The sequence below is a fragment of the Klebsiella sp. LTGPAF-6F genome (assembly GCF_001753185.1).
Lineage (GTDB): Bacteria > Pseudomonadota > Gammaproteobacteria > Enterobacterales > Enterobacteriaceae > Klebsiella > Klebsiella michiganensis.
In genome coordinates this window covers 1496814-1553066 of sequence record NZ_CP017450.1, presented here as the reverse complement: position 1 = coordinate 1553066, position 56253 = coordinate 1496814, and the positions used below count along the sequence as shown (strand labels likewise).

Here is a 56253-nt window from a genome sequence, read left to right as displayed (position 1 = left end):
GAGTCATTGAAGATAAAAGGACGCTGATAATTGTAATTTTTCGTAATAGCACGATGAAATCTTTTTAAGAGTGGATTATAGTTAAACAGCAAGATTACAATGTATGTGTCAGGTCTGTTAGTCGTGTTCATCCCACAACGGTGTCGATAATCGTCGTTTAAACCACTCAAAAGGGGATGCGTTATGGACGAATACTCGCCAAAAAGACATGATATTGCGCAGCTTAAATTTCTCTGCGAAACCCTGTATCATGACTGTCTTGCAAACCTGGAAGAGAGCAACCACGGCTGGGTTAATGATCCAACCTCGGCTGTCAATCTTCAACTTAATGAATTGATCGAGCACATTGCCGCGTTTGCACTTAATTATAAAATTAAGTACGCAGAGGATAATAAGCTGATTACCCAGATTGACGAATATCTGGATGACACTTTCGTCTTGTTCAGCAACTACGGCATTAACAGCGCAGATCTGCAGAAATGGCGTAAATCTGGCAATCGGTTATTCCGCTGCTTTGTCAACGCCAGTCGGGAAAACCCGGCCAGTCTTTCTTGTTAGTATTATTACAATCAAAAGGTGAATTTATGTCTGATAAAACATTAACCAAAATAGACTATTTGATGCGTTTACGACGCTGTCAGACAATTGATACGCTGGAGCGCGTAATTGAAAAAAATAAATATGAACTTTCCGATAATGAACTGGCGGTATTTTACTCTGCGGCCGATCATCGTCTTGCAGAGCTGACGATGAATAAACTGTATGACAAGATCCCCCCTTCAGTCTGGAAATTTATCCGCTAGTTTACTTCAAATGAAAGTCATACATCTCGTGCCGAAAACGCCCCTCTCTCGTGATGATAATAAGTGTGACAGTGCTCACAGATGTTGGCTTAACGCGAATATGAAACCGGTTTCTTTTTTATACTATGGCGGCCTAACGATAAGGAAATAAGGAAAGCCTCCATGAGTGAAGAGAAACAAAAAATGATTGCCGGCGAACTGTATCTGGCAGGTGACGCCACGTTGAAAGCCGATCGTCTGCGGGCCAGACAGCTGCTGCACCGCTACAATCATTCGGCGCCTGAAGAAAGTGAATTAAGAAACGCATTACTTTCTGAACTGCTTGGGCACGCGAGTGACGCGTACATCGAACCCACATTTCGCTGTGACTATGGCTACAATATCTTCCTCGGTAAAAATTTCTACGCTAACTTTGATTGCGTCATGCTTGACGTCTGTCCAATTCACATTGGCGATAACTGCATGCTGGCGCCGGGCGTGCATATTTATACCGCCACGCATCCCCTTGACCCTGTCGACCGCAATAGTGGTCAAGAGTACGGAAAACCCGTCATCATTGGCCATAATGTGTGGATTGGCGGCCGGGCAGTGATTAATCCAGGCGTCACTATCGGCGATAATGCCGTGGTGGCGTCGGGGGCCGTCGTAGTAAAAAATGTGCCGGCCAACGCCGTCGTCGGCGGAAACCCGGCACGGATAATTAAAATGCTGGAGAGCGAAAAACGGTAACTGTTATGCTTTTCTGCAACCAATCTGTTACTTTCCCCATGGATTTACGCAACATAAAATAGCCTTCAGGCTGAGCCCGGTTTGTCACGCCTGGATACGGGCTCATGGCAGAATTTGGGGGATAAGATGACAGAAATACAGCTGCTGCTGAAGAGCACCATTGATGAGCTTAATGTGAAAGAGAAGCGCGACAACCGTCCGCGCTTTAGCATTAGCTTTATTCGCAACCATCCATGGCTTTTTGTCGCCATGTACGCGGCTTTCCTGGCCACGCTTATTGTGATGCTACGTTCAGAAACGCTGGTAGATTCTGTCTGGCTGTTAATTGTGTTATTTGTTCTGCTAAACGGTTTCTTCTTCTTCGACGTCTACCCGCGCTATCGTTATGAAGATATTGACGTTCTTGATTTCCGCGTGTGCTACAACGGTGAGTGGTACAACACCCGATTTGTCCCTGAGCAGCTGCTTGAACGCATCCTGCAATCGCCACGCGTCGGCGGCGAACAAAAGGCTCAGCTACAAAAAATGATCGCCACCAAAGGCGAACTCTCCTTTTACGATGTATTTTCTCTTACCCGCGTCGGTCCAGCGCAATAAGACGGTTCAGCGTGCGTACCGCGGCCCTAAAATGCGAGGCGGACGTATTACCGTAGCCCAGAACAAAGCCGCTTCGCGCCGTTTTTACATCGAGGTAAAAACGGCTTAACGCCCCGGGTGCCAGCTGAAACCGCCGGGCCTGCTGCACAATCGCCAGGTCATCCACGTTGTCGATAGCAACGGTCAGGTGCAGGCCCCCCTCGCCGCCAAACAGTTCATAAGGATGCCTGAGCTCTTGATCCAGAATCTCCCGCAGCTGCTGCTGACGTTTGCGGTATAAACGGCGCATGGCGGCTAAATGACGTGCGTAGTGCCCCTCCTCAATGAACAACGCCAGCGCCCTCTGTTCGGCCCGATGGCCGCCGCGTAATAGCGAACCAATGGCGCCACGTGCGGCCTCCGCCAGCGCGGGAGGCATCACCATAAAGCCAATGCGCAGCGCCGGAAATAGCGTTTTGCTGAATGTCCCCAGATAAACCACCGGCGCCTGCCTGGCCATCCCCAGCATGGCCGGAATGGGCTCACCGCTGTAGCGAAACTCGCTGTCGTAATCATCTTCAATAATCCATGAATCATGCCGGCGGGCATACTCCAGTAGCGCCAGTCGCCTCCCGGCGCTCATCACTGCTCCGCAGGGGTATTGATGGGAAGGTGAAGTAAAGATCAATCGCGGCGCTTCACTATCATTATGACTATCAAAACGCATCCCTTCATGATCAACCGGCACGCCCTCAATATGAAGTCCGGATTTGAGAAAGATGCTTTTTGCTCCCGGATAGCCGGGTTCTTCTACCCATGCCGTATCGCCAGCGACGCTCAGCAAATGCGTGCATAAATCGACGCCTTCCAGCGCACCTTCCGTAATCACAATCTGGCTGGCTTCACAGCGGATCCCCCGCGAGAGCGCAAGGTGGCGGGCAATGGCTTTTCGCAGTACGAGCTCTCCCTGCGCATCGCCGTAGCCCAATAATGCGCTTCCCTCCTCACGCAGTACGCGATCCAGGAGCCGGCGCCAGATGGAAAGCGGAAAGTAGTTAACCGCAGGCATTCCCGGCGTAAAGAGCAGCGTGGGTGAATCACGATGGATTGCCGCCGGTAATCCCTGTAAGTATTCAGGGAGCACAATATGGCGCGCCTCAACGTCCCCCTCTCCCTGAGTTCCTAAAGGCGCGACGGACGTCCCCTGGCGGCTACGTAATAAATACCCCTCTATCGCCAGCTGCTCCAGCGCGCCGTTGACGGTGTTGCGCGACAGCCCCAGACGCAGGGCCATGGCGCGCGAGCCGGGTAAACGGCTATCACCTGCCAGCGCCCCCTGTAAAATCGCCTCGCGTAGTGTCTGATAGAGCGTACGCTGCAGGGTTCCACCTCCCCTGCCGCGCAGGGCCTGCTCCAGTAAAGCAAAAAAAGCATCATCCGGAATATTCATCATCGCTCCTCGTGGCACCCTAAAAACATACTCCTGTGGCTCTTTTTATGGAACCAACAAGCGCCTAATCTCGCAGCATTCACCTGCCAAAGGAAAACCTCATGAGCCATCTTAATCAATTCGATCAACCCGTTGGCGCAGCCCTGCCCGACTGGCAGCCCCGTCCGCATCCTGAAAGGTTGAATCTGCAAGGTCGCCTTTGCCGCCTTGAGCCATTGCGCTCCACGCATGCCGGTGCGCTGTTTGACGCCCATCGGCTGGCCCCGGACACCCGAAGCTGGACGTGGCTGCTGCGTGAGCCGGATAACAGCGTAGAGGAATACCGCGCGTGGATAGAGCACGTTTCCGGGCAGGCCGATCCCATCCACTTTGCCGTGATAGATCAACGGACAGACCAGCCCGTTGGCTCACTGGCGCTGATGAGAATCGATGCTAAAAATGGCGTTGTTGAAGTCGGCCACGTTCACTTCTCGCCTTTACTAAGCCGGACGGCGATGGCCACCGAGGCCCAATGGCTGCTGATGCATTATATTTTTGCAACGCTCGGCTATCGTCGCTACGAGTGGAAATGCAACAGTTTGAACGAGCCTTCACGCCGGGCGGCGCTGCGGCTGGGATTTCAGTATGAGGGGCGTTTTCGTCAGGCGCTGGTGATAAAGGGCCACAACCGCGATACCGACTGGTTTTCGATTATCGATTCCGAGTGGCCGCATATTGACAAGGCAATGCAGCAGTGGCTGGCCGCCGACAACTTTAGCGCCGACGGCCGGCAGTTACGAACGCTGGAGAGCTTCCGTTAACGTCTCTTCTTGCGCCCCTGGACGGCCTTAAAGCGAGGATTACTTTTGCAGATAACGTACAGCCGCCCTTTACGCTTGACGATCTGGCAATCCGGGTGGCGCTGTTTCGCGCTACGCAATGAGTTGAGCACCTGCATTATTTACTCCTTTTCGCATCAATAAAACCGCCGAAGCGCTGGCGGAAACGCGCGGTGCTGCCTTCATTGTTGAAGGCCTTCTGTTTGCCGGTGTAATACGGATGCGATTTGGAGGAGACATCGAGCGTTACGTAGGGATACGTCTCGCCTTCCAGCTCAATTTCGCGCTCGGTACGGATCGTTGATCCAACTTTGAAGTATTCGTTGGCGCTGGTATCGTGAAAAACCACCGTACGATAATGCGGATGAATATTGGGTTTCATAGCGACCTCAATCATTACGTTATAACATAACATCATGGTACGCCGGGTGAATACAAAGATCAACCCTGAGAATGGAAGGGGCTAAAGGGCGGCGCAGGCCGCCCGTTGCGGATTAAGGATTAAGCTGATGCGCCAGCGCTCTGAGCTGTTCGGCAATAGACTGCAGGTTTTTGCCCGGCTCCGTTTTCGGTCCGGTAGAGTGGCGCACGACCAGACGAGCCGGAAGGATAGAGGAAGTATGAGATGTCTCGTGATCGCCGCTATCGAGAAGGCGCCGGACGGCCTCTTTTCCTTGTAAATCAAGATCCAGCGAAACGGTGGTGAGCGCCGGGTAAAAGAACGAACTCTCATAGGTGTCATCATAACCAATAACCGATTTTTCCCCCGGAATCGGCACCTGGTGCTGGTGAAACGCGCTCAGTACGCCCAGCGCCATCTGATCGTTACCCACCAGAACGGCGGTAAAGTTTGGCGTCTCCCGCAGCATTTGCAGCGCGCCGGCATAGCCGCTCTGCGCATCCCAGTTACCGCGAATCACCGTGACCGGCTGCAGGCCATATCCCTCAAGGGTCTCAATCCAGCTTTTCAGACGCAGTTTGGCCGATACCGAGCTTTCCGGGCCAGCTAGCAGCGCGATCTCCCGATGCCCCATTTCATAGAGATATTTGACGCTGGCCCGGGTGCCGTCAGCCGGGTTAAACGAAACGTTAAACACGGAGCTGTAGGGGTCAACATCTAAAAACAGACAGACGATATCATCGTTATCATCGGCAATTTTTTGAGCCAGTTCAGTCTCCAGCGGCACGTTGATGATGACCTTATCTACCAGCTGAGACTTAAGTTCATTAATGGAATCTTGAATACTTTGGTTGACGCTCTCATCAATCATAGAGATGAGCACCTGATAGCCTTCCACATTCGCATAGCGTTTTACCGCAGCAGCCACCTGAGAAGGCGCGTGCAATGCGAGGGAGATGGTGACCAGGCCCACGGTGCGGCTTTGCTTTCCTACCAGCTGTTGTGCCAGGCGGTTTGGGACATAGCGCAGCGCCTCAATGGATTTCTCCACCTTGCTGCGTGTGGCTTTGGATACATTAGCAGATTTGTTGAGTACCCTGGACACGGTCTGATAGGAGACGCCCGCATGGCGAGCAACGTCTTCTAAGGTCGCGCTTTTAGACTTCATAGTCCGGTTCCTTATGTTGTTATCCCTGGATTGTAACAGGGGCAATGTGAAAAAACGCTCATCGCCGCGTCCCCCGAACCACAATCCTCACAAAAAGTATTACGCTCACAATACAACAAATTGTGAATAGACTCACTAGTCGTAACAAAAACCGCCAATTTATTTGCAGTTAATCACAATATAGCGATCATTCAATTGCCTGAATTCTGGTTTAGGCATTTTATGACATTGGTTATGTGAACGTAATACAAAACAATAAGAGGATAGACATGAACACTACGCTGCGCACACTCTCCGCTGCGTTGGCCGCTGCGCTGATTTCACCATCCGTGTTTGCTGCTTCCGCCACGCTTCCGGGTATCGATTTTCATGGCTATATGCGCGCCGGGGTTGGGGTCTCTGGCGACGGTAGTCAGGCCGAATGGCAAAAAAACAAAATTGGCCGTCTGGGTAATGAGTCCGATACCTACGGCGAGCTGGAGCTGGGATCAGAGGTCTATAAGAAGAATGACGTGAGCTTCTATCTTGATAGCATGGTCAGCATGGTCTCTGACGGTTCTAACGATAACGAAACCACGCTCGATGATGATGCCCAATTCGGCCTGCGCCAGCTCAACCTGCAAATCAAAGGGCTGGTCCCCGGCGATCCGAACGCGGTCATTTGGGGCGGTAAACGCTACTACCAGCGCCACGATCTCCACATCATTGATACCAAATACTGGAACATTTCCGGATCCGGTGCCGGGATCGAAAACTATACGCTCGGCCCGGGGGCCGTTTCATTTGCCTGGATCCGCGGCGATGCCAATGACGTCGACTACCGCGTCGATGGCGACAGCAACGTCAACATTAACTACCTCGACCTGCGCTACGCAGGCTGGAAGCCGTGGGCCGGTTCGTGGACCGAATTTGGTATCGACTACGCGATGCCGAATACCACTAAAAAGCAGGACTCCTACGGTGGTCTATACGATGCTGAAAACGGCGTCATGCTGACCGGTGAAATCAGCCAGGATATGCTGGGTGGTTACAACAAAACGGTGCTGCAGTACGCCAACAAAGGGCTGGCGCAGAACATGGTTTCCCAGGGCGGCGGCTGGTACGACATGTGGAACTACGTCAATGACGCCACCGGATACCGCGTGATTAATACCGGTTTAATTCCGATTACCGAAAAGTTCTCCATTAACCACGTTCTCACCTGGGGCTCCGCGGACAACATCACCGATTACACGGATAAAACGCGCATGCTGTCGCTGGTGGCTCGTGGGCAGTATCAGTTCACCGAATACGTGCGCCTGATTGGCGAAGTGGGCGGCTTTTACCAAAAAGATAGCTACAAGAACAATACTGATTATAAGCAGGCCGGTGAGAAATATACCATCGCGCTGGGCCTGGCCGATGGCCCTGACTTTATGTCTCGCCCGGAACTGCGCATTTTCGCTTCGTATCTGAATGACTCTGAAAACGGTAAACCGTTCGAAGATCAAACTGCCAATAATACGTGGAACTTTGGTGTACAGGTCGAGGCCTGGTGGTAGCCGTCATTTAACTGTTTTATCTCCAGCTGTAAGGTCGTTAATTACCCTCCGGTAATCATTATTGCCATTGAATGCTTTGTTTTCTTTTCGGGATAACTCATTATTGCGTTATCCCGTTTTATTTTATTTACGGCTGGCAAAGTGTTCGTCAAGTAATTGACGCAAAGCATCCGACTGTTTACCGAAAATAGCATGCACCTGCTGCCCAAGGATAATAACGCCAAGCGCTCCCTGCTGCTGTAGTGCCTGAGAGTCAACAATCGACAGATTATTCACCGTGACGCGTAAGCGGGTGATACAGGCGTCAACGTTGACAATATTCGCCTCGCCGCCAAAAGCCTGAATTAAACGTTCAATCTGTTGTTGTTCCGTCGGGCTTAACGTTACCGCCGGACGAGACTGGGAGAAGTAATTCAGAAAGGATTTTAAACTCACCATAATAGACTCCTGATAAGCAGATAAAAAAACGCCTGCTCTTGCGAGCAGGCGTGGATTGAGAAAAATTACGCGTGACGACTGAGGATGCGGCAATCCCACGCTTTTAAGGTTAACGGCGCGTTCAGTGCCGTGCCGGTGAGGCTGTCCTGATAGCCCTGCGGTAAGGTCACCTGCTGCTGCTGCGCGCTGTAGTTTTGCAGGAATACGTAGGTGGTTTCACCGTCCGTCCGTGCGGTCGCCACCACGCCCGGCGGGAAATCGGCCGCCACCGCACGTGGCAGCGACAGCTCTTTACTTATGGCGGTGAAGAAGTCCCGCTGGAAAGCCAGATCGTTGCGCGAAGCGACGTGCCAGGCCTTACCTTTACCCACGTGATTGACGGTAACCGCCGGTCTTCCCGCGTAAAAATCATCGCGGTAGGTCGCCAGCGGCTGCGCCGTTTCGGCATGAATCAGTTCACACAGATGGCGTACCTGATACGGTCCCTGCAGGCCCCCTTCATTGCCCGCCAGCCCCTGTACCAGGTTGCGTTCGCCGTCGTTCAGGCAGTCAATCTCTTCCGCCCAAATGCCCAGCAGTTTACGCAGCGGGCCCGGGAAACCGCCGAGATGGCAGAGGTCGGACTCGTTCACTATGCCTGTCCAGTATGTTGTAACTAAATGGCCACCGTTAGCCACAAACGCTTCGGCGCGTTCGGCAAATCCCTCACGAACCATATACAGCATTGGCGCAATGACCAGTTGATAAGGACTCAGGTCAACGTCAGCATCGATAACATCAACCGCAATCCCCTGCTCCCAGAACGGACGATAATGTTCGTTGACGGTATTTTCATACTCCATGCCGAGATTTCGCGGCCCCTGTGCATCATCCAGCGCCCAGCGGTTTTGCTGGTCGAAGATAATCGCCACTTTCGCATCCGTCCGGCAGCCCACGACGCCCGGCAGCTGGCTTAGCATCTCGCCGAGCGCCGTCACTTCACGACCCACGCGCGTATCCAGATGACCGACATGATCGATAATCGCGCCATGAAACTTCTCAACCGAACCGCGGCTCTTACGCCACTGGAAGTACTGCACCGAATCCGCGCCGTGCGCCACCGCCTGCAGAGAAGAGAGAATATGCATTCCCGGTTTCTTTAGCTTACTGGTCGGCTGCCAGTTGGTGGCGCTCGGGGTGGATTCCATTAATACAAACGGTTTGCCGCCCTTCAGGCTGCGCATCATGTCATGATACATGGCGGTGTAGCAGGCCAGCGTGGTTTCATCTTTATCACGGTGCCACATGGGGTAGCTGTCCCATGAGATAAAGTCCAGCACCTTCGCCAGCTGCCAGTAGTCGTAATCGTAGAAATACTCCATAAAGTTGGTTGTTACCGGCAGCGCAGCATTCGCCGCTTTCAGCGGCGCAATTTCGTGGCGGCAGAAGTCCGTCACCTGAGCGGTATTGAAGCGATGCCAGTCCAGGTTCAGACCATGAATGGAGACTTCCCCCTGCGGGGCCGGAGATTCGATCTGCGACCAGTCGCTGTAGGTGTGGCTCCAGAAGGTGCTCCACCAGGCGTGATTGAGGTTATCCAGCGTTTCATAGCGCGCTTTCAGCCAGTCGCGGAAACGCTCCTGGCACAGGCTACAGTGGCACTCTCCGCCGTATTCATTGGAGATATGCCAGCCCAGCACCGCCGGATGCTGCGAGTAGCGCTCCGCCAGCAGGGAATTTATTTTCAGGGTTTTATCACGGTAGACCGGCGACGACATACAGTGGTTATGACGTCCACCGTGCAGCGCAGGCACCCGATCGCGACCGACGCGCAGGACCTGAGGATATTTCTGCGACATCCAGGCCGGGCGCGCGCCGCTTGGGGTCGCGAGAAAGACATGAATGCCGGCGGCATAGAGTTTATCCAGGATACTGTCCAACCAGCCAAACTCAAATACGCCTTCCTGAGGTTCAAGTTTCGCCCAGCTAAATATCCCTACCGACATGACATTACATTTTGCCTGCTGCATCATGGCAATATCTTTATCGATAATATCGGGATAGTTCTCCCACTGCTCCGGGTTATAGTCGGCGCCATGCAATAGCGCATTGACCTTCGGACTCAAAGGCGCAAATTTTTTCATAATAAACATCCTGAAGTGTAAAGCTGAATAATTAATTGAATACCTTCATCGACGGCAATGCTTTTCCCTGGCAATCAAACAGCGCCTGATTTTCCCGGGCATTCCCCTCTTTCCATTCATCATGGATATATTTCATTCCGGCAGGCGTCGCCCAGGTATTTCCCGGTACGGCAATCCACGTCGGCTCCCAATAAAAAATACCTTTACCGCGGTGGTCCGGTACGTCCGCAACGGCCTGCATTAAGTCGTGAATATAATTATATTGCCCCTGTACGGTGGCAGGATAACCGCCATCCTTTTCCTCTTTCGCCTGGAAACTATTTTCGGCGTTGTCGCAGTTTTCCAGGGTATAGGCGTAAGCGGCTTCCACCACTATCACGTCTTTGTTATAGCGCTTGCTGATATCGTCCATATTGGCTTTCAGCGCGCTAATCGGACCATTCCAGTAGGTGTACATCGACAGACCAATGATGTCGTAAGGCACGTTGCGCTTGCTGATTTCATCAAACCACCAGCGGAAGGTGTCGTTTTTCGTGCCTTCGGCCAGATGAAGCATAATTTTAATCTGCTCGCCGCCGGTGAGGTTTTCCTTCAGGCCGTCAATGGCGGCGTTAAGCAGCCCCGCCAGGCGATCGAACTCGCCGCCGCCCTGCCCCCAGCTTTTGCCCTCCGGCCACAGCATACCGCCGTTGATCTCGTTGCCGATCTGGACCATATCCGGCAGCACCCCCTCCTGCTTAAAGCGGGCAATCGTGTCGCGGGTGTAGTCGTGGATCGTGGTTTTCAGCTGCGGATAATCCATTTTCTCCCAGGCCTTCGGCTTGAACTGCTTGCCCGGATCGGTCCAGAAATCGCTGTAGTGAAAATCAAGCAGCAGCTTCATACCCTGCGCTTTTGCGCGCTTCGCCAGCGCCAGCGTCGCCGCCAGATCGTTATCGCCGCCGCCGTAACGCTGACCCTGGGCGTCTTTTGGATCCACCCACAGGCGCAGGCGAACATAGTTCACGCCGTCGGCCTTCAGAATCGCGATCGGATCCTGCGGCTGATTGTTGTGGTTAAAGAACTTCGCGCCGTGCTTTTCCGCATCCAGCAGCGTAGAGATATCCGCGCCTTTAATAAAATCAGCGGGCATATTGCTAAACGCCTTCGTTTGCAGCGCATCTGCCGCCAGCGTACCGGCGGAAAAACAGCATGCCAGAGAAACAGCAAGCCACGCGGGTGTTAATCTTTTCATGGGGTTATCCTTTTGTACTGCCTGAGGTGAGGCCGGAAACAAAGTATTTTTGTAGCGCCAGATAGAGAATTGCCACCGGGACGGCAATCAGCACCGCGCCCGCCGCGTAGGTGGTGTAGCTGGCGCCCATTTTCTGCGCCACCAGGTTATACAGGCCAATCGGCAGCGTGTATTTATCCGGGGTACGCAAAATGGTGCTGGAGAGGATGAAATCCCCCAGCGGGCCGGTAAATGAAAACAGCGCCACCACCGCCAGAATCGGCTTCGACAGCGGCATAATGATTTCGATAAAGATGCGGAAGCTGCTGGCACCATCCATCCGCGCGGATTCATCCAGATCTTTGGGGATCGCGTCCAGATACCCCTTCATGAGCCAGGTATTCATCGGGATCATGCCGCCAACGTAGATCAGCACCAGCGCCAGATGGCTATTGATCAACCCCAGCAGCTGAGAGAGAACAAAGATCGCAATCAGCGCCGAGAACTGCGGGATCATCTGCAGCAGCAGAAACAGCATCAGCCCGTTCTGCCGCCCTTTGAAACGAAAACGGGAGAACGCATAGGCCGTGAAGCTCACGCTGATTAAGGTCAACGCCATGGTCATGAAGCTGATTTTCATCGAGTTCCAGTACCAGGTGAGATAATTCACATTGCCGTTAAACAGATCCGCGTAATGCTGGAACGACAGGTTTTCAGGAATAATCGACGTACTCAGCAGACTGTTCCCGGCGTTCAGAGACGCCCCTACCGTCCAGACCAGCGGATATATAATGATCGTCGATACGAAGAGGACCACCAGCCAGGTGAGAGACAGGCGAATCCACTTTTCGCGTTTAATACTCGGTGATTTAGCCATGTTGCTTCCCTTACGCCATGTCGTCGTTTTTGAAGGATTTCGTGGCGCGGAACTGCCACAACGCCAGGCCGACGACAAAAATCGACAGCAGAATCGTGATGGTGGCCGCGATGGCGTATTGCGAAGACGACATCGTTAATTTGTAGATCCACGACACCAGAATATCCGTACCGCCGGCATTCGACCCGGCTACCGCCGGTCCGCCGTTATTGAACAGGTAGATGATATTGAAGTTGTTAAAATTGAAGGTGTACTGAGTGATGATGATCGGCGCAATGGAGTAGAGCACCAGCGGCAGAGTAATGGTCCGCAGGCGGGTAAACGCGCTGGCGCCGTCCATGGTGGCCGCTTCATACAGATCGTCCGGGATCGCCTGCAGGACGCCGGTGGTCATGGCGAAAACAAACGGAAAGCCCAGCCAGGTTTGCATCATGATCAGCGCCGTTTTAGTCCAGAACGGGTCGGTCAGCCAGGCCTTCGGCGTGATGCCAAAGAAGGACAAAATGGCGTTGTTAATCACCCCGAATGAATCATTGAACATGCCGGCAAAAACCAGAATCGTCACGAAGCCCGGCACCGCCCACGGCAGAATGAAAATTGTGCGGATCATCGGCTTAAAGCGCAGATCTTTCTGGTTGACCAGAATCGCCAGCAGCACGCCGACGGTACATTGCAGGGTCGTCGCCAGCAGCGTCCACACCACCGTCCACTGCAGTACGTCAAAGAAGGTCGAGCGCCAGATGGATAATGTGAAGATATTGATGAAGTTTTTGAATCCCACCCAATCCACCAGCTTCGCCGGCGGCGTGTGATAAAGGTTGTAGTTAGTAAAGGCGATAGCAAAACCAAACAGGATCGGGAAGATGACCACAAACACCAGCAGTATGAAGCCGGGCGTGATCATCAGATACGGGAAACCCTCGCTGAGCAGCATCTGATACTGCTTGCGTACGCTATTCAGCGCCATGCCTTCATCGCGCTTTTTGCCGTTAACCCAGGCATCGCGCAGCGAGAGGAAATAGACCAACAAACCGAATGCGATAATCAGTACGCTGATTATCCCTTCCGCCAGCAGGAAAATAGAGTTATCCCGCGGGACTTCCTCGCCTAAGGTATATAACCCCCACAGGCCTTCGCTGAGAAAGTCATAGAAAATGCTCATAAAACTGCTCAGCAGCACCAGGAAGACAATCCCCTTCAGCCACTGGCGGTGATAAAACTGCCCAAAACCCGGCACGATAGCCAGCAACAGGCCGCACCACGCATGGCGTCCTGCGCCGCGCGCTTCGGCAATATTTTCGCTGGGATTGATAATCACACACGACTCCTTCTGAAAACGGGAGGACGGCCCTCCCGTTCTGTTACATCACCGAATTATTGATTGCTGGCCTGCATGGCTTCGATCTGCATCTTGATCTGCTTTTCAGCGTTATCGAGCGCCGCCTTCGGCTCCTGTTTACCGGTCAGGCTAAGCTCGAGCGCGGCGTTCGCCGGGCCCCATACCTCTCCCATTTCCGGGATCCCGGGCATCGCCGTCGCCCGCGCTGACTGCACCGCCACCGCGCTGGCCTTTTCGTCATTCTTAATCAGCGGATCGTCAATCATGGCCTTCAGCGGCGGGATTTCCCCGGTGGCGACATAGCGCGCTTTCACGTACTGCGGCTGGTTGATGAACTCGATAAACTGCTGCGCCAGCGCTTTATCTTTACTCCACGTCGAGACGACATAGCCCTTCACGCCGAGGAAGGAGCTCATCGGTTTGCCATCCGGCAGCGTCGGCAAAGGTGCGACGCCATAATGAATGCCTGCCGCTTCATACGGCTGGAAGGCCCACGGGCCGTTAATCACCGCAGCCGCTTTCTTCTCGGTGAACAGCGAGTCGATGGCGTTCAGCCCGTTATCGCCGAGGATCCCCGCCGGGAATACCTTGTCGGTGTAGAATTTTTTCAGGAAAGTCACCGCTTCCACCGCGCCTGGCTTATTCAGGCCGACATCCTGCGGGTTGAAGCCGCCTTTGTCGTTTTTGCCAAAGATATAGCCGCCCATTGGGCCAATAGCGCCCCAGCTGTAATAGATCTGGTCAAACTTCGCCAGCAGGCCGTACTTACCCTCTTCGCGCTGCTTCTTCGAATAGTCGAACCAGTCCTGCAGGCTATCCAGCGGCTTATCGATCAGGTCTTTGTTGTAAATCAGCACCAGGGTTTCCACCGCTTTCGGTACGCCGTAAAGCACGTTATCCATATGGAACGCGTTGATTGATGCCGGCGTAAAGGCCTCCTGCTTCGCCGGGTCCAGCGTCAGGGGAGACAGCAGTCCCTGGACGACCGCACCGCCTAGCTGGTCATTAGGGATCACCAGCACGTCCGGGCCAATGCCCGCCGGGCCATCAAGGCGCAGCTTTTCAAGCTGCTGGGCGTACGGCATTTCCTGCACGTTCACCTTAACGTTGAACTGCTTTTCAAAATCGCTTACCGCGGCCTTAATGCCGTCGGATTTTTTGATGTCTTCCCAGACGTTGAGCTGTCCGGCCGCGTGCGCCTGCAGGCTAACCAGCTGCCCGGCAGCCAGAGTAGTAAGGATCAGTGCAGCAAGAGTGTTCTTTTTCATTATCAACCTCATGTGAAGGTATAACAATTTAATGGTTTTTATTGGGCGATGTGACTTCCGAGAATCTTTCAGTTAACTGATAAACGGTGATTCATAAACAAATATGCCGTTATTCCTGATTTGTTATACGGTACGCTTTGAATGCTGACAAAACTACTGAAAGCTGCCAGTTGTGTGATCGTGATTGCAGAAATGAAACATCGATATAGGGCGCTAAAACTCTGGAAGTTATAGTCACTGCATGATTTTAGTGTCGTTGAGCATCGCCAGGCTGAATTGTTACACGTTATACAAATAATGCGTCACAGCCCAAATCCCAACGGCAAAAACGGCTACTAACCCGGGGAATGTTGATGTCCAATATACGACTGAGGAATGTCACCAAACGGTTCGGCAGTACAGTGACGCTGCATCAGGTAAATCTTGATATTGAAGATGGCGAGTTTGCGGTTTTCGTCGGTCCGTCAGGCTGCGGCAAATCGACGCTACTGCGAATGATTGCCGGTCTCGAAGAGGTGAGCGAAGGTGAAGTGCTTATTGGCGATGAGGTGATGAATGATGTCGTTCCTGCCCATCGCGGCGTCGCCATGGTATTCCAGTCCTATGCGCTCTACCCGCATATGACGGTAGCGGAAAATATGGGCTATGGCCTGAAGGTGAATAAAGTGCCAAAAGATGAAATTCGCCGCCAGGTTGAAATGGTGGCGAAAACGCTGCAGCTCTCTCATCTGCTGGATCGCAAACCTAAGCAGCTTTCCGGCGGCCAGCGCCAGCGCGTGGCGATCGGTCGCGCCATCGTGCGTAATCCACGGGTGTTTATGTTTGATGAACCCCTCTCCAACCTGGATGCCGAGCTGCGCGTTGAGATGCGCCTGCATATTGCTAAACTGCATCATGAACTCAAAACCACCATGGTTTATGTCACCCACGATCAGGTTGAAGCGATGACGCTGGCCGATAAAATCGTGGTGATGAACTACGGCAAAGTTGAGCAGATGGGTTCGCCGATGTCGCTGTATTACAACCCGGTCAATAAGTTCGTTGCGGGATTTATCGGTTCGCCGAAAATGAACTTCCTGCCCGCGACGGTCACCGCATGGCAGCCGGGCCAGCTTAGCGTGAAGATGGCGCAAGATCATAATCTGACGCTTAATATCACCACATCGCCGCTGCAGCCCGGCGCTGCCGTTACCCTCGGTATTCGCCCTGAACATCTCTCAACTGATGTGAATATCGGTACCGTAGTTGAGTTTCAATGTGAAGTCGTGGAGAGACTGGGTAACAACACCTATCTGTTCGGCCAGTGCTACGGCCACGATAATGTCAAAATTCTGCTGCCCGGCGACGTTCATTTCCGTCCATGGCAGAAGATAAGGGTCGCGTTTGACGATCGCTACTGCATGGTCTTTGACGAAAACGACCAGCGGATTAGCGCTGACATCGCTGCCCCGGACGCCCATTAAGCGCAACATATGACTGTCATGATTGCGCTTTAGAATATGAATCTGTGCTGACAACGCTTATTGCCAGCATACCAGCCCTCGTTTTTCTCCGCGACGCTCCAGGCCTTGGGCGTCGCGGTTCATCCACTGTTAGCCCGAATTCGTTGCTATCTTGCGGTTCGGGCCTTTTTCTACCCCGTGCTGAATCCTCTTTTATCTTTCGCGTATACTCATCGAACCCCTCAATAAAATAAGGAAATACTCATGACGACCCGGCATCAGGTGAGTCTGGTTACAGGGGTATTGATACTCGCCATTATCCTGCCGGTCGCGCTGAGCATCTGGCTGGCAATGCAGCAGGCCAAAGAGCAATTTTATAGCGAACTGGACAACTTTTCCGTCCGCGTACTGGCCCGCGTTCAGCAGGTTGCCGATCAGGCAAGAGAGGCGCTGAAGGAAGCTGATGCGCATGCGGCTACCACCTGCAGTCCGCAGCATTTGCTCACGATGCGACGGATCGCCTATACCCATCGCTACGTTCAGGAAGTGCTGTGGTTACATGAGGGTATTCCGCAGTGCTCTTCCCTCGAAGAGCATCAGGTTTCGGTTACCTTTCCTGCTCCCGACCATATCACGGCCGATGGCTACCGTACCTGGCTTACCTCAGTTAACGACCTGGGTCTGAAACATAAAATGACGGCCATGGGCAGCGAGCATCACGTGGTGATGATCGATCCCGTGTCGTTTATCGATGTCATTCCATTAGGCCATGAAAAGATTCACACGCTCTTATTCGGCACGCAGCGCGATCAAATCATCATTAGCAGTAAACCACTCAACGCTGCCGTCTGGGAGAAAATTAAGCATCAGTATGCCAGGACCCTAACCCTCGATAGCACCGTTTATCGTCTTCATCGTCTCCCGGAGCTGGGGCTGGCCATTGCCACCTGGTCCTCGACGGTGCCGCTGCAGAAAAAGCTACATCAGCAGCTGATGCTGTGGCTGCCGATTGGTCTGTTCACCAGCCTTCTGGCCTCATTTCTGCTGCTTCGCCTGCTGCGGAGGCTGCGCTCACCGCGTAATGGGATGCTGGACGCGCTGAATTCTCATGCCATTCAGGTTTATTACCAGCCCATTATTTCGCTGCAGAGTGGAAAGATCGTCGGCGCAGAGGCGCTTGCTCGCTGGAGGCAGCCCGATGGCAGTTTCTTATCACCGGATATTTTTATTCCGCTTGCCGAACAAACCGGGCTGATTACCCGCTTAACCGAAGATATTGTACGGAAAATATTTACCGATCTCGGTACCTGGCTGCGGCAGCGCCCGGAGATACACATCTCGATAAACCTGTCGGTTGATGATTTGCGTTCGCCAAAGCTGCCGATGCTGTTACAAGAGCAGCTTCAGCGCTGGGGCATCAGCGCTCAGCAGATCATTCTGGAAATCACCGAGCGCGGTTTTGTCGACCCGCAAACCACTCTGCCAGTCATCGCCGGCTACCGTCAGGCCGGACACCGTATCTCCATCGATGACTTCGGCACCGGCTATTCCAGCCTGAGCTATTTACAAAAGCTGGACGTTGATACCCTAAAAATCGATAAAGCATTTGTCGATACGCTGGAGTGTGAATCGCTGACGCCGCACATCATTGAAATGGCGAAAGCGCTCAATCTGGCGACCGTCGCAGAAGGCGTCGAAACCGAAAGCCAACGCGACTGGCTGCGCATGCATGGCGTGCTGTATGCACAGGGCTGGCTTTATAGTAAGGCGCTGCCAAAAGAGAAATTTATTCTGTGGGCCGAGAATAACCTTAAGGCGTATTCATCGCCGTCCGGAACACATGATGACTGAGCCTATTTCAGATAGGATTTTATCACCTGCATCACCACATCAAGGTCAGCCTCACGCTGACCTTCTTCCGGCTCCTTCACGACATGATCCGTTAAATGCCCCTGGATAACCTGCATCATCATGCCGTTTACCGCACCGCGAATGGCAGCCAGCTGCTGTAGAACCTCTGCGCATTCATGCTCGCGGTTAAGCATTTTTTCCAGCGCGGCGCTTTGCCCCTGAATTTTCTTCAATCGGGTCAATAACATCTTCTTGTGACGAACGGTATGTGACATTTCGCGATCCACTATTTGATTAATCGATCGTTTCCACTAACGACCCTTGTATGCAATCAGAACAGCATAACATGCCCTACTCCCCCGGAGTATTTTTCTACTGGGGGGTAGTATTTATGTACTGGGGGGGAGTAGCATACAAGCACTTTTTAGTTAGGGATCACGTTATGAACGATTTCGCTTCACTCTTGCAGCAGGGCAACGCCTGGCTATTTATTCCCAGCGCGATTCTGCTGGGCGCGCTGCACGGCCTTGAGCCCGGGCACTCAAAAACCATGATGGCGGCATTTATCGTGGCGGTGCGGGGAACATTAAAGCAGGCGGTGCTGCTGGGGCTGGCGGCGACGGTATCGCATACGGCGGTGGTCTGGCTGGTGGCCATGGCAGGCCTGTGGTTCGGCCGCGGCTGGAATGCACAAACGTCGGAACCCTGGTTTCAGCTGATCTCAGGGGGCCTTATCGTACTGATTGCCTGCTGGATGCTGGCGCGTACCTGGCGCGAATCGCGTTCACATATCCATGGACACGAACATGACCATGACCATGACCATAAACATGAACATGAACATGAACATGAACATGAACATGAACATGAACATCATCACGATCGCCACCTTGCGCATCAACATCATCCTCACGCTCACCAACCTTCGCGGGTTGCCGCCGATGACTGGCAGGACGCCCACCAGCGCGCGCATGCGCAAGCGATCAATCGCCGCTTTAACGGCCAGCGGGTCACCACCGGGCAGATCGTCTTGTTCGGACTGACCGGGGGACTCATTCCCTGCCCGGCATCCATTACCGTACTGCTCATTTGCCTGCAGTTGAAAAAGTTCTCGCTGGGGGCAACCCTGGTACTGGGGTTTAGCGTTGGGCTGGCGATCACCCTGGTGGCTTCCGGGGCAATTGCCGCCCTCAGCCTGAAGCACGTGGCAAACCGCTGGCCCGGGCTGAACGATCTCTCGCGCAAAGCGCCGTGGATTTCCGGCACCCTGATTATGGTGGTGGGTTTTTATATGCTGCTGCATGGCTGGAGTCATCTGTAGCGCATCTATAGCCATCCCCAAAAGCTATGGGGATGGCAAAGATGAATTACTCATCCAGAAGCGGGGCAAAGCCGCCGTATATCATTCGTTTTCCATCAAAGGGCATCGATTCGCCAAACTCTTTCATCCGCGGGTCGGCCATCATTTTGGCATTCGCGGCATCGCGAACCTCTTTAGAGGGATACTCAATCCAGCTGAACACCACCTCTTCACTCTCCTCCGCTTTCACCGCCAGGCGAAAATCGGTCAGCTTGCCATCCGGGACATCATCCGCCCAGCACTCGACCACGCGGAGTGCGCCAAACTCTTTAAATAATGGCGCGGCCTTTGCTGCCATCTCGCGGTATGCCTCCTTATTTTCCGCCGGTACGGCAACGACAAAACCATCAACGTACTTCATGAGTCTGCTCTCCGAAGTGAACAGTACGGCCGGAGAATCCGGCCGTATCTGAATTGATAAGTTTAGTCTCCAGGTCTGATGGCAGCGTAAAATCAGGAGATAGCCTCACCGGGTTTCGCCAGAGCCTTCCGCGCGGCTGGCTGATGAAACCACGGCAGACACAGCTGGATTAGCGGGCCGATAGTTAACGCATAGAGTACGGTTCCCACGCCAAACTTGCCGCCCATCATCCAGCCAATCAGCAGGACCGAAACTTCAATCGCGGTGCGGATACCGCGCAGCGACCACCCCGTACGAGCATGCAGACCGGTCATCAGCCCATCGCGCGGCCCGGGACCAAAGCCCGCGCCAATATACATCCCCGTCGCCAGCGCATTCAGTACGATAGCGCCCGCCAGCAGCAGGCTACGCGCCACCAGCGAATCCAACGGCGGCAGCACGGCTAAGGTCGCGTTTGCCGCCAGCCCCAGCACAATCACGTTGCTCACCGTACCCAGCCCCGGCATTTGCCGTAGCGGGATCCACAGCAGCAGCACTGCCGCTCCCGTCAGGATCATGACCGTACCAAAATCCAGATTAAACTGCTTACCGATCCCCAGATGAAAAACATCCCACGGATCGGCCCCCAGATTGGCATGCACAAATAACGCGGTCGACACGCCGTACAGGACCAGACCAATGTAAAGTTGCAACAAGCGACGTACCATTTTTCACCTCAGGGCAATTGCGATTTCCTTTATCATCAGTAAAAATGGATTGATAATTAATGGCCAGTTTTTAAAAAGTGGATTGCTATGTTATCTCGTCGCTTTGGTGCACAATCGCTGGTACGGCTGCTCGGTCACTGGCAGGAGTCCACTTCTCGCACGCCTATCTGGCGTCAGCTTGCAGAAGCGCTGCGCCTGCTCATTCTCGATGGCCGCCTGGCGCTGGAAACGCGACTGCCCGGCGAACGTGAACTGGCGGCTGCCCTGAATATCAGCCGCACCACGGTTGCCAGCGCGCTCGGTCAGCTTCGGGAAGAAGGCTATCTCTACAGCCGTCAGGGAAGCGGTTCGCGGATCGCCTTGCCGGAGCGTCCGGTAGAGGCGGCGGCCAAACAAACGGACCCGCTATCGGTGAATCTGGCCGTTGCCGCCCTTAGCGCCGGCCCCGAGATCCATCAGGCCTACAGCCAGGCCTTAAAGATCATGCCTGAACATTTATCCAACACCGGTTACGATCAACAAGGGCTCCCGCTTCTGCGCGAAGCCATCGCCCGCCGCTATAGCGAACGCGGGCTGCCAACCCGCAGCGATGAAGTGATGATCGTCAACGGGGCGCTTAGCGGCTTTGCGCTGGTACTGCGTTTATTCACCGGGCCCGGCGATCGGGTGGTGGTGGATGCGCCAACTTACCCCATGGCGCTTAGCGCGATACAGGGCGCATCATGTCGTCCGGTTAGCGTGGCGTTACCGCAGCAGGGATGGGATTGCGATGGTCTGGCGGCAACGATTGCCCAAACGGCACCGCGTCTGGCCTGGCTGATGCCGGATTTTCATAATCCCACCGGCCGCTGTATGGATAGCGCAACGCGCCAGCGGGTAGCGGACATCGCCGCACAAACCCGCACCACGCTGGTGGCAGACGAAACGATGGTGGATTTATGGTATGACGCCCCGCCGCCGCCGCCTTTAGCAGCATTTAATCCTGATGCCCCGGTGATAACCATCGGTTCAGCGGGAAAAAGCTTCTGGGGCGGCCTGCGCATAGGTTGGATCCGCGCCTCTTCGCGAACCATTGCTTCGCTGGTTCAGGCCCGCGACTCTCTCGATCTCGGCTCCCCGCTGCTGGAACAGCTGGCCTGCTGCTGGTTGCTTGAGAATGAGCACAGGCTGCTACCGTCACGGCGCGCCATGCTGGCGACTCGCCGGAATATGTGCGGCGCGCTGATGGCGGAATATTTTCCCCACTGGCGCTTTACGCCGCCGGAGGGAGGACTCTCTTTTTGGGTGGAATTACCGGGAATGCTGGCGACGCTCTTTTCCGTTCGCGCTGAAAGCCGGGGGATTCACATCGGGACGGGAACTCGCTTTGGCCTGGCCGGCGCGTTTGATCGCTATTTGCGTTTGCCCTTTACCCTTTCGGATGACGAACTGCGCAGCGCATTTACGACATTGCAGCCGTTGTGGCATAGCCTGACTGAGCAGAAAGAGAGCTTCCGCCTGAGGAAAATCATTTAAGAAAATATCGACGGGCTGGAGCCAGCCCGTCAAAAACCATCATCCATGACGCATATGAGATGTTTTTATAAAATTGCGCTTCAATTTTGTCTTTCTGACGTGTCAGCCCGATGACAAAATTGCAATAGTTTCATTAATGCTGACGCGGGATCGGAAACCCTTTCAGAGAAATAATAAAGCCGTCTTCATCTTTTTTTATTTTTGCCCCTGTGTCACACCAGTCGGAGGCAATGCGAAAGAACTCATCGCTACCGATATTCCAGTTCAGGCGTACGTGCTTAACGTATCCGGAACGCAGCATATCGCAGGCTTCGCTATAGTTGCTGGCTGTAGATAGTTGTTGTTTCATTTTTTTCTTCTTCAGAATTTTACGTAATGCTTTGATTTCTTTAGGGGGTTAATGGAGACGCTTCCTCTTCGGTATGCTGGCTATCGATATCTTCTTCCGAAACCCCCGCCTCGTCTGCTGATTCCGCTACCTGAAAGGCCAGCAGCAGCAGTTTCTCCGTAGCTGTTCCTAAATTTTCGTTATTTTCTTCCGCATACTGACGCAGCTTTTCTTTTAACTCGCCATCAATTTTTACGTTCAGAACCACAGTGCTCATAGTCACGCTTCCCGTGAAATAAAATCATCATATAATTAATACACGAAGTTAACATGCTGATCCAGAGATATATTTTTAGCTTATATCAAACAACATTTTCCCATGAATAATCTGCACGTTATATATGACATAAAGATGACAATAATATTTCAGTTAAATTTCAAATTTATGACGTAGTGAATTTTTTGGCATAAAAAATAGAGGGTTTAGAAACCAAAAATACTCACAATCTATTTGTGGATATTAAATATGAAGGCTGGGGGAAACCACGGAATGAATGCGAATAGCGAGAGGGCACCCTGAAATGGGTGGGGGCCCTGCCAGCTACATCCCGGCACACACGTCGTCTGCTCTGGCTGCTTCCTTCCGGACCTGACCTGGTAAACAGAGTAGCGTTGCGGGAGAACCAACAGAGCCCCCATTGAGAGCGCTAGTTACCTAACGCGCTGGCGCATTATCCCTGCTGAACCCCTGAATTGCAAGCCGCCGGCGATTGGGTGCTGGTTTATTGCGCAAAGTCGCGTCTACAGCGACTTCTCAGCGTAAAATGGCCCCGATCCCCTGATGAGATTGCGAGCACACTCTCAGCGGAAATCCTCGCCAGCGGCCATAATGAGGCTTATCTACCGTCTTTTTTATCTCAATGGTATAGGCATGAGCGAATCACCGCGTTTAATCACTACCCTGGCGATGCCGGCCATCGCCGAAGTGACCGTTTCCTTCCGCGGTTTAAACTTTCTGCGTCCGGAGGTCATCCTCGATTTTGTGACGATTAGCAATAATCAGCTGCTCGCCGTCACCCCGGTCGCGCTGCTCTACTCTACCGTCGGCGTCCTTCAGCACATTGAATTACGGAAACTCCCCATCGACGTCAGCGGTCGCGTGGTGTATCCGATATCAACGCTTAAGCTTCCGGCAATGCGCGCAAAGCTGGTGATTAACGCCCAGTCAAAACGCCTGAAGTTTCTTGAAACACTGCTGAGCAATACGGCGAATGAAAATGTTCATGGCATGCAGGTGCTGGGTCTGGCGCTGGAATTTACCGTCGTTAAATCGGCCTGACCCGCTATCTGTACAGCCCGTCATACAACGCTTATCCTGAGCCTTTTCCGGCAACAGGACGTACTATGGATTCTCACAATACTTTTCCACAGCGGGTCTGGCAGATAGTCGCCTCGATTCCAGAGGGATACGTTGCCACCTACGGCGACATTGCTCAGCTGGCGGGTTCACCGCGAGCGGCTCGCCAGGTGGGCGGAGTATTAAAGCGCCTGCCGGAAGGATCGACTCTCCCCTGGCATCGGGTCGTCAACCGCCACGGCGACATCTCCCTTACCGGACCAGATCTGCAGCGCCAACGCCAGGCGCTACTGGCGGAAGGCGTCCAGGTTTCAGGCAGCGGACATATTGATCTGCAGCACTACCGCTGGATTTATTGAAGGCAAAAAAATGCCCCTGTAAAGGGGCATGGTGGGGAGTTACTGGGCAGCAGGAGCGCTGTTGTTCGCCACCGGCACCGCCGTTTGCTGAACCGGCACCAGCACCAGATCGGCCCGGTTACCGCCCTGGTTAATCACCGTCTGCACGGTATCGGTAATAAACATCAGCTGACCGTTAACGGTAATCGCCGCGCTGAGAAGAATGCGGGCATTAGGCTGAATTTGCGCCTGGTTATAGGGCAGGACAAAGTTAAACGGCGCCTGCTTCCCTTCGGTCCTTACCGCTTTTTGCGACAGCACGTGCGCTGGCGCATCGGCCAGAGACGCATCCGACAGGGTTACGGTCAATACCGCGTCCGGCGGTAACGCCACGCGCTGTCGAATATTGATGGTCCCGGATACGTTAGGCTGCTGCTGCGAGGAGCTTAGTGAGGCAATGCCATAAGGATCGGGCGCCGCCTGGTTCGCTGCATTGCTGTTGTGGTTGTTCGCACAGGCAGACAGCGTAGCCGCTACGGCTAAAGCACTTAACATATAGGCAAATTTCATTCTTTTCTCCTTTTCATCCCTTCTTTAACAGGAGTACATCCAGCCACAATCGGGGACAGGACATTAGTATCGTGAATAAGTGTGGCACAGATCTCAGATCTCTTCCTGGAAAAGAGCCCATATTCAGATTATTGAACCCATCGGACCACTTGCGATTCCAGGTTATACTTTGCCTCAATAACGCGCTGCGCCAGGCAGTCATCATTGATTGAGGATAACTATGAGTCAGGCACTAACCCATTTGCTGGCATTGTTAAATCTGGAAAAAATTGAAGAGGGATTGTTCCGCGGACAGAGCGAAGATCTGGGATTGCGACAGGTCTTTGGCGGCCAGGTAGTGGGTCAGGCGCTGTATGCGGCAAAAGAGACGGTGCCCACAGAACGCCTGATTCACTCGTTTCACAGTTACTTCCTGCGTCCCGGCGATAGCCTGAAACCTATCATCTATGATGTTGAAGTCCTGCGCGATGGCAATAGCTTCAGCGCCCGCCGGGTGGCGGCGATTCAAAACGGGAAGCCCATTTTCTATATGACCGCCTCTTTCCAGGCGCCAGAACCCGGCTATGAACATCAGAAAACCATGCCAGCGGCACCCGCTCCGGACGCGCTTCCCTCCGAAACGGATATTGCCCGCAAGCTGGCCCACCTGCTGCCGCCGCAGGTCAAAGAGAAATTTCTCTGCGATAAACCGCTGGAGATTCGCCCGGTCGAATTCCATAACCCTCTGAAAGGACACGTTGCAGAACCAACGCGTCAGGTCTGGATCCGCGCCAACGGCGCAGTGCCGGAAGATCTCCGCACCCATCAGTCTCTGCTGGGCTACGCTTCGGATTTTAACTTCCTGCCCGTTGCCCTGCAGCCTCACGGCGTCGGTTTTCTGGAGCCGGGCATGCAGGTTGCCACCATCGATCACTCAATGTGGTTCCACCGCCCGTTCAACATCAACGACTGGCTGCTGTACAGCGTTGAGAGCACCTCCGCCTCCAGCGCGCGCGGTTTTGTCCGCGGCGAGTTCTACACTCAGGACGGTACGCTGGTGGCTTCCACGGTGCAGGAAGGCGTCATGCGTAATCGCAACGCATAAAAAAGCAGAGCCTCCCCGAGGGGAGGCTCTGCAGCTTCAGGAGATAACTCGTTTTATCAGGCGTTGTAGGCGTTTTCGCCGTGGCTGTTTACGTCCAGCCCTTCACGCTCTTGATCTTCCGGTACGCGCAGGCCAACGGTCATATCGGCAACCTTGTAACCGATAAAGGCGACGATGCCGGACCAGACAATGGTGATACCGATGCTTTCCAGCTGTACCAGAACCTGATGGCCCATGGTGACGCCTTCCGCGTAGCCCACACCGCCCAGAGAAGTCGCGGCGAAGATACCGGTCAGGATGCAACCTACGATACCGCAGACGCCGTGGACGCCAAACACATCGCACGGGTCATCAACGCGCAGCCAGCGTTTCAGAACGGTGACGCCCCACAGACCCGCAAGGCCCGCAGCGATACCCACAATCAGCGAGCCGCCAACGCCGATGTAGCCACAGGCCGGAGTGATGCCGACCAGACCGGCAATCGCCCCTGAACAGGCGCCCAGCAGTGACGGCTTGCCGCGGGTTGCCCACTCGCCGAAGGTCCATGCCAGGATAGCCGCCGCCGTTGCAACCACGGTGTTAACGAACGCCAGACCGGCAATTTCGTTCGCCGCGCTTGCTGAACCGGCGTTAAAGCCGAACCAGCCAACGTAGAGGATGGCGGTGCCGGTGAAAACCATCGGCAGGTTATGCGGTTTAAACGCTTCTTTACCAAAGCCGACGCGTTTGCCCATCATGTAGGCGCCCACCAGCCCCGCGACCGCGGCGTTGATGTGAACAACCGTACCGCCGGCGAAATCAAGCGCGCCGTGCGTAGCCAACAGACCGCCGCCCCATACCATGTGCGCAATCGGCACATAAGAGAGCGTCATCCATACCACAACGAATATCAGTACCGCCGAGAAACGAATACGTTCCGCCAGCGCACCGACGATCAGGCCAACGGTAATACAGGCAAAGGAGCCCTGGAAAGCAACGTGGATGTACTGATAGAAGCTCCCCATCAGCGCTTTCAGTTCAATATTTTTCAGCAGTACCCAGTCGAAGTTGCCGAAGAAGCTGCCGCCAGCGCCGAAGGCCAGCGTGTAGCCATAAACCACCCACAGTACGCAGACCAGCGCAAACGTCACGATGACCTGCGTCAGCATGGAGAGAACGTTTTTACCGCGGATCAGCCCGCCGTAGAACAGCGCGATGCCCGGAATCGTCATAAACAGCACCAGCGCGGTGCAAATCATCATAAAAGCGTTGTCGGCTTTGTCCGCGACCGCCGGTGCGGCCATCGCCAGCCCCGGAAGGAGAGCCAACGCTCCCAGACCTGTTTTCATTGTTGCTATCTTCATTGTTTCGTTCCCCATCACTGTGTGGTCTGAAAGTTACAGTGCCGCTTCGTCTGATTCGCCGGTACGGATGCGAATCACGCGCTGCAGCTCGGCGACAAAGATTTTGCCGTCGCCAATCTTTCCGGTGTAAGCCGCTTTACTGATGACATCGACGACTTCGTCCAGCTGATCGTCGGCAATCGCGACGTCAATCTTCACTTTCGGCAGAAAATTGACGCTATATTCCGCGCCGCGATAGAGCTCCGCGTGGCCTTTCTGACGGCCGAACCCTTTAACTTCAGTGACCGTCAGGCCCTGAATACCCATTGAAGATAATGCTTCACGCACGTCTTCCAGTTTGAATGGTTTGATTACCACGGTAACCAGCTTCATAAGTCCCCTCCAGTCAGAATTCGGTAATGGCCGCAGCTAACACGTCTCTAATAAAGCAAGGGCTATGCCAGAAATGAAAAAGGACCGCCAGGCGGCCCTTTTTGAGGAGGAAGGAGAATAATTCGGCGGAAACGAAGCGGCAAAATGCCTCTTTTGCCTGAAACTGCACCATTTCAGTGCGCAGCTTGTGACGATTTTGCACCACCTCAGGCCGCGGCGGCGCCGCTGCCTGTTTATGGTGCATCAGGCGATAAGCGACTCTTCCTGCGCGCTGGCCGCCAGCTCTTCGCCAGCCAGCTGCAGCTGATACATCTGCCAGTAGCGGCCTCTGGCCGCCAGCAGCTGCTGGTGGCTTCCGCGCTCAACGGCCTGACCGCGGTGCAGTACCAGGATCGTATCGGCCTCGACGATGGTCGATAAGCGGTGCGCAATCACCACCAGCGTGGTGTGCTCGCGCACCCGAGCCAGAGCCTGCTGAATCGCCTGCTCGGTACCGGAATCGATATTGGCCGTCGCCTCATCAAGAATCAGCACCTGCGGCGTATCGACCAGCACCCGCGCCAGCGCCAGCAGCTGTTTCTGGCCAACGGAGAGATTATTCCCCTGCTCGCCCAGCAGCGTATAAATACCGTTTTCCATTTCACGGGCCAGCGCCGCCAGCTGTACCGCTTCCAGCGCTTCCCACACCTGCTCTTCGCTGATGTCGCGACCGAGGGTGACGTTGGCATAGAAGGTGTCAGCCAGCACCACCGGATCCTGCTGCACCATCGCAATCCCCTGCCGCAGCGCGCTGTGGCTTAAGGAAGAAAGCGGACGACCGTCGATGCGAATCTCTCCCTGGGTTAACGGGTAGTAGCCCATCATCAGGCTGGCCAGGGTGCTTTTACCGCTCCCGGTATGACCAACCAGCGCCACAAAGCTGCGGGACGGGATATCGAGATTAATATCCTGCAACACCAGGCTATCGTCGCGGTAGGCAAAAGAGACATGATCGATACTCATCGCCCCGCTGCGCAGCGGCTCGCTATCTTCACCCCACGCCTGACGCGGTTTGTCCATGAGCTCGAAGACGCGCTCGCCCGCCACGACCGCCTGCTGCAGCATTGACTGCTGGGTGGTCAGCTCAATCAGCGGCTCGTTCAGTCGCCCAAGATAGCTAATAAAGGCGTATAGCACCCCGACTTCGATCGTTCCGCTGCTGCTGAAACCAAACAGCATCAGCAGGCCGCAGAGAATTAATGAAGAGAAGAGGCTCAGCAGTGGGCGCAGCAGGAAGCCATCAAGACGCAGGGTTTGCATACGCGCCAGATAGTGGGCGTAGCTGGCCTCGCGCATCCGCTCGCCGAACCGCGCCTGCTGGCGGAACTGCTGGATGACGCCCATGCCGTTAATCACTTCATTAAAACCGTCGTTGATGTCCGCCAGCCAGGCGCGAACCCGCCTGACGATGGGCGTGCTGTAGCGCTGATAAATCATCATCACGATCAGCACCGCCGGGAAAATAGCGATAGCCACCAGCGCCATCCGCCAGTCAAGGCTGAACATCGCCACCAGCATCGCGCCAATCAAAGCGGCGCTACGCAGCACGGTCGCCACCACGGTCACGTAGAGATCGCGGATCACTTCGGTATCGTTGGTAACCCGCGAGATGAGCTGCCCGACCGGCTGCGTATCAAACTCGCTGAGCGGCTGACGCAGCGCGGCGTCCATCACATCGCTGCGCAGCTGCTGCACCACGCCGACCGCCGCGCGATTAAACAGCAGCGCCTGGCAGTAATGCAGGCCAGCGGCAAGGAGTTGCAGGCCAATGTAGGCCGCGGCGAGGCCGCAGACCAGCTTCAACGGCAGCGAGTGCTTCGCCACCATATTGTCGATGAAATAGCTGATCAGCAGCGGGCCGCTGACTTCCGCGACCGCCGCAACCCACATAATGGCAACCGCTATCATCAGCGGTTTACGCCACGGGGAGCCGTAGGCCAGCAGGCGCTTTAACGTCGGCCAGAGTTCAGTGAAACTACGCACCGGCGACCTCCTTATCTTCCTGCGGGACATCATCCAGCGCCGCTTCCAGCTGCTGATAACGGTACATATCCCGATACCAGCCCGGCTGCGTCGCCAGCGCCTCATGGCGACCGCGCTGGGAAATATGCCCGTGCTGCATCACCAGAATTTCGCTGGCCTCGGTCAACGCCGACAGGCGATGGGCGCTAATGATCACCGTCCGCCCCTCTCCCCACTGCCGCAGGTTATGCAAAATCTGGTGCTCCGTTCTGCCGTCCACCGCCGACAGCGCATCATCAAGGATCAGAATCTCCGCCTCCAGCAGCAGCGCGCGGGCGATGGAAATTCGCTGCTTTTGCCCGCCGGAAAGCATCACGCCGCGCTCGCCGACTTCGGTGTTATACCCCTGCGGCAGGCGCAGGATATCCTCATGCACGCTGGCAAGCCGCGCAACGTGCTCGATTTGCTCCTGCGTGGCGTCCGGTTTACCGAGGGCGATGTTGCTGGCGACGGTATCGGAGAACAGGAACGGTGTCTGATTAACCACCGCCAGACGTGCGCGCCAGCTATCCAGCTGTAGCCGGGTCAGGGGAACGTCGTGGAAGCGGATATCGCCTTCAGTCACGTCAAAGTGGCGCTGAATCAGCGCCAGAATGGTGCTCTTGCCGGAGCCGGTCGGCCCGCAAATCCCCAGCATCTGCCCGGGCTGGAGCGTAAAGTTGACCTTTTCCAGCGAGACCTTGTTCGCCTGCGGGTAGATAAACTCGCACACGGCGACGCTAAGCGTACCGCGGCCTTCCGGCGTCGGCTCGCTGCCGTCGTTCACCACCGGCGCCTCCTCCAGCATGGTGCGAATGCGCGCATAGGCCGCGCTGCCGCGCTCAACGATGTTAAACATCCACGCCAGCGCCAGCATTGGCCAGATCATCAGGCCGAGGTACATCACAAAGCTGGTGAGCTGACCCAGGGTCAGGCTGCCCTGGATCACCATCCAGCTGCCGCCGCCGATGGCCAGCAGGTTAGCGGTCCCGATAGCGATATAAATCGTCGGGTCAAAGCGGGCGTCGATACGCGCCACGCGCATGTTTTTCGCCCCGGTATCCGCGGCGTCGGCGGCAAACAGCGCCGACTGTCGGTCTTCGAGGCCAAAGGCTTTGATCATGCGGATGCTGGTCAGGCTCTCCTGGGTGCGGTCGTTGAGGCTGGAGAAGGCCGCCTGCGCGACGCGAAAGCGTTCGTGTAACGCATCGCCGTTACGCTTAATCGCCAGCGCCATCAGCGGCATGGGCAGCAGCGCCAGCAGAGTTAACTGCCAGCTGATTTGCGTCGACATGACAATTAGCACCGCGCAGCCCATGACCAGCGAGTCAACCAGGGTTAATACCCCCTCGCCGGCGGCGAACACCACCCGATCCACATCGTTGGTGGCGCGAGCGATCAGATCGCCGGTACGGTGGCGCAGGTAAAAGGCCGGATGCTGGCGGCTGAGCTGGCGATAGAAATCCTCGCGCAGTTCGACGGCCAGCTGATAAGAGGCGCCGAAAAGCAATACGCGCCAGACGTAGCGCAGCAGATAGACCATCACCGCAATAACGACCAGCAGGCCGATCCATATCCACACCTTTTCCGCGGTGTAATGTTGTTTTGTTACGCCGTCAACCACGATACCCACCACCTTTGGCGGCACCAGTTGCAGAATGGCAATGACGATCAGCAGAGCAATAGCGCCGAGGTAACGACGCCACTCCCGGCGGAAATACCAGCTAAGTTGGGCAAATAATCGCAAGCAGTTAAATCCTGAGTGTGTAATTCGTAGCGGCTGATGCCGTTAATCAATCGGCAAGGCAGTGGTGTATTTTATCTGTTCCATGGCAAAACTCGAAGTCACATCCGAGAGCCCCGGCACGCTGTTAACCAGGCGTTTATAAAAATCATCGTAGTTCTTCATATCCGCCACCTGGACCCGCAGCAGATAGTCATACTCCCCCGCCATACGCCAGAAACCAAGAACCTCCGCCATCTGCGTGACTTCGCTGACGAAGCGGCAATACCAGTCGCTACTGTGATGCTGAGTCTTAATCAGCACAAACGCCGTCAGCCCAAGCCCGACCTTTTCCGCATCCAGCAGCGCGACGCGCCCACGCAGAATACCTTCATCTTCCAGCCGCTTCAGGCGCTTCCAGCAGGGCGTGGTGGTCAGATTAACGGCATCGGCCAGCGCCTGCAAAGAGAGGGTGCAGTCGGTTTGCAGTAAAGAAAGCAGCTTACGGTCAATTTTATCTAACATAGGGCACCTTGGGAGAAAAATTTACTCCATTCATTGTAATTGAAAGGCTAAATGGCAACAATTTTTCCTTCGATTTCCGCTAAGCTAGGCACAAAATGACAAACAGGAATTTGAGATGAACAGCGCCTGGGTTAAACACGCGATTAGTGAAATTAATGCCGATTATCAGCGTTCCGCCGACACGCACCTTATTCGTCTGGCGCTTCCGGGGTTCCCGGGGATCCAGCTCTACCTGAAAGATGAAAGCACCCATCCAACCGGTAGCCTGAAGCACCGCCTGGCCCGCTCGCTGTTTCTCTATGGTCTGTGCAACGGCTGGATTAAAGAAGGGACAACGATTATCGAATCCTCTTCCGGTTCGACCGCCGTCTCTGAAGCCTACTTCGCCCGTCTCTTAGGCCTGCCGTTTATCGCCGTGATGCCTTCCTGTACGGCAAAACGTAAAATTGAACAAATTGAGTTCTACGGCGGCCGCTGCCACTTCGTCGATAGCGCCTGCGAAATCTATGCCGCCTCCGAAACCCTGGCCCGCGAGCTGAACGGCCATTATATGGATCAGTTTACCTATGCCGAACGGGCGACCGACTGGCGGGGAAACAATAATATCGCCGACAGTATCTTTCGTCAGATGAACCACGAGTTGCATCCGCAGCCGTCGTATATCGTGATGAGCGCGGGCACCGGGGGCACCTCTGCCACCATCGGACGCTACATTCGCTGTCAGGGCTACGATACGCAGCTGCTGGTGGTTGACCCACAAAACTCGGTGTTTATGGACTACTGGCAGAGCCGCGACGCCAGCCTGCGCAGCCCGGTCGGCAGTAAAATTGAGGGCATCGGCCGCCCGCGCGTCGAACCGTCGTTTATTCCCGACGTGGTCGATGAGATGCTGCGGGTACCGGATGCCGCCAGCGTCGCCACCGCGCTATGGCTGGAAACGCTGCTCGGACGTAAGGTCGGCGCCTCCACCGGCACCAACATGTGGGGCGTACTGCAGCTGGCCGTGCGGATGCGCGAAGAGGGACGCACCGGCTCTCTCGTCACGCTGCTGTGCGACAGCGGTGAACGTTATCTGGAAACCTACTACAACCCGCAGTGGGTAGCGGCCAATATTGGCGATATCTCCCCATGGCAGGCACAAATCGCCGACCTGCTGCAGGCAAAATAAAAGAAGCCAGATATCACAGGATATCTGGCTTGCTGGCAGGGTCTCTTTATTCGGGGGAATAAGGAAGATCGGGATTATCCAGCCAATGAGTCAAAAAGTGGGAGACGGCCTGATGACGGCAGTCGCCAATAACCGGTAGATGTGGGAGTTCCGCTTTCAGCTGATTCATCGCATTGCCCATAATCACGCCGCGCCCGACGCTGCCGAGCATTTCCAGGTCGTTCATGGCGTCACCGAACGCCATGCAATCCTGCATCGTCAGCCCCAGATGCTGGCTTAATACCGCCAGCGCCGCGCCTTTGTTACAGCCGCCAGGCAACACTTCAAGGCAATCCATCGCCGAAAAACAGAGATCCGCCCGGCCGCCCAGCGCTTCACTCAGTTGAAGCCTTAGCCGCCGCAAATCGTCATGATCGCCGCAGAAGCAGATTTTAGTGACCTGATGCGCCGGCATCCGCTTTGGATCGTACAGCTGATAACGAAAACCGCTAAAGACGTGCGCTTTCAGTAATTCCGGGATCGCCTGCCCGGTGTACCAGCCGCCGTCGTTAAAGAAATGCATACTTGCCGTGGTTTCCCAGGCGCTGTGCAGCACCTCTTCCGCCACATCGGGAGCCAGATCGCGGCGATACAGCTCCTCACCTTCCAGAGAGTGAATGCGCGTCCCGTTGCCGGTGATTAAAAACGCATCCAGAGAGAACTCCCCGATAACGTGGCGCATTTCCAGAGCATGACGACCGGTGGCGAAAGTCAGGGTGATGTCGCGATCGCGCAGACGTTTGAGCGTCGAAAGCGTTTTTTCTCCCAGACGATGGTCCGGCATCAGTAGCGTACCGTCCATATCGAATGCAGCCAGTCTTGCCATCTTCTGCTCCCCAAATCGTGGTGGATTTTGCTTGTGTTGCAGTATTGCCTGAGATATACGGAAGTAATAGTGAATAGATAAATTTTATTGTTCCGGGTTTACCAATCTACGCAGGATTACACAGCGATGAGGCTATTAAACCGTCTGCATCAGTACCAGCGACTCTGGCAGCCCTCCGCCGGAGAGCCGCAGCAGGTAACCGTCGGCGAGCTGGCCGAACGCTGCTTTTGCAGCGAACGCCACATTCGAACCCTGCTGCGCCAGGCGCAAGAGTCCGGCTGGCTAAGCTGGCAGGCCAGCTCCGGTCGCGGAAAGCGCGGGCTACTTCAGTTTTATAAAGCGCCGGAAGCGCTGCGCAATGAGATGATGGAGCAGGCGCTGAATAAAGGGCAGCAGCAAAATGCCCTCGAACTGGCCCAGCTGGCGCCGGTGGAGCTTAAAGCGCTGCTTTCCCCCTTTCTCGGCGGCCAATGGCAGAACAATACGCCGACCCTGCGTATTCCTTACTACCGTCCGCTGGAGCCGCTGCGCCCGGGTTTTATGCCGGGACGCGCGGAGCAGCACCTGGCCGGGGAGATATTTTCCGGTCTGACCCGATTTGATGCGCAGAGTACCTGTCCGATAGGCGATTTAGCCCATCACTGGGAGGTGTCGCCTGACGGCCTGCGCTGGCACTTTTATATTCGTTCTACCCTGTTCTGGCACAACGGCGATCCGATTAAAACCTCACAGCTGCAGCAGCGGCTCCTGATGCTGCTGCAGCTGCCCGCGCTGCGCACGCTGTTCGCCAGTATCAGCGAGATTAGCGTCACCCACTCCCAGTGTCTGACTATCACCCTGCATCGCGCCGATTATTGGCTGCCGTTCCGCCTTGCCAGCTACTGCAGCGTGCTGGCGCATCCTGACGATCCGGCGATCGGCAGCGGACCGTTTCGCCTGAAGCGATTTACTCCGGACCTGGTGCGGCTGGAAAACCATCAGCGCTATCATCTCACTCACCCGCTGCTGCAGGCCGTGGAATACTGGATCACGCCGCAGCTGTTCGAGCAGGATCTGGGCACCAGCTGTCGTCATCCGGTACAGATAACCATTGGCGATCCTGACGAACTGACCAGACTACGTCAGGTCAGCAACAGTATTAGCCTCGGCTTTTGCTATCTGACGCTGCGCCAGAGCCCTCGTCTTAACAAAGCGCAGGCGCAAAGGCTGGTCTCGCTGATTCATCGCTCCACCCTGTTAGAAACCCTGCCGCTGGATGAGGATCTGATCGCGCCCAGCAACGAAGTATTGCCGGGCTGGTCTATTCCGCAGTGGCCTGAAAATCATGATACCCCTCTGCCCGAACGGCTTACGCTGCTCTATCACCTCCCCGTAGAGCTACACGCCATGGCGGATCGGCTTCGTCAACGGCTGGCGGAGCTGGGCTGTGAGCTGACGATTATTTTCCATGATGCGAAAAACTGGGATGGCTGCCAGCAGTTTGCACAGGCGGACCTGATGATGGGCGACCGCCTGATTGGCGAAGCGCCGGTCTATGCGCTGGAGCAGTGGCTACGCTGCGACGTGCTGTGGCCTAATTTGCTGACCGGGGCGCAATATGCGCATCTCCAGGCGACGCTGGATGCCGTTCAGGCCCTACCGGACGGACGCAGCCGTAGCGAAGCGTTGCGCAACGTCTTTAACAGCCTGATGGACGATGCCATCATGACGCCGCTGTTTAATTATAATTATCGCATCAGCGCGCCGCCGGGGGTCAACGGACTACGGCTAAACGCGCGCGGCTGGTTTGATTTCGCCAGCGCCTGGCTACCGGCCTCTGCGCCGTGACGGGGCTGGTGGTCACGTTCATCAGGCGCTACCATATGCGCCTCACTTCGATTGTCAGGAATTACCATGAAACGCGCCGTAGTTGTCTTCAGCGGAGGACAAGATTCGACGACCTGCCTGGTGCAGGCTCTGCAACAGTATGATGAAGTGCATTGCGTCACTTTTGATTATGGCCAACGTCATCGCGCGGAGATTGACGTTGCTCGCGAACTGGCGCTAAAGCTGGGGGCCGTGGCCCATAAAGTCCTTGATGTCACCCTGCTTAACGAACTGGCGGTCAGCAGCCTGACCCGCGATAGCATTCCGGTTCCGGATTATGAACCGGACGCCAGCGGCATCCCGAATACCTTCGTACCCGGGCGCAACATTCTGTTTTTAACCCTGACGGCCATTTACGCGTATCAGGTGAAGGCGGAAGCCATTATCACCGGCGTTTGCGAGACCGACTTTTCGGGCTACCCGGACTGCCGCGACGAGTTCGTGAAAGCGCTGCACCATGCCGTCAGCCTCGGTATGGCGAAAGATATTCGCTTTGAGACGCCGCTGATGTGGCTTAACAAAGCCGAAACGTGGGCCCTGGCCGATTACTGGGGCCAGCTCGACCTGGTGCGCCATGAAACCCTCACCTGCTATAACGGTATTAAAGGCGACGGCTGCGGGCAGTGCGCCGCCTGTAACCTCCGCGCTAACGGGCTGAGCCAGTATCTGGGCGATAAGGTTGGGGTGATGACGGTGATGAAGCAGAAAACCGGGCTCCAGTAACCGGTTACTTCCCGGCGGCGTGGCGGGATCGCAGGCGACTTACGATGCATAGCCCGGTCAGATACGCAGCAGCGCCTTCGGGGAAGTACTGCCACTTTCTGTGCGCTTGCTCCCGGGGACGGCGCGATGCGCCTGCCCGGGCTACCGGATCGCAGGCTGCTGAGGACGCGTAGCCCGCGCTACCGAATCGCAGACAGCTGAGGAAACGTAGCCCGGACAGGTGCGCAGCACCGCCTCCGGGACATCCCCCTCCGGCTGGCCTGTTAGCGAGGCTCAAGCTGCTCCAGCTTCTCCCGCAGTTCGCCCTCAAGCGGCAGCGCTTTCTGCGTTTTTAGATCGATACAGACAAAAGTGATAAGCGCATCGGCGACCACTTCGCCGTTAGGGTTGAGGGTGACCACCTGGCTTAACGTCCCGCTTTTTCCGTTCAGCTGTTCGAGCTTGCTGGTGACGGTTAACACATCGCCTAGTACCGCCGGTCGGCGGTAGTTGATATTGATATTGACCACCACAAAGGCGATGTTGCGAGCGGTCATCCAGTGGAAGGCCGGGCTGCTTTCCAGGCCATCCCAACGCGCTTCTTCGAGAAACTCCAGATAACGCGCATTGTTAACGTGCTGATAGACATCCAGATGATAGCCGCGAACTTTGATTTGTGTCTGCATAGCGCAAATGCCTTATCTTTAATTGTTGTTTTGAGGTCAGAGGTCACACCACTGGCGTGACCTCTTCAGTCTGGCAAATAATGACGACTGTGCAAACTTTCGCTGAAAATTTACAGCTTCAGATGTGACAGATTTCTCTCTACCAGCGAGTTGCCCATTCCGGGTACCTGCTTAAGATCGTCAACGGTTTTAAATGGCCCGTACTCTTCGCGATAGCTCACTATAGCCTGCGCTTTCTTCAGGCCGACGCCATTCAGCGCCTTAGCCAGCTCTTCCGCGCTGGCGTTATTGATACTCACCCTGGTGCCTTCACTATCCGCCGCATTTAACGCATCCGGCGCTTTTGACTGCGGCGACTGCACGCTTTCCTTTACCGGCGCCGACGCTTTGCCGGCAGAAGGCGCCGCCTGCGCTATCTGACTCCCCGCCGCGCAAACCAGTACGGCGGCAATAAGCGTTTTCATTCCTCGTTTCATGCTGTTATCTCCTTGTTTGTAGACAGCAAGGTCACGATAGCGACGAAGGGAAAAGAGTACAAAAGGCAAAATGCAGAAATGGAAAAGGCCGCGAAAGCGGCCTTTGAGAATGACATCACGTTACTTGCTTTTGCGAAGCAGCACGTAATTATTGTTGCTGATCGATAATGTCGCCGAGCTTAATTTTCGCCACTTTACGCAGGTTGCTCATCAGCGCTTCGAAAGCGATCTGGGCGTTATTCTGGGTGATCCCCTGAATCATCGCTTTTTTCTGCTCTTCCGGCATCGTACCCGCTTTCACTTCGTCCAGCGCCAGCAGCACCACGTTGCCCTGCAGATCGGAGCCCACGCCGTAGCTTGGCTTACCCGCCTGCGGCAGCGGAAGTGCAAAGACGGACTGGCTCAGCGCTTCCTGACCGGTGCGTGACAGCGTCTGCGGCGCACCAAAGCTCAGGCCTGCGGCTTTCATCGCTTCATCGCCTTTGCCCTCTTTCAGGGCCGTCAGCAGCTTGTCGGCATCCAGCTTCGCCTGCTGTTCCGCTTTCGTGTGCTTCACAATATCGCTCACCTGCGCTTTTACATCCGCCAGCGGTTTCACCGCTTCCGGTTTATGCTCGCTGATGCGCAGAACAAACGCACGATCGCCGTCGACGGTGATGATATCGGAGTTGCTGCCCGGCGTGCCGTTCTCGCCCACCAGGCCGCCGTTGAAGATAGCTTCAGAGACCGGCTTGAAATTCAGCTCTTGCGGCAGGCTGTCGCGGCCAAACCAGCCGGTTTCAACCACTTTAAGACCGGCAACCTGGGCTGCGCCCGCCAGCGACTCGTTATCGTTGCTCGCCGCGTCGCTCACTTTCTGCTGCAGGGCATAGTACGCATCCAGGGCTTTTTCCTGCTTCACTTTCGCCGCAATATCGTCGCGAACCTCAGCCAGCGGTTTAACCTGTGCTGCCTGAACATCGTCCAGACGGGCAACCAGGAACCCAACGGAGGATTTAATTACGCCAGAAAGCTGGCCTTTTTCTTTCAGACCGGCCTCTTTCAGCTCTGGCACGGTCGCCGCATCTTCCAGCCACCCCATATCACCGCCGCTGCGGGCAGAGATAATATCGGTTGATTTTTCTTTGGCCAGCGTGGCGAAGTCAGCGCCTTTCTTCAGCTCATCAAGCACCGCCTGCGCATCCGCTTCGGTTTTGGTCTGGATGATGCTGTAGCGGTTACGCTGCGGCTGAGTGAACTGATCCTGATGCTGGTCGTACCATGACTGAATTTCTTCGTCAGAGACGTTTTCCTGCATGCTGGCAGCGTCCAGCTTGATGTAGCTGACGCGGAACTGCTCAGGCGCCATAAAACGCGCCTGGTTCTGCTGGTAGAACGCGTTGATTTCATCGTCGGTTGCGGTTTGCTTCGCCGCCAGCGCGTTTACGTCAATAGTCGCTTCACGAACGACGCGCTGTTGAGAAACCAGCGCCGCCAGCTGGTCGGATTCGCCCGGCAGCATAAAGTCGGTACCGGCTACGGCGTTGATCAGCTGCTGAGTCGTCAGCTGATTACGAAGCGCCTGCGCGTACTGATCCGTCGTCATCCCCATCTGATTAACAATACGGCTGAAGCGCTCGTTATCAAATTTGCCATCCGCCTGGAAAGCCTGGGTCTGGAAGATAGCCTGCTTCACCTGGTCGTCGCTGATGTTGAGACCCAGCTCACGGGCATACTGATCGAGCAGCGCCTCGTCAATCAGACGGTTCAGCACCTGCTGACGCATGGTCTTCATGTAATTTTCATTGGCCGCCAGTTCTGAGAACTGGTCGCCAAGCTGCTGCTGCATGCGATTACGCTCGCTGGCAACGGCATTTTCAAACTGTGCGCGACCAATCTCCTGGTCATTAACTTTTGCGGCATAGTTGTTACCACCGCCAATCAGGTAACCACTCACCCCGGTCAAAATGAACGAGACGATAATGATACCGAAAATAATCTTGAGCACGACGCTGTTGGCGGCCGTGCGTAGGTTGTCCATCATGGTGTAACAACGCTCCGCTGTAGATGACTTTAGCTCGCGCAGCATAGCATGTGATGGCCGCCGCGCGTGAGGACGTATTTTGACAAGAAAACGGGGTGATTGTCAGCCCACAAGTGCGTATAAAGTCACATTAAGTCTCATTCTGGCAAATAAAAAAGGCACATCTTACGATGCGCCCTTGTACTTCGTCACAGACCCCAGTGGGGAAGTCGATCAGTTTACCGCGTCTTTCAGCGCTTTACCTGCACGGAAACCCGGTACTTTAGCAGCAGCAATGGTAATTTCTTTGCCTGTTTGCGGATTGCGGCCGGTACGGGCAGCGCGCTCTTTAACAGCAAAAGTACCAAACCCTACCAGCGCAACGTCATCCCCAGCCTGCAGAGATTCAGTAACAGAAGCGATTAAAGCATCTAACGCACGTCCAGCTGCGGCTTTAGAAATGTCCGCACCGGCAGCAATTTTGTCAATCAGTTGAGATTTATTCACTGTTCTCTTCCTCTCTTTATAATTTATATCGCACCAGAATCCTTCGTGGCGCGACCGCGCAGCAGTTATATCAGGACTGTCATGCCCTTACAACAGAGTTGTAATTGACCCCCCTGCCAGCGATCTAAGTTAGCTACACAAAAAAAGGCTGGCAAGTACGAATTTACTTACCAGCCCTATTTTTCTTAGCGCAATTTGCGCGAAATCACTATTTTGCCGTGACGACTTCCATACCAAACGGCTCGTTCTGCAGTGCAAGTGCCAGAACTTCCTCGATTCGTTTCACCGGATGGATATCTAAATCGGCGATAACGTTATCTGGAATTTCTTCAAGGTCACGTTTGTTTTCATCAGGAATCAGAACAGTCTTAATGCCGCCGCGGTGCGCGGCCAGCAGTTTTTCCTTCAGACCACCGATTGGCAACACCTGACCACGGAGGGTAATTTCCCCGGTCATCGCCACATCGGCGCGCACCGGATTGCCCGTCAGACAGGAAACCAGCGCGGTACACATCGCGATACCTGCGCTTGGGCCATCTTTCGGCGTAGCGCCTTCCGGCACGTGCACGTGAATATCGCGTTTTTCGTAAAAGTCTGAGTTGATACCCAGCTTATCCGCACGCGAACGCACCACGGTCAGCGCAGCCTGGATGGACTCCTGCATCACCTCACCCAGTGAACCGGTATAGGTCAGCTTACCTTTACCCGGAACGCAGGCGGTTTCAATGGTCAGCAGATCGCCGCCCACTTCCGTCCACGCCAGACCCGTCACCTGACCCACGCGGTTTTCGCTATCCGCCCGGCCATAGTCATAGCGCTGCACGCCAAGGAAGTCATGCAGGTTGTCGCCGTTAATCTCGATGTGCTTCAGCGATTTATCCAGCAGCAGCTGTTTTACCGCCTTACGGCACAGTTTCGAGATTTCGCGCTCCAGACCACGCACGCCCGCTTCACGCGTGTAGTAGCGGATAATGCCGATAATCGCGCTGTCATCCACCGTCAGCTCGCCTTTTTTGAGCGCGTTACGCTCAATCTGTTTTGACAGCAGGTGGCGTTTGGCGATGTTCAGCTTCTCATCCTCGGTGTAGCCGGAGAGACGGATCACTTCCATACGATCCAGCAGCGGCGCCGGAATGTTCATGGAGTTGGAGGTCGCGACAAACATCACGTCGCTGAGATCGTAATCCACTTCCAGATAGTGATCGTTAAAGGCCACGTTCTGTTCCGGATCCAACACCTCCAGCAGCGCCGAGGCCGGATCGCCGCGCATGTCCGAAGACATCTTGTCGATCTCATCCAGTAAGAACAGCGGGTTTTTAACGCCCACTTTGGCCATTTTCTGGATCAGTTTGCCCGGCATTGAGCCAATATAGGTACGACGGTGACCGCGGATTTCCGCTTCATCACGCACGCCGCCCAGCGCCATACGCACGTACTTACGTCCGGTGGCTTTGGCGATGGATTGGCCGAGAGAGGTTTTACCGACCCCCGGAGGCCCAACCAGGCACAGGATCGGCCCTTTGAGCTTGTTAACACGGCTCTGCACCGCGAGGTACTCAAGAATACGATCCTTCACGCGCTCAAGGCCGTAGTGATCGGTGTCGAGGATCTCCTGAGCCTGACGCAGGTCTTTTTTGACCTTGCTGCGGGCGTTCCACGGTACCTGCACCATCCAGTCGATGTAGCCGCGAACGACGGTCGCTTCCGCCGACATCGGGGACATCATTTTCAGCTTCTGCAGTTCCGCTTCGGTTTTCTCTTTTGCCTCTTTCGGCATTTTCGCCGCGTCGATCTTACGCTTCAGCGCTTCGTTCTCGTCCGGGGCGTCGTCCATCTCGCCGAGCTCTTTTTGAATGGCTTTCATTTGCTCATTCAGATAGTACTCGCGCTGAGATTTCTCCATCTGTTTTTTCACGCGGTTGCGAATGCGCTTCTCAACCTGCAGCAGATCGATTTCCGACTCCATCATCGCCATCAGATATTCCAGACGTTCGTTAACGTCGGACATCTCCAGCACGGACTGTTTGTCCGCCAGCTTCAGCGGCATATGCGCAGCGATGGTATCCGCCAGGCGCGCCGGATCGTCAATGCTATTCAGCGACGTCAGCACTTCCGGTGGGATTTTCTTGTTCAGCTTGATGTAGCCTTCAAACTGGCTGATGGCCGTACGAACCAGCACTTCCTGCTCGCGTTCGTCAATCGCCGGCGATTCAAGATATTCAGCCTTCGCCGAAAAATGCTCGCCGTTATCAGACAGCGCAGAGATGCGCGCGCGCTGTAAACCTTCGACCAGCACTTTGACAGTACCGTCCGGTAGCTTCAGCATTTGCAAAATAGACGCCACGGTCCCGACGGTGAAAAGATCGTTTACACCCGGCTCATCCGTCGAGGCTTCTTTCTGCGCAACCAGCATGATTTTTTTATCATGATCCATGGCTGCTTCGAGGCAACGGATAGATTTTTCCCGCCCTACAAACAGGGGTATGACCATGTGCGGATAAACCACCACATCGCGCAACGGCAATACGGGGATTTCAATGCGTTCAGAACGCTCAGGATTCATAGAGCTCTCTCTTAGTTTAAAGTCCGCCAGGTAGCCGACGACGCAACTCAACGACGCGTCGCCGTTAATATGTAAACCAGTATATGGGGATGTATTCCATACATTCAACGGCGGGAATGCAGGAAAAATAAAAGGGGAGATAAAATCCCCCCTTTTTGTTAACTGCTTGAGCAAAATGGTTAATTATTCACCAGATGCCTGCTGCGCTTCCGGTTTGCCGTAAATCAGCAGCGGCTTGCTCTGGCCATCGATAACCGAAGCGTCGATGACCACTTTTTCCACGTCTTCCATTGACGGAAGATCGTACATGGTATCGAGCAGCGCGGCTTCAACGATAGAACGCAGACCGCGAGCCCCGGTTTTACGCGCCATCGCTTTCTTAGCGATAGCGTCCAGCGCTTCGTCGCGGAATTCCAGCTCAGCGCCTTCCAGGCTGAACAGCGCCTGATACTGCTTGGTCAGGGCGTTTTTCGGCTCTTTGAGGATCTGAATCAGCGCTTCTTCGCTCAGCTCGCTCAGGGTCGCCACAACCGGCAGACGCCCGATGAACTCAGGAATCAGGCCAAACTTGATCAGATCTTCCGGCTCAACCTGAGACAGCAGCTCGCCTTCGCTGGCTTTGTCAGACTTCGCCTTGACCGTCGCGCCGAAACCAATACCTGAACCGGTTTCAACACGGTGGGAAATGACCTTATCCAGACCGGCAAAGGCGCCGCCGCAGATGAACAGGATCTTAGAGGTATCAACCTGCAGGAACTCCTGCTGCGGATGCTTACGCCCGCCCTGCGGCGGAACCGCGGCAACGGTACCTTCAATAAGCTTCAGCAGCGCCTGCTGCACGCCTTCGCCGGAAACATCGCGAGTGATCGACGGGTTATCCGATTTACGGGAAATTTTATCGATTTCATCAATGTAGACGATACCGCGCTGGGCTTTCTGTACGTCGTAGTCGCACTTCTGCAGCAGCTTCTGGATGATGTTCTCAACGTCTTCACCCACGTAGCCGGCTTCGGTCAGGGTGGTGGCATCCGCCATGGTGAAAGGCACATCCAGCAGGCGCGCGAGCGTTTCCGCCAGCAGCGTTTTACCGGAACCGGTCGGCCCGATCAGCAGAATGTTACTTTTGCCCAGCTCAACGCCGTTGCTGGTATCGCCATTGCGCAGACGTTTGTAGTGATTGTATACCGCCACCGCCAGCACTTTTTTCGCCGGCTCCTGGCCGATAACGTAATCGTCCAGATGATGGCGAATTTCGTGCGGCGTCGGCAGCGCGCTGCGCTCGCGATGCGGCGCGACTTCTTTAATTTCTTCGCGAATGATGTCGTTACATAAATCAACGCATTCGTCGCAGATATACACGGATGGCCCGGCGATTAGCTTACGCACTTCATGCTGGCTTTTGCCGCAAAAAGAGCAGTACAACAGTTTGCCCGAACCATCTTTGCGTTTATCTGTCATGAGTCCAAACCTCTTATTAAGTTCTTTGTGCCGCACACGACGACGCAAATGCCATTCTCAGGCGCAAACCGCTGTGAAGCGTTGTGCCGCCCTCTTTCAAACAAGTATAGCGGCACCCTTGCGCCTGGGGCATCAATTACGATGAGTCAAAATAGAGTCAACGAGGCCGTATTCCACTGCTTCTGAGGCAGACAGGAAGCGATCGCGCTCGGTATCGCGCTCGATCTGCTCAAGGGATTGACCCGTATGATGTGCCATCAGTTCATTCATGCGACCTTTCACTTTCAGGATTTCGCGGGCGTGGATTTCGATATCCGTCGCCTGGCCCTGGTAGCCGCCCAGCGGCTGGTGAATCATCACGCGGGAGTTCGGCAGGCAGAAACGCTTGCCTTTCGCCCCGGCGGTCAGCAGGAACGCGCCCATTGAGGCCGCCTGGCCCATACAAATGGTGCTCACGTCAGGCTTGATGAACTGCATGGTGTCATAGATAGACATCCCGGCGGTAATCACCCCGCCCGGAGAGTTAATGTACAGATAGATATCTTTTTCCGGGTTTTCCGCTTCCAGAAACAGCATCTGCGCCACGATCAGGTTAGCCATGTGGTCTTCTACCTGGCCGGTCAGAAAAATGACGCGCTCCTTGAGCAGACGGGAGTAAATATCAAATGAACGTTCGCCGCGTGAGGTCTGTTCAATGACCATCGGCACCAGGGCCATATGGGGTGCAAAGTTGTCTCGTTCGCCACTGTATGACATTTCCGTCTCCTGGATTAATTTGAAAAAAACCGCTGCACTGATTGTAACCTTACGGACGGATTATCAGCCAGAATTTCTGCCGTCGGGCAGAAGTGCATAGATGCACGCTTCATTACGGCGCATGATTATGCCAATGCAGTTACGTCTCCCGGTTATGGGGATGACGTTGCCATAATTCAAGCATAACAATCTTTTGTCGTAACGCTATCACTGAAATCGCCTTTTCGCACTCATCCTAAGGCTATCATTGCAATAAAAAAACCCGCAGCCTTTCGGCAACGGGTTTTTGCTCAAACCTTAAACCTTGGGGCGAAATTACGCCTGCTGGTTCATCAGTTCGCTGAAGGAAGTGGCTTTTTCAGACACTTTAGCTTTCGCCAGCACGGCTTCAACGGCCTGCTCTTCCAGCGCGACGTTGCGCATGTTGTCCATCAGCTCTTTGTTTTTGCTGTAGAACTCAACCACTTCTTTCGGATCTTCGTAAGCGGAAGCCATCTCTTCGATCAGGCCTTTAACGCGATCTTCGTCAGCTTTCAGCTCGTTGGTACGAATCACTTCGCCCAGCAGCAGGCCAACAACAACGCGGCGTTTAGCCTGCTCTTCGAACAGCTCACGCGGCAGCTCCAGAGCCTGTTTCTCGTTACCGCCGAAACGCTGAGCAGCCTGACGGCGCAGAACGTCGATTTCGCTGTCGATCAGCGCAGCCGGAACGTCGATATCGTTAGCTTTAACCAGACCTTCGATAGCCTGAGATTTAACGCGGTTACGCACGGCGCCTTTCAGCTCGCGCTCCATGTTTTTACGCACTTCAGCGCGCAGACCGGCTACGGAACCATCTTCAACGCCGAAACGTTTGATGAACTCTTCAGTCAGCTCTGGCAGTTCACGTTCTTCAACTTTCTTCAGGTTGATAACGAACTTAGCTGCTTTACCTTTCAGGTTTTCAGCGTGGTACTCTTCCGGGAAGGTCACGTCGATGGTGAACTCTTCGCCAGCCTTGTGACCTTTGATACCGTCTTCAAAGCCCGGGATCATACGACCCTGGCCCATCGCCAGTACGAAGTCAGAGGCTTTGCCGCCTTCGAACTCTTCGCCGTCAACGGAACCGGTGAAATCAACGGTCACGCGATCTTCTGCATCAACAGCGCCGTCTTTGTCTTTCCAGTTCGCCTGCTGCTTACGCAGAGTATCCAGCATGGTGTCAACGTCAGCATCGGTCACTTCAACAACCGGTTTTTCAACTTCGATCGCTTCCAGACCCTGCAGTTCAACTTCCGGATAAACTTCGAACTCTACCGCGTAGGTGAAGTCTTCACCCAGCTTGTATTCGCCCGGAACGTAGTTCGGCGCGCCGGCCGGATTAATTTTTTCTTTGATGATCGCGTCAACGAAGTTACGGCTCATCAGGTCACCCAGCACGTCCTGGCGAACAGATGCGCCATAACGCTGAGCAACAACATTCATCGGCACTTTGCCTTTACGGAAGCCGTCAATGCGAACTTTTTTCGCTACGTTGACCAGCTCGCTTTTGACAGCATTCTCGATGCTGTCAGCGGCGATAGTAATCGTTACACGGCGCCCAAGGCCCTGAGTGGTTTCAACTGAAACTTGCATCTTGTTACCTCAAAAAAATCACAGTGCTCGGTCAACTCTGGAAGCGCGAACAGGTTGCTTCGCAGAACCGGGATGCCCTCTTCAAATCAGAAACACATTCCCTGTCGTCAGAATCATCCCGAAGACATTCATAATAAAAGACGCGGCATTATAGCGGCATCACTTTTGTGAGTCGAGAACGGTTGTCGCCCACTGCTGCGGCTTTTTTCACATTTCCCGAGCAAATTTGCCTGTAAATATGCGTGAATTGCACATTTTCCAGGCAAAACAAAACGGCCCGCAGGCCGTTTTCTCATAAATCTTCACGCAACATACTGGAAAAGCTCCAGCGGTTGCAAATGCGATTTCTACGCGATACTTCCAGCCCCGCGACAAGGAGGAGAAGCAAAGACGGTATCCTGTAGCCCTTCCCACTCTTTGATTGTATAGGTATGCAACGCCAGAGCGTGCACGGTGCTTGATAGTTCCTCAGTCAACGTTCCGTAAATCATACGGTGACGATTAAGAAAACGCTCGCCAAGGAAGCGATCGCTCACCAACACCACTTTAAAATGACTTTCAGAGCCCGCAGGAACGTTGTGGCGATAGCTTTCATCCACGACTTCAAGATACACCGGGTCGAACGCTGCCCTAAGTTTTGCTTCGATCTGTTCACGTATCATCATGAATTTTCTCCTCCGACAACGCTGTATTGCCGCCATTCCCTTTAAATGTTAGCCGCTTTTACCGCTTCCATTGGGCGAAAACAACAAAAAATTAGCATTCCTCTGATATTTTCATGCAAAAGTATCGGCTTTAGTGGTTCGGTGTCCTGAAAGCCCTGCCTGCGTTGCGATAAGAGATGCAGTCAGGACAGAAAACGCACAAGGCGATGAATTTACATGCGTTGCCACTTCCCCTTGCCGTTGGCGATGTTATGATGGCGGGAATTTTCCTCATTACCACTCCACCATGCGTTGAGACCCTGAACATGTTTAAGAAAATTCTTTTTCCTTTGGTCGCGCTGTTTATGCTGGCCGGATGCGCCACTCCGCCGACTACCATCGATGTTTCACCGAAAATCACCCTGCCGCAGCAGGATCCCAGTCTGATGGGCGTGACCGTCAGCATTAACGGCGCCGATCAGCGTCCGGATCAGGCGCTGGCGAAAGTCACCCGCGATAACCAACAGGTTACGCTCACCGCTTCCCGCGACCTGCGCTTCCTGTTGCAGGAAGTGCTCGAGAAACAGATGACCTCGCGTGGCTATATGATTGGCCCGAACGGCGCCGTGGATCTGCAAATCATCGTGAATAAACTGTACGCCGACGTTTCTCAAGGTAACGTGCGTTACAACATTGCGACCAAAGCCGATATTGCGATCGTTGCCACTGCCGCCAACGGCAATAAGATGACGAAAAACTATCGTGCCAGCTACTCTGTTGAAGGCGCCTTCCAGGCCTCGAATAAAAATATCGCCGATGCGGTTAATAGCGTCATGACCGATACCATTAGCGATATGGCGCAGGACACCAGCATTCACGATTTCATCAAGCAAAACGCGCGTTAATTGAAGTCGCAGACCCGGCCTCGCGCCGGGTCTGCACGACATGCCATGTCTAATCATTACTTACGCATTTTCACGCAGCCAAAATCAGCTATCCTGCTGATCCTCGGTTTTGCCTCGGGACTACCGCTCGCCCTCACCTCCGGCACGCTGCAGGCGTGGATGACCGTTGAAAACATCGATCTGAAAACTATCGGTTTTTTCTCGCTCGTCGGCCAGGCCTACGTCTTTAAGTTCCTCTGGTCGCCGGTGATGGACCGCTATACGCCGCCGTTTCTCGGCCGTCGTCGCGGCTGGCTGCTGGCGACCCAGTTTCTGCTCCTTATCGCCATTGCGGCGATGGGTTTCCTTGAACCGTCCACGCAGCTGCGCTGGATGGCGGCGCTGGCGGTGGTCATCGCCTTTTGTTCCGCCTCGCAGGATATCGTGTTTGACGCGTGGAAAACTGACGTGCTGGCCGCGGAAGAGCGGGGCACCGGAGCGGCAATCAGCGTGCTGGGCTATCGTCTGGGGATGCTGGTCTCCGGCGGGCTGGCGCTCTGGCTGGCCGATCGCTGGCTGGGTTGGCAAGGGATGTACTGGCTGATGGCCGCGCTGCTGATCCCCTGCATTATCGCCACGCTGCTGGCGCCGGAACCCAGCGACGTTATTCCGGTGCCGAAAACGCTGGAGCAGGCCGTTGCCGCACCGCTGCGCGACTTCTTCGGCCGCAATAATGCCTGGCTCATTCTGCTGCTGATTGTCCTTTATAAGCTTGGCGACGCGTTTGCCATGAGCCTGACCACCACGTTCCTGATTCGCGGCGTCGGTTTCGATGCGGGTGAAGTGGGAATGGTGAATAAAACGCTCGGCCTGTTCGCCACGATTGTCGGCGCGCTTTACGGCGGCGTGCTTATGCAGCGCCTGACGTTGTTCCGCGCGCTGCTGATTTTCGGCCTGCTGCAGGGGGTATCCAACGCCGGATATTGGCTGCTCTCAATTACCGATAAGCACCTTTTCTCCATGGCGACGGCGGTGTTTTTCGAAAATCTGTGCGGCGGGATGGGCACCGCGGCGTTCGTCGCGCTGCTGATGACGCTGTGCAATAAATCGTTTTCGGCCACCCAGTTTGCCCTGCTCTCAGCCCTCTCTGCCGTTGGGCGCGTGTATGTTGGCCCCATCGCCGGCTGGTTTGTTGAAGCCCACGGCTGGCCTACTTTCTATCTCTTTTCCGTCGTCGCCGCGGTACCGGGGATTGTGCTGCTGTTAATTTGCCGGCGTACGCTGGAACACACCCAGCGCTCAGAAAGCTTTATGCCCCGCACGCGCTTTCCACAAACCTACGGGCTGGCATTGATTATTCTGGCTGCTGGCTGCCTGATGCTGGCGATATGGCTGCTGCTGCTGACGCTCAACGCGCTGGATTACACCAATTTCTCCTTCCTTGCCAGCCTGCTTGAGATCGCTGTGCTCACCGCCATTGCGGGTATTTTACTCGGCGCCTTCCTTGACTATCTGGCATTACGTAAAACCGAGCTGATTTAAATCAGCGCAGAAACGTACGTGGACGTTGTAATTACCAAACGTAATTATAACGTCTTATTAACGATTTTATATTCATCGTAGCCGATTTGTTGTTTTGTGCGTTTTAGATTTCTGGAAATTATTGACAATTTTTATGCGAATCTTTAAATAATTTAACCGATTCAGCTTTGCAGGTTTTATTTTCCGCTTTTACGATGTCTTTTATTTGATAATTAATTGTTAATTATTTGTGTTGTTTTGCGGGTAGTTATGCTCATTCTCTTATAAAGCCTTTCGTTCTTATCCCTTTCGTTATCAATCCCGCCTAAATCAAGGTTTGCAAGCGATAATGTCACACTCCGTAACATATGTGACAGGGCAAGCAGAAGCCGCTAACATAGAGCAGACACAGCTCCAACTATGTTTACAGTAATGCAACCTTCCCGTAAAATGCCCGTACACTTTAAGCGCCACCAGATTCCGTGGAATTGAGGTCGTTCAATGAGACTTAGGAAATACAATAAAAGTTTGGGATGGATGTCATTAATCGCAGGCACTGTATTACTCAGTGGTTGTGATTCTGCACTCCTCGACCCAAAAGGACAGATTGGACTGGAGCAACGCTCTCTGATTCTGACGGCCTTCGGCCTGATGATGATCGTCGTTATTCCAGCCGTCTTGATGGCAGTAGGATTTGCCTGGAAGTATCGTGCGAGCAATAAAGATGCGAAGTATAGCCCGAACTGGTCACACTCCAACAAAGTGGAAGCTGTGGTCTGGACGGTTCCTATCCTGATCATCCTGTTCCTGGCCGTTCTGACCTGGAAAACCACTCACGCATTAGAGCCGAGCAAACCGCTTGCTCACGATGAGAAACCTATCACTATCGAAGTCGTTTCGATGGACTGGAAATGGTTCTTCATCTATCCGGAACAAGGCATTGCTACCGTCAACGAAATCGCCTTCCCGGCGAACGTACCGGTACACTTCAAAGTGACCTCCAACTCCGTGATGAACTCGTTCTTTATCCCACGTTTAGGTAGCCAGATTTACGCAATGGCCGGGATGCAGACTCAGCTGCACCTCATCGCGAACGAAGCTGGTACTTACGACGGTATCTCCGCCAGCTATAGCGGCCCGGGCTTCTCAGGAATGAAGTTCAAAGCTATCGCCACGCCGGATCGTGCAACCTTCGATCAGTGGGTAGCGAAAGCCAAACAGTCTGCGAACGCCATGGACTCCATGGAAACGTTCGACAAACTGGCTGCGCCTAGCGAATACAACAAAGTGGAATACTTCTCTAACGTGAAACCAGATTTGTTTAAAGATGTTGTTAACAAATTTATGTCTCACGGTAAGAGCATGGATATGACCCAACCTGAGGGCGAGCACGCAGCGCACGAAGGAATGGAAGGCATGGACATGAGCCACGCGGAAACCGCTCACTAAGGGGCCGAGGAAGAAAACGATGTTCGGAAAACTTACACTGGATGCAGTGCCCTACCATGAACCCATTATTGTGGTTACGGTGGCTGCAATTATCATTGGGGGACTGGCGCTTCTGGCGGCCATCACTTACTTCGGTAAGTGGTCCTACCTTTGGAATGAGTGGCTGACTTCGGTTGACCACAAACGTCTCGGTATCATGTACGTTATCGTAGCAATCGTCATGTTGCTGCGTGGCTTCGCTGACGCCGTTATGATGCGTAGCCAGCAGGTGCTGGCCTCGGCCGGGGAAGCAGGCTTCCTGCCGCCTCACCACTACGATCAGATCTTTACCGCCCACGGCGTTATCATGATCTTCTTCGTAGCGATGCCGTTTGTTATCGGTCTGATGAACCTGGTGGTTCCGCTGCAGATCGGCGCGCGCGACGTTGCCTTCCCATTCCTTAACAACCTGAGCTTCTGGTTCACCGTTGTGGGCGTGATTCTGGTTAACCTCTCTCTGGGCGTCGGTGAATTCGCGCAGACCGGTTGGCTGGCCTATCCGCCGCTCTCGGGAATTGAGTACAGTCCGGGCGTCGGGGTCGATTACTGGATCTGGGCTCTCCAGCTATCCGGTATTGGTACAACGCTCACCGGTATTAACTTCTTCGTAACGATTATCAAGATGCGTGCCCCTGGCATGACCATGTTCAAGATGCCGGTGTTTAGCTGGGCATCTCTGTGCGCCAACATCCTGATTATCGCCTCCTTCCCAATTCTGACCGTCACCGTCGCGCTGCTGACCCTGGACCGCTACCTGGGCACCCATTTCTTTACCAACGATATGGGTGGCAACATGATGATGTACATCAACCTGATTTGGGCCTGGGGTCACCCGGAAGTGTACATTCTGGTTCTGCCGGTATTCGGTGTCTTCTCCGAAATCGCCGCAACCTTCTCGCGTAAGCGTCTGTTTGGCTACACCTCGCTGGTATGGGCAACAGTGTGTATTACCGTTCTGTCGTTCATCGTTTGGCTGCACCACTTCTTTACTATGGGTGCGGGCGCGAACGTAAACGCCTTCTTCGGTATTACGACCATGATTATCGCTATCCCGACCGGGGTTAAGATCTTCAACTGGCTGTTTACCATGTACCAGGGCCGTATCGTCTTCAACTCAGCAATGCTGTGGACGATTGGCTTTATCGTGACCTTCTCCGTAGGGGGTATGACCGGCGTACTGCTGGCGGTACCGGGCGCAGACTTCGTGCTGCACAACAGCCTGTTCCTGATCGCGCACTTCCATAACGTCATCATCGGCGGCGTGGTGTTCGGTTGCTTCGCAGGTCTGACCTACTGGTGGCCGAAAGCCTTTGGCTTCACCCTGAACGAAACCTGGGGCAAACGCGCTTTCTGGTTCTGGATCATCGGCTTCTTCGTGGCGTTTATGCCGCTGTACGTACTGGGCTTCATGGGTATGACCCGTCGCCTGAGCCAGCAGATTGACCCGCAGTTCCACCCGATGCTGGTTGTTGCAGCCTGCGGTGCGGCGCTGATCGCTTGCGGTATTCTCTGCCAGCTGATTCAGTTCTACGTTTCTATCCGCGATCGCGAGCAGAACCGTGACCTGACCGGCGACCCGTGGGGCGGCCGTACGCTGGAGTGGGCAACCTCTTCTCCTCCGCCGTTCTACAACTTTGCTATCGTTCCTGTCGTTCACGAGCGTGACGCGTTCTGGGAAATGAAAGAAAAAGGCGACGCGTATAAGAAACCGGCTGGCTATGAAGAGATTCATATGCCGAAAAACAGCGGCGCGGGCATCGTTATTGCTGCTTTCGCAACGGTGTTTGGTTTCGCAATGATCTGGCATATCTGGTGGATGGCGATTGCAAGCTTCGTCGGTATCCTGGCGACCTGGATTATTAAGAGCTTTGACGAGGACGTGGATTACTACGTGCCGGTTGCAGTAGTCGAAAAACTGGAAAATCAGCATTTCGATGAGATTAACAAAGCAGGGCTGAAAAATGGCAACTGATACTCTTGCGCATAACGCCCACGCGCACGAACACGGGCACCATGATACAGGACCGATGAAGGTATTCGGTTTCTGGATCTACCTGATGAGCGACTGCATTATCTTCGCCACTCTGTTCGCTACCTATGCCGTTCTGGTGAACGGCACGGCGGGCGGTCCGACCGGTAAAGATATTTTTGAACTGCCGTTCGTTCTGGTTGAAACCGCGCTGCTGCTGTTCAGCTCCATCACCTACGGCATGGCGGCTATCGCCATGTACAAAAACAACAAGAGCCAGGTGGTTTCCTGGCTGGCGCTGACCTTCCTCTTCGGGGCTGGGTTCATCGCGATGGAACTCTATGAATTCCATCACCTGATTGTTGAAGGTATGGGCCCGGATCGCAGCGGCTTCCTGTCAGCGTTCTTCGCGCTGGTCGGCACCCACGGTCTGCACGTGACCTCTGGTCTGATCTGGATGGCGGTGCTGATGGTTCAGGTTTCTCGTCGCGGCCTGACCAGCACTAACCGCACCCGTATCATGTGCCTGAGCCTGTTCTGGCACTTCCTGGACGTCGTGTGGATCTGCGTGTTCTCTGTTGTATATCTGATGGGGGCGATGTAATGAGTCATTCTACCGATCATAGCGGCGCTTCTCACGGCAGCGTGAAGAGCTACATGACAGGTTTCATCCTGTCGATCATTCTGACGGTTATCCCGTTTGCAATGGTGATGAGTGGATCTGCATCGCATGCGGCTATTCTGGGAACCATCCTGGTTACTGCGGTTGTGCAGATTGTGGTACACCTCGTGTACTTCCTGCACATGAACAGTAAATCGGACGAAGGTTGGAACCTGACCGCATTTATCTTCACCGTAATCATCATTGCTATCGTAGTTGTCGGCTCCATCTGGATTATGTGGAACCTGAACTACAACATGATGATGCACTAAGAGCGGCGAGTATGTTTAAGCAATACCTGCAAGTAACGAAACCAGGCATTATTTTTGGCAACCTGATCTCCGTGATTGGCGGTTTCCTGCTGGCCTCCAAGGGCCACATCGACTATCCGCTCTTTATCTGGACGCTCCTCGGAGTATCCCTGGTGGTCGCCTCGGGTTGTGTTTTCAACAACTATATCGACCGTGATATCGATCGTAAGATGGAACGGACGAAAAACCGGGTGCTGGTCAAAGGGCTGATCTCGCCAAAAGCTTCGCTGGTATATGCCACCCTGCTGGGTATTGCTGGCTTCATGCTCCTGTGGTTTGGCGCGAATCCCCTGGCCTGCTGGCTGGGGGTGATGGGGTTCGTGGTTTATGTCGGCGTTTACAGCCTGTACATGAAGCGCCACTCCGTCTACGGCACGCTGATTGGTTCTCTCTCCGGCGCTGCGCCGCCGGTGATTGGCTACTGCGCGGTTACCGGTGATTTTGACAGCGGTGCCGCGATTCTGCTGGCGATTTTCAGCCTGTGGCAGATGCCTCACTCTTACGCTATCGCGATTTTCCGCTTCAAGGATTATCAGGCAGCGAACATTCCGGTACTGCCGGTAGTGAAAGGCATTTCGGTAGCGAAAAACCATATCACCGTTTACATCATCGCTTTCGCCGTTGCCACGCTGATGCTCTCCCTGGGCGGCTACGCTGGATATAAATATCTGGTTGTCGCTGCGGCGGTGAGCGTCTGGTGGCTCGGAATGGCGCTGCGCGGTTATAAAGTGGCGGATGATAAAGTCTGGGCGCGTAAGCTGTTCGTCTTTTCCATCGTGGCCATTACCGCGCTGTCGGTGATGATGTCCGTCGACTTTATGGTGCCGGATTCACACAACCTGCTGACCATGGTCAGATAGTATCTCTCAATGGCGTATCGCGCGATACGCCATTACTTATTTCCCCCTGTTAATCTCTCATCGCCGATAGTGGACAATCATTCACTCCTCCCCTTTCTATTATTCTGAGATTGTGCCCCCTGCCCTCTCAATGCTTTCTCTGTCCGTAGCTAAATTCCGCCTCAGCGTCCTCGATCAAAAACCCTCCTCCGGATACGCCTTTCTCCACTTACTGCCGGAACGGGTTTAGCCATACTGAGGCGATAATAGTCACGCAGTACTGCCAATTCGTTTTGACTAATAGCTGCATCAGATTAATCAGCAGCCATTCATTATCCTGCAGTTATCGTTTATTTAGATGAATTAGCCTTTTGTTTAACAAATGATCGCTAAACATGGTTTGTCCATAGCGGACAGCGATGGTATCTATTGAGAGATGAATCCCGCTACCGCGCTGAGTGGTTTAGCTGAATATATACGCTAAATTAATTTATTGTACGCAATATAGTAGAAGAGACATACCCCGAACTTTTTGTTTCTTCGAACGCTGGCGTCATTCCGGGTTAACAAGGCATTGTTAAGCCCTCGTTTACTCAGCGGGCTGCGCTTCCGTCATTCCCGGTGGGCGAATGTGAAATCGAAAATAAACATATTAACGTGGGGTATGACACCAGGGCGATGTTCTCTTGCCCTCCCCTTCCCCGCGCGAGCTGCCTCTCTTTTGCCATGAATATTGTTCTGCCCGGTTCATATAGCATCTATAGTGCACAATATTAAAGTTTTAAATGGGAAAATAACACCCTGTCTTATCTCCCCTCTTTAACCACGCTCAGCGCATTCTTCTTTATAGCGGCTGTCACGCCAATTCACATTAAAGCCAGCCGGCCCGAATAAAAAATTCACACTCATGACTCAAGCCGTTATCACTGAAGATAACCTTCATTTTATTAAGTTTGTATGAAATTAAATATTTCACACATTAGCACTCTGGATTAATTTAATTTAAGGGTGTTAGTATTTCTTCCGTGGGTAATAGCCCCACTAATAACAATTAATCAGACTTAACAAGGAATACCAATGAAAGAATTAACTATTGGCGAAATGGAATCTATTTCTGGTGGTTTTAATCTGCTCGGTTTTGCTAACAGCATTACCAGCTTTATTGTTGATAATGGAAACTATCTGAGCGATTTTATTACCTCAGCAGGTGCCACTATCGCCAATGCCATCGTTAACGATACCGTTGAGTTCGCTAAATTCCTTACCGGCGCATCTGACTGGGAGAACTACGTTGCCGCAAGCAATGAGAACTGGAGCAATGCTGTGCACAACCTGTCGGGCGAGTGGAACACTTTCACTAACAGCATCACCGCCTAATATCGGTTAGTCATTCCCGGGGCAGGATTCTTCCTGCCCTTTTTTTGCCTACCGTAAGCCCTCTCGGCACGAAGATGAGAGAATCGTCTGCGCCTCTGGTTTTAACCCACCAGCATCGCCTGAGCGCTATAGAGCAAATCCAGATGATCGCGGCATAGTGCCTCAATCGAGGTTCTTGACTGATGGCTGGTTAAACTCAGCGCTCCCCAGTATAGCCCTTCCCGATCTGACAGCGGC

57 protein-coding genes, 1 other RNA gene and 1 pseudogene (1 of these 59 cut by a window edge) are annotated in these 56253 nt (G+C 54.2%); 24 read left to right on the top strand and 35 right to left on the bottom strand.

Features of this window, described 5'->3' with window-relative positions; all coding sequences use genetic code 11:
- Positions 1 to 183: 183 nt before the first annotated feature.
- From tomB to maa, 3 genes are all read left to right on the top strand, one after another.
- Positions 184 to 558: an Hha toxicity modulator TomB gene (tomB, locus tag BJF97_RS07280; protein WP_004129911.1), complete on the top strand. Its 375-nt coding sequence runs from the start codon at positions 184 to 186 to the stop codon at positions 556 to 558.
- A 26-nt stretch (positions 559 to 584) separates the two neighbouring features.
- Positions 585 to 803 carry an HHA domain-containing protein gene (locus BJF97_RS07275; RefSeq protein ID WP_004099646.1) on the top strand — a complete coding sequence of 73 codons (219 nt, stop codon included), beginning with the start codon at positions 585 to 587 and terminating at the stop codon, positions 801 to 803.
- Between the two features lie 162 nt (positions 804 to 965).
- Positions 966 to 1532 (top strand): maltose O-acetyltransferase, encoded by a 567-nt coding sequence (maa, locus tag BJF97_RS07270; protein ID WP_032694159.1) that lies wholly within the window; start codon positions 966 to 968, stop codon positions 1530 to 1532.
- On the opposite strand, the gene BJF97_RS35030 is transcribed toward maa, so the two are convergent.
- Positions 1504 to 1638, bottom strand: a complete 135-nt coding sequence (locus BJF97_RS35030) for a hypothetical protein (protein WP_223226764.1) — start codon at positions 1636 to 1638, stop codon at positions 1504 to 1506. The two genes, maa and BJF97_RS35030, sit on opposite strands and share 29 nt — an antisense overlap.
- A gap of 20 nt (positions 1639 to 1658) precedes the next feature.
- On the opposite strand from BJF97_RS35030, the gene BJF97_RS07265 reads away from it, so the two are divergent.
- A complete protein-coding gene (locus tag BJF97_RS07265) occupies positions 1659 to 2129 on the top strand; it encodes a YlaC family protein (RefSeq protein ID WP_014228205.1) in 471 nt (156 codons plus the stop codon).
- Here BJF97_RS07265 and pdxR read toward each other — a convergent pair.
- Positions 2104 to 3558 (bottom strand): MocR-like pyridoxine biosynthesis transcription factor PdxR, encoded by a 1455-nt coding sequence (gene pdxR, locus BJF97_RS07260; protein ID WP_032694158.1) that lies wholly within the window; start codon positions 3556 to 3558, stop codon positions 2104 to 2106. The genes BJF97_RS07265 and pdxR overlap by 26 nt on opposite strands.
- A 101-nt stretch (positions 3559 to 3659) precedes the next feature.
- Between pdxR and BJF97_RS07255 the strand changes: the two genes are divergently transcribed.
- Complete coding sequence (locus tag BJF97_RS07255) at positions 3660 to 4358, top strand: GNAT family N-acetyltransferase (protein ID WP_014228203.1); 699 nt, start codon at positions 3660 to 3662, stop codon at positions 4356 to 4358.
- Here the strand turns inward: BJF97_RS07255 and ykgO are convergent.
- The 3 genes from ykgO to BJF97_RS07240 all read right to left on the bottom strand — a co-directional run bounded on the left by ykgO (position 4355) and on the right by BJF97_RS07240 (position 5944).
- Positions 4355 to 4495: a type B 50S ribosomal protein L36 gene (gene ykgO, locus BJF97_RS07250; RefSeq protein ID WP_003859006.1), complete on the bottom strand. Its 141-nt coding sequence runs from the start codon at positions 4493 to 4495 to the stop codon at positions 4355 to 4357. The two genes, BJF97_RS07255 and ykgO, sit on opposite strands and share 4 nt — an antisense overlap.
- Positions 4495 to 4758, bottom strand: a complete 264-nt coding sequence (locus BJF97_RS07245) for a type B 50S ribosomal protein L31 (RefSeq protein ID WP_004848323.1) — start codon at positions 4756 to 4758, stop codon at positions 4495 to 4497. The genes ykgO and BJF97_RS07245 overlap by 1 nt, the downstream gene beginning before the upstream one ends.
- A gap of 112 nt (positions 4759 to 4870) precedes the next feature.
- Positions 4871 to 5944 (bottom strand): LacI family DNA-binding transcriptional regulator, encoded by a 1074-nt coding sequence (locus tag BJF97_RS07240; protein ID WP_014837605.1) that lies wholly within the window; start codon positions 5942 to 5944, stop codon positions 4871 to 4873.
- 269 nt (positions 5945 to 6213) lie between these two features.
- Here BJF97_RS07240 and BJF97_RS07235 point away from each other — a divergent pair, with 269 nt between their 5' ends.
- Complete coding sequence (locus BJF97_RS07235; protein ID WP_014228201.1) at positions 6214 to 7485, top strand: maltoporin; 1272 nt, start codon at positions 6214 to 6216, stop codon at positions 7483 to 7485.
- Between the two features lie 123 nt (positions 7486 to 7608).
- Here the strand turns inward: BJF97_RS07235 and BJF97_RS07230 are convergent, their stop codons facing one another.
- From BJF97_RS07230 to BJF97_RS07205, 6 genes are all read right to left on the bottom strand, one after another.
- The gene (locus BJF97_RS07230) at positions 7609 to 7923 is read right to left on the bottom strand and encodes a glucose PTS transporter subunit EIIB (RefSeq protein ID WP_014837604.1); all 315 of its coding nucleotides are present in this window, start codon (positions 7921 to 7923) and stop codon (positions 7609 to 7611) included.
- A 65-nt stretch (positions 7924 to 7988) separates the two neighbouring features.
- On the bottom strand, positions 7989 to 10046 hold the full coding sequence (locus BJF97_RS07225) for a beta-galactosidase (RefSeq protein ID WP_032694157.1): 2058 nt from the start codon (positions 10044 to 10046) through the stop codon (positions 7989 to 7991).
- Positions 10047 to 10077: 31 nt separating this feature from the next.
- Positions 10078 to 11280: a glycoside hydrolase family 53 protein gene (locus BJF97_RS07220; protein ID WP_032694156.1), complete on the bottom strand. Its 1203-nt coding sequence runs from the start codon at positions 11278 to 11280 to the stop codon at positions 10078 to 10080.
- Between the two features lie 4 nt (positions 11281 to 11284).
- Positions 11285 to 12136 (bottom strand): sugar ABC transporter permease, encoded by an 852-nt coding sequence (locus BJF97_RS07215; protein WP_004848313.1) that lies wholly within the window; start codon positions 12134 to 12136, stop codon positions 11285 to 11287.
- A 10-nt stretch (positions 12137 to 12146) separates the two neighbouring features.
- Positions 12147 to 13454, bottom strand: a complete 1308-nt coding sequence (locus tag BJF97_RS07210) for a carbohydrate ABC transporter permease (RefSeq protein WP_004848312.1) — start codon at positions 13452 to 13454, stop codon at positions 12147 to 12149.
- 56 nt (positions 13455 to 13510) lie between these two features.
- Positions 13511 to 14743, bottom strand: coding sequence for a maltodextrin ABC transporter substrate-binding protein (locus BJF97_RS07205; protein ID WP_014837600.1), 1233 nt, complete (start codon positions 14741 to 14743; stop codon positions 13511 to 13513).
- Positions 14744 to 15096: 353 nt separating this feature from the next.
- Here BJF97_RS07205 and BJF97_RS07200 point away from each other — a divergent pair, with 353 nt between their 5' ends.
- Together BJF97_RS07200 and BJF97_RS07195 are read left to right on the top strand one after the other, a co-directional pair.
- Entirely contained in the window at positions 15097 to 16206 is a 1110-nt protein-coding gene (locus BJF97_RS07200; protein ID WP_004848307.1) for an ABC transporter ATP-binding protein, read from the top strand.
- A gap of 243 nt (positions 16207 to 16449) precedes the next feature.
- Complete coding sequence (locus BJF97_RS07195) at positions 16450 to 18036, top strand: EAL domain-containing protein (RefSeq protein ID WP_014228196.1); 1587 nt, start codon at positions 16450 to 16452, stop codon at positions 18034 to 18036.
- A gap of 2 nt (positions 18037 to 18038) precedes the next feature.
- On the opposite strand, the gene BJF97_RS07190 is transcribed toward BJF97_RS07195, so the two are convergent.
- The gene (locus tag BJF97_RS07190) at positions 18039 to 18311 is read right to left on the bottom strand and encodes a metal-sensing transcriptional repressor (RefSeq protein WP_004129869.1); all 273 of its coding nucleotides are present in this window, start codon (positions 18309 to 18311) and stop codon (positions 18039 to 18041) included.
- Between the two features lie 167 nt (positions 18312 to 18478).
- Here BJF97_RS07190 and BJF97_RS07185 point away from each other — a divergent pair, with 167 nt between their 5' ends.
- Positions 18479 to 19357 carry a nickel/cobalt efflux protein RcnA gene (locus tag BJF97_RS07185; protein ID WP_032694155.1) on the top strand — a complete coding sequence of 293 codons (879 nt, stop codon included), beginning with the start codon at positions 18479 to 18481 and terminating at the stop codon, positions 19355 to 19357.
- 46 nt (positions 19358 to 19403) lie between these two features.
- On the opposite strand, the gene BJF97_RS07180 is transcribed toward BJF97_RS07185, so the two are convergent.
- Together BJF97_RS07180 and yczE are read right to left on the bottom strand one after the other, a co-directional pair.
- On the bottom strand, positions 19404 to 19757 hold the full coding sequence (locus tag BJF97_RS07180; RefSeq protein ID WP_004848301.1) for a DUF1428 domain-containing protein: 354 nt from the start codon (positions 19755 to 19757) through the stop codon (positions 19404 to 19406).
- Positions 19758 to 19849: 92 nt separating this feature from the next.
- On the bottom strand, positions 19850 to 20464 hold the full coding sequence (gene yczE / locus BJF97_RS07175) for a membrane protein YczE (RefSeq protein ID WP_014228193.1): 615 nt from the start codon (positions 20462 to 20464) through the stop codon (positions 19850 to 19852).
- Between the two features lie 87 nt (positions 20465 to 20551).
- Here yczE and yczR point away from each other — a divergent pair, with 87 nt between their 5' ends.
- A complete protein-coding gene (gene yczR / locus BJF97_RS07170) occupies positions 20552 to 21979 on the top strand; it encodes a MocR-like transcription factor YczR (RefSeq protein ID WP_014228192.1) in 1428 nt (475 codons plus the stop codon).
- 133 nt (positions 21980 to 22112) lie between these two features.
- Here yczR and BJF97_RS07165 read toward each other — a convergent pair whose 3' ends face one another.
- The 3 genes and pseudogenes from BJF97_RS07165 to ffs form a co-directional block, all read right to left on the bottom strand.
- Positions 22113 to 22328 (bottom strand): hypothetical protein, encoded by a 216-nt coding sequence (locus BJF97_RS07165; protein ID WP_004129860.1) that lies wholly within the window; start codon positions 22326 to 22328, stop codon positions 22113 to 22115.
- Positions 22329 to 22584: pseudogene (locus BJF97_RS07160) on the bottom strand (hypothetical protein); the annotation flags it as partial. It lies immediately after the preceding gene.
- Positions 22585 to 22899: 315 nt separating this feature from the next.
- Positions 22900 to 22996, bottom strand: an RNA gene (ffs, locus tag BJF97_RS07155) — signal recognition particle sRNA small type.
- 242 nt (positions 22997 to 23238) lie between these two features.
- On the opposite strand from ffs, the gene BJF97_RS07150 reads away from it, so the two are divergent.
- Entirely contained in the window at positions 23239 to 23646 is a 408-nt protein-coding gene (locus BJF97_RS07150) for a hypothetical protein (protein WP_014228191.1), read from the top strand.
- Between the two features lie 65 nt (positions 23647 to 23711).
- Positions 23712 to 24023, top strand: coding sequence for an MGMT family protein (locus BJF97_RS07145; RefSeq protein ID WP_032694153.1), 312 nt, complete (start codon positions 23712 to 23714; stop codon positions 24021 to 24023).
- Between the two features lie 39 nt (positions 24024 to 24062).
- Here BJF97_RS07145 and BJF97_RS07140 read toward each other — a convergent pair whose 3' ends face one another.
- Positions 24063 to 24572, bottom strand: a complete 510-nt coding sequence (locus BJF97_RS07140; protein WP_004848288.1) for a YbaY family lipoprotein — start codon at positions 24570 to 24572, stop codon at positions 24063 to 24065.
- Between the two features lie 220 nt (positions 24573 to 24792).
- On the opposite strand from BJF97_RS07140, the gene tesB reads away from it, so the two are divergent.
- Positions 24793 to 25656: an acyl-CoA thioesterase II gene (tesB, locus tag BJF97_RS07135; RefSeq protein ID WP_014228190.1), complete on the top strand. Its 864-nt coding sequence runs from the start codon at positions 24793 to 24795 to the stop codon at positions 25654 to 25656.
- A gap of 56 nt (positions 25657 to 25712) precedes the next feature.
- Here the strand turns inward: tesB and amtB are convergent, their stop codons facing one another.
- From amtB to BJF97_RS07105, 6 genes are read right to left on the bottom strand one after another with little or no spacing between them, the layout of a single operon-like run.
- Entirely contained in the window at positions 25713 to 26999 is a 1287-nt protein-coding gene (gene amtB / locus BJF97_RS07130; protein WP_014837597.1) for an ammonium transporter AmtB, read from the bottom strand.
- Between the two features lie 33 nt (positions 27000 to 27032).
- Positions 27033 to 27371 (bottom strand): P-II family nitrogen regulator, encoded by a 339-nt coding sequence (gene glnK, locus BJF97_RS07125; protein ID WP_004099573.1) that lies wholly within the window; start codon positions 27369 to 27371, stop codon positions 27033 to 27035.
- 13 nt (positions 27372 to 27384) lie between these two features.
- Positions 27385 to 27615, bottom strand: a complete 231-nt coding sequence (locus BJF97_RS07120) for a hypothetical protein (protein WP_004848281.1) — start codon at positions 27613 to 27615, stop codon at positions 27385 to 27387.
- Positions 27615 to 29393, bottom strand: a complete 1779-nt coding sequence (locus tag BJF97_RS07115; RefSeq protein ID WP_032694152.1) for a SmdB family multidrug efflux ABC transporter permease/ATP-binding protein — start codon at positions 29391 to 29393, stop codon at positions 27615 to 27617. The genes BJF97_RS07120 and BJF97_RS07115 overlap by 1 nt, the downstream gene beginning before the upstream one ends.
- A complete protein-coding gene (locus tag BJF97_RS07110) occupies positions 29386 to 31158 on the bottom strand; it encodes a SmdA family multidrug ABC transporter permease/ATP-binding protein (RefSeq protein WP_032694151.1) in 1773 nt (590 codons plus the stop codon). The genes BJF97_RS07115 and BJF97_RS07110 overlap by 8 nt, the downstream gene beginning before the upstream one ends.
- A gap of 42 nt (positions 31159 to 31200) precedes the next feature.
- Positions 31201 to 31659, bottom strand: coding sequence for an Lrp/AsnC family transcriptional regulator (locus tag BJF97_RS07105; protein WP_004135994.1), 459 nt, complete (start codon positions 31657 to 31659; stop codon positions 31201 to 31203).
- Between the two features lie 115 nt (positions 31660 to 31774).
- Here BJF97_RS07105 and BJF97_RS07100 point away from each other — a divergent pair, with 115 nt between their 5' ends.
- Entirely contained in the window at positions 31775 to 32827 is a 1053-nt protein-coding gene (locus tag BJF97_RS07100) for a PLP-dependent cysteine synthase family protein (RefSeq protein WP_014837593.1), read from the top strand.
- A gap of 46 nt (positions 32828 to 32873) precedes the next feature.
- Here BJF97_RS07100 and cof read toward each other — a convergent pair whose 3' ends face one another.
- Positions 32874 to 33692 (bottom strand): HMP-PP phosphatase, encoded by an 819-nt coding sequence (gene cof / locus BJF97_RS07095; protein WP_014228185.1) that lies wholly within the window; start codon positions 33690 to 33692, stop codon positions 32874 to 32876.
- A 126-nt stretch (positions 33693 to 33818) separates the two neighbouring features.
- Here cof and BJF97_RS07090 point away from each other — a divergent pair, with 126 nt between their 5' ends.
- Entirely contained in the window at positions 33819 to 35519 is a 1701-nt protein-coding gene (locus BJF97_RS07090) for an SgrR family transcriptional regulator (protein ID WP_014837592.1), read from the top strand.
- 66 nt (positions 35520 to 35585) lie between these two features.
- Positions 35586 to 36281 carry a 7-cyano-7-deazaguanine synthase QueC gene (gene queC, locus BJF97_RS07085; protein ID WP_014228183.1) on the top strand — a complete coding sequence of 232 codons (696 nt, stop codon included), beginning with the start codon at positions 35586 to 35588 and terminating at the stop codon, positions 36279 to 36281.
- A 263-nt stretch (positions 36282 to 36544) separates the two neighbouring features.
- On the opposite strand, the gene BJF97_RS07080 is transcribed toward queC, so the two are convergent.
- The 9 genes from BJF97_RS07080 to bolA all read right to left on the bottom strand — a co-directional run bounded on the left by BJF97_RS07080 (position 36545) and on the right by bolA (position 46987).
- Entirely contained in the window at positions 36545 to 36946 is a 402-nt protein-coding gene (locus BJF97_RS07080; protein ID WP_004848264.1) for a YbgC/FadM family acyl-CoA thioesterase, read from the bottom strand.
- Positions 36947 to 37056: 110 nt separating this feature from the next.
- Positions 37057 to 37422 carry a helix-hairpin-helix domain-containing protein gene (locus BJF97_RS07075; RefSeq protein ID WP_014837591.1) on the bottom strand — a complete coding sequence of 122 codons (366 nt, stop codon included), beginning with the start codon at positions 37420 to 37422 and terminating at the stop codon, positions 37057 to 37059.
- Between the two features lie 148 nt (positions 37423 to 37570).
- Positions 37571 to 39445, bottom strand: coding sequence for a peptidylprolyl isomerase (ppiD, locus tag BJF97_RS07070; protein ID WP_032694150.1), 1875 nt, complete (start codon positions 39443 to 39445; stop codon positions 37571 to 37573).
- 213 nt (positions 39446 to 39658) lie between these two features.
- Positions 39659 to 39931, bottom strand: a complete 273-nt coding sequence (gene hupB / locus BJF97_RS07065) for a nucleoid-associated protein HU-beta (RefSeq protein WP_002444653.1) — start codon at positions 39929 to 39931, stop codon at positions 39659 to 39661.
- 208 nt (positions 39932 to 40139) lie between these two features.
- On the bottom strand, positions 40140 to 42494 hold the full coding sequence (gene lon / locus BJF97_RS07060) for an endopeptidase La (RefSeq protein ID WP_004099539.1): 2355 nt from the start codon (positions 42492 to 42494) through the stop codon (positions 40140 to 40142).
- 183 nt (positions 42495 to 42677) lie between these two features.
- The gene (clpX, locus tag BJF97_RS07055; protein ID WP_004099538.1) at positions 42678 to 43952 is read right to left on the bottom strand and encodes an ATP-dependent protease ATP-binding subunit ClpX; all 1275 of its coding nucleotides are present in this window, start codon (positions 43950 to 43952) and stop codon (positions 42678 to 42680) included.
- 132 nt (positions 43953 to 44084) lie between these two features.
- On the bottom strand, positions 44085 to 44708 hold the full coding sequence (clpP, locus tag BJF97_RS07050) for an ATP-dependent Clp endopeptidase proteolytic subunit ClpP (RefSeq protein ID WP_003021624.1): 624 nt from the start codon (positions 44706 to 44708) through the stop codon (positions 44085 to 44087).
- A gap of 315 nt (positions 44709 to 45023) precedes the next feature.
- Positions 45024 to 46322: a trigger factor gene (gene tig, locus BJF97_RS07045; RefSeq protein WP_004848255.1), complete on the bottom strand. Its 1299-nt coding sequence runs from the start codon at positions 46320 to 46322 to the stop codon at positions 45024 to 45026.
- Between the two features lie 347 nt (positions 46323 to 46669).
- The gene (gene bolA, locus BJF97_RS07040; protein WP_004133447.1) at positions 46670 to 46987 is read right to left on the bottom strand and encodes a transcriptional regulator BolA; all 318 of its coding nucleotides are present in this window, start codon (positions 46985 to 46987) and stop codon (positions 46670 to 46672) included.
- A 305-nt stretch (positions 46988 to 47292) separates the two neighbouring features.
- On the opposite strand from bolA, the gene BJF97_RS07035 reads away from it, so the two are divergent.
- From BJF97_RS07035 to BJF97_RS07000, 8 genes are all read left to right on the top strand, one after another.
- The gene (locus BJF97_RS07035) at positions 47293 to 47871 is read left to right on the top strand and encodes a lipoprotein (protein WP_004848253.1); all 579 of its coding nucleotides are present in this window, start codon (positions 47293 to 47295) and stop codon (positions 47869 to 47871) included.
- Positions 47872 to 47916: 45 nt separating this feature from the next.
- The gene (ampG, locus tag BJF97_RS07030; RefSeq protein ID WP_014228180.1) at positions 47917 to 49392 is read left to right on the top strand and encodes a muropeptide MFS transporter AmpG; all 1476 of its coding nucleotides are present in this window, start codon (positions 47917 to 47919) and stop codon (positions 49390 to 49392) included.
- Between the two features lie 480 nt (positions 49393 to 49872).
- Positions 49873 to 50820, top strand: coding sequence for a cytochrome o ubiquinol oxidase subunit II (cyoA, locus tag BJF97_RS07025; protein ID WP_004848249.1), 948 nt, complete (start codon positions 49873 to 49875; stop codon positions 50818 to 50820).
- Between the two features lie 19 nt (positions 50821 to 50839).
- Positions 50840 to 52831 (top strand): cytochrome o ubiquinol oxidase subunit I, encoded by a 1992-nt coding sequence (cyoB, locus tag BJF97_RS07020; protein ID WP_004129794.1) that lies wholly within the window; start codon positions 50840 to 50842, stop codon positions 52829 to 52831.
- A complete protein-coding gene (locus tag BJF97_RS07015) occupies positions 52821 to 53432 on the top strand; it encodes a cytochrome o ubiquinol oxidase subunit III (protein ID WP_004099525.1) in 612 nt (203 codons plus the stop codon). The genes cyoB and BJF97_RS07015 overlap by 11 nt, the downstream gene beginning before the upstream one ends.
- Positions 53432 to 53761, top strand: coding sequence for a cytochrome o ubiquinol oxidase subunit IV (locus BJF97_RS07010; protein WP_004099523.1), 330 nt, complete (start codon positions 53432 to 53434; stop codon positions 53759 to 53761). The genes BJF97_RS07015 and BJF97_RS07010 overlap by 1 nt, the downstream gene beginning before the upstream one ends.
- Before the next feature lie 11 nt (positions 53762 to 53772).
- Entirely contained in the window at positions 53773 to 54660 is an 888-nt protein-coding gene (gene cyoE, locus BJF97_RS07005; protein ID WP_014837588.1) for a heme o synthase, read from the top strand.
- A gap of 1056 nt (positions 54661 to 55716) precedes the next feature.
- Positions 55717 to 56016 carry a hypothetical protein gene (locus tag BJF97_RS07000; RefSeq protein WP_014228178.1) on the top strand — a complete coding sequence of 100 codons (300 nt, stop codon included), beginning with the start codon at positions 55717 to 55719 and terminating at the stop codon, positions 56014 to 56016.
- A 101-nt stretch (positions 56017 to 56117) separates the two neighbouring features.
- On the opposite strand, the gene BJF97_RS06995 is transcribed toward BJF97_RS07000, so the two are convergent.
- Positions 56118 to 56253 carry the 3' end of an IclR family transcriptional regulator domain-containing protein gene (locus tag BJF97_RS06995; RefSeq protein WP_014228177.1) on the bottom strand. 623 nt of this gene lie beyond the right edge of the window, so 136 of the gene's 759 nt are visible here — the last part of the coding sequence; its start codon lies off the right edge, out of view — the gene reads right to left on this strand; it ends in the stop codon at positions 56118 to 56120.

What these genes read in the sequence shown, in the direction of transcription:
- pdxR (WP_032694158.1), bottom strand. Translation starts at nt 3,558, where the DNA reads ATGAATATTCCGGATGATGCTTTTTTTGCTTTACTGGAGCAGGCCCTG.
- BJF97_RS07035 (WP_004848253.1), top strand. Translation starts at nt 47,293, where the DNA reads ATGTTTAAGAAAATTCTTTTTCCTTTGGTCGCGCTGTTTATGCTGGCC.
- BJF97_RS07245 (WP_004848323.1), bottom strand. Translation starts at nt 4,758, where the DNA reads ATGAAACCCAATATTCATCCGCATTATCGTACGGTGGTTTTTCACGAT.
- BJF97_RS07015 (WP_004099525.1), top strand. Translation starts at nt 52,821, where the DNA reads ATGGCAACTGATACTCTTGCGCATAACGCCCACGCGCACGAACACGGG.
- yczR (WP_014228192.1), top strand. Translation starts at nt 20,552, where the DNA reads ATGTTATCTCGTCGCTTTGGTGCACAATCGCTGGTACGGCTGCTCGGT.
- BJF97_RS07150 (WP_014228191.1), top strand. Translation starts at nt 23,239, where the DNA reads ATGAGCGAATCACCGCGTTTAATCACTACCCTGGCGATGCCGGCCATC.
- BJF97_RS07225 (WP_032694157.1), bottom strand. Translation starts at nt 10,046, where the DNA reads ATGAAAAAATTTGCGCCTTTGAGTCCGAAGGTCAATGCGCTATTGCAT.
- cyoE (WP_014837588.1), top strand. Translation starts at nt 53,773, where the DNA reads ATGTTTAAGCAATACCTGCAAGTAACGAAACCAGGCATTATTTTTGGC.
- BJF97_RS07230 (WP_014837604.1), bottom strand. Translation starts at nt 7,923, where the DNA reads ATGGTGAGTTTAAAATCCTTTCTGAATTACTTCTCCCAGTCTCGTCCG.
- BJF97_RS07200 (WP_004848307.1), top strand. Translation starts at nt 15,097, where the DNA reads ATGTCCAATATACGACTGAGGAATGTCACCAAACGGTTCGGCAGTACA.
- BJF97_RS07100 (WP_014837593.1), top strand. Translation starts at nt 31,775, where the DNA reads ATGAACAGCGCCTGGGTTAAACACGCGATTAGTGAAATTAATGCCGAT.
- clpX (WP_004099538.1), bottom strand. Translation starts at nt 43,952, where the DNA reads ATGACAGATAAACGCAAAGATGGTTCGGGCAAACTGTTGTACTGCTCT.
- tesB (WP_014228190.1), top strand. Translation starts at nt 24,793, where the DNA reads ATGAGTCAGGCACTAACCCATTTGCTGGCATTGTTAAATCTGGAAAAA.
- BJF97_RS07185 (WP_032694155.1), top strand. Translation starts at nt 18,479, where the DNA reads ATGAACGATTTCGCTTCACTCTTGCAGCAGGGCAACGCCTGGCTATTT.
- BJF97_RS07000 (WP_014228178.1), top strand. Translation starts at nt 55,717, where the DNA reads ATGAAAGAATTAACTATTGGCGAAATGGAATCTATTTCTGGTGGTTTT.
- BJF97_RS07275 (WP_004099646.1), top strand. Translation starts at nt 585, where the DNA reads ATGTCTGATAAAACATTAACCAAAATAGACTATTTGATGCGTTTACGA.
- yczE (WP_014228193.1), bottom strand. Translation starts at nt 20,464, where the DNA reads ATGGTACGTCGCTTGTTGCAACTTTACATTGGTCTGGTCCTGTACGGC.
- BJF97_RS07220 (WP_032694156.1), bottom strand. Translation starts at nt 11,280, where the DNA reads ATGAAAAGATTAACACCCGCGTGGCTTGCTGTTTCTCTGGCATGCTGT.
- BJF97_RS07265 (WP_014228205.1), top strand. Translation starts at nt 1,659, where the DNA reads ATGACAGAAATACAGCTGCTGCTGAAGAGCACCATTGATGAGCTTAAT.
- BJF97_RS07165 (WP_004129860.1), bottom strand. Translation starts at nt 22,328, where the DNA reads ATGAAACAACAACTATCTACAGCCAGCAACTATAGCGAAGCCTGCGAT.
- cyoB (WP_004129794.1), top strand. Translation starts at nt 50,840, where the DNA reads ATGTTCGGAAAACTTACACTGGATGCAGTGCCCTACCATGAACCCATT.
- ampG (WP_014228180.1), top strand. Translation starts at nt 47,917, where the DNA reads ATGTCTAATCATTACTTACGCATTTTCACGCAGCCAAAATCAGCTATC.
- BJF97_RS07255 (WP_014228203.1), top strand. Translation starts at nt 3,660, where the DNA reads ATGAGCCATCTTAATCAATTCGATCAACCCGTTGGCGCAGCCCTGCCC.
- amtB (WP_014837597.1), bottom strand. Translation starts at nt 26,999, where the DNA reads ATGAAGATAGCAACAATGAAAACAGGTCTGGGAGCGTTGGCTCTCCTT.
- glnK (WP_004099573.1), bottom strand. Translation starts at nt 27,371, where the DNA reads ATGAAGCTGGTTACCGTGGTAATCAAACCATTCAAACTGGAAGACGTG.
- BJF97_RS35030 (WP_223226764.1), bottom strand. Translation starts at nt 1,638, where the DNA reads ATGAGCCCGTATCCAGGCGTGACAAACCGGGCTCAGCCTGAAGGCTAT.
- BJF97_RS07080 (WP_004848264.1), bottom strand. Translation starts at nt 36,946, where the DNA reads ATGCAGACACAAATCAAAGTTCGCGGCTATCATCTGGATGTCTATCAG.
- cof (WP_014228185.1), bottom strand. Translation starts at nt 33,692, where the DNA reads ATGGCAAGACTGGCTGCATTCGATATGGACGGTACGCTACTGATGCCG.
- BJF97_RS07190 (WP_004129869.1), bottom strand. Translation starts at nt 18,311, where the DNA reads ATGTCACATACCGTTCGTCACAAGAAGATGTTATTGACCCGATTGAAG.
- BJF97_RS07195 (WP_014228196.1), top strand. Translation starts at nt 16,450, where the DNA reads ATGACGACCCGGCATCAGGTGAGTCTGGTTACAGGGGTATTGATACTC.
- bolA (WP_004133447.1), bottom strand. Translation starts at nt 46,987, where the DNA reads ATGATGATACGTGAACAGATCGAAGCAAAACTTAGGGCAGCGTTCGAC.
- tomB (WP_004129911.1), top strand. Translation starts at nt 184, where the DNA reads ATGGACGAATACTCGCCAAAAAGACATGATATTGCGCAGCTTAAATTT.
- BJF97_RS07090 (WP_014837592.1), top strand. Translation starts at nt 33,819, where the DNA reads ATGAGGCTATTAAACCGTCTGCATCAGTACCAGCGACTCTGGCAGCCC.
- BJF97_RS07075 (WP_014837591.1), bottom strand. Translation starts at nt 37,422, where the DNA reads ATGAAACGAGGAATGAAAACGCTTATTGCCGCCGTACTGGTTTGCGCG.
- BJF97_RS07235 (WP_014228201.1), top strand. Translation starts at nt 6,214, where the DNA reads ATGAACACTACGCTGCGCACACTCTCCGCTGCGTTGGCCGCTGCGCTG.
- lon (WP_004099539.1), bottom strand. Translation starts at nt 42,494, where the DNA reads ATGAATCCTGAGCGTTCTGAACGCATTGAAATCCCCGTATTGCCGTTG.
- BJF97_RS07010 (WP_004099523.1), top strand. Translation starts at nt 53,432, where the DNA reads ATGAGTCATTCTACCGATCATAGCGGCGCTTCTCACGGCAGCGTGAAG.
- BJF97_RS07120 (WP_004848281.1), bottom strand. Translation starts at nt 27,615, where the DNA reads ATGCACCATAAACAGGCAGCGGCGCCGCCGCGGCCTGAGGTGGTGCAA.
- BJF97_RS07240 (WP_014837605.1), bottom strand. Translation starts at nt 5,944, where the DNA reads ATGAAGTCTAAAAGCGCGACCTTAGAAGACGTTGCTCGCCATGCGGGC.
- queC (WP_014228183.1), top strand. Translation starts at nt 35,586, where the DNA reads ATGAAACGCGCCGTAGTTGTCTTCAGCGGAGGACAAGATTCGACGACC.
- ppiD (WP_032694150.1), bottom strand. Translation starts at nt 39,445, where the DNA reads ATGATGGACAACCTACGCACGGCCGCCAACAGCGTCGTGCTCAAGATT.
- maa (WP_032694159.1), top strand. Translation starts at nt 966, where the DNA reads ATGAGTGAAGAGAAACAAAAAATGATTGCCGGCGAACTGTATCTGGCA.
- ykgO (WP_003859006.1), bottom strand. Translation starts at nt 4,495, where the DNA reads ATGCAGGTGCTCAACTCATTGCGTAGCGCGAAACAGCGCCACCCGGAT.
- BJF97_RS07205 (WP_014837600.1), bottom strand. Translation starts at nt 14,743, where the DNA reads ATGAAAAAGAACACTCTTGCTGCACTGATCCTTACTACTCTGGCTGCC.
- BJF97_RS07105 (WP_004135994.1), bottom strand. Translation starts at nt 31,659, where the DNA reads ATGTTAGATAAAATTGACCGTAAGCTGCTTTCTTTACTGCAAACCGAC.
- clpP (WP_003021624.1), bottom strand. Translation starts at nt 44,708, where the DNA reads ATGTCATACAGTGGCGAACGAGACAACTTTGCACCCCATATGGCCCTG.
- BJF97_RS07180 (WP_004848301.1), bottom strand. Translation starts at nt 19,757, where the DNA reads ATGAAGTACGTTGATGGTTTTGTCGTTGCCGTACCGGCGGAAAATAAG.
- cyoA (WP_004848249.1), top strand. Translation starts at nt 49,873, where the DNA reads ATGAGACTTAGGAAATACAATAAAAGTTTGGGATGGATGTCATTAATC.
- tig (WP_004848255.1), bottom strand. Translation starts at nt 46,322, where the DNA reads ATGCAAGTTTCAGTTGAAACCACTCAGGGCCTTGGGCGCCGTGTAACG.
- BJF97_RS07140 (WP_004848288.1), bottom strand. Translation starts at nt 24,572, where the DNA reads ATGAAATTTGCCTATATGTTAAGTGCTTTAGCCGTAGCGGCTACGCTG.
- BJF97_RS07145 (WP_032694153.1), top strand. Translation starts at nt 23,712, where the DNA reads ATGGATTCTCACAATACTTTTCCACAGCGGGTCTGGCAGATAGTCGCC.
- BJF97_RS07215 (WP_004848313.1), bottom strand. Translation starts at nt 12,136, where the DNA reads ATGGCTAAATCACCGAGTATTAAACGCGAAAAGTGGATTCGCCTGTCT.